Source organism: Microbulbifer sp. ABF4_143 (genome assembly GCF_056160225.1).
Map to the genome: position 1 here is coordinate 1 of NZ_JBSWWT010000021.1, position 55,616 is coordinate 55,616.

The following is a 55,616-nucleotide window of genomic DNA, read 5'->3' on the forward strand; positions in this document are numbered from 1 at the left end:
GCATCCATGGCTCTGGCGGTGTTGGTTCGGGGATTGTTGTGTTTTGGCGAACCAAACTTTACCCAGCCAACAACCGCCAGCCTACTTTTTCACGCCAATCTGCGAAGAACCATTTTTTAGCGGCGCTTTTGAAGTTGTTGTTGCGCCCTGTCTTGAGTAAGCAAGCGCTAACCTTGGGTTTGGCGATTGCTTTAGTGTTGTCGGCCCATTTATACCCATCTTCGGGGCGAATGCAATGATTGAATGCGCAGACTGGCATTTTTGTCGGCAAGCCGCGCTGGCGCCTAAAGCATCGAAAGGGGATTTGAGGCCGCGGCGGCGCCAATTGACAAAAGTCCGTGCCGCCGGGGGAGCTTGGCGGCTATTTCAGGGCTCTTCCTTGTCGGGCTGTGTCTGGCGGCTGTCCTTGCGGTCCAGATCGCCCACGTCGAGGACCGGGGAGGCATCGATATGCTCCGCGTCCATCATCAGAGCCACGCGCTGCAGCGACGAGATGATCATCGACTGCTCCCAGTCGCGCAGGTCGCGAAACTGGCGCACGAAGTGCTCCTGCAGCGGCGTCGGTGCATCGCGGATGATCTCCGCCCCCTTGTCGGTCAGGTAGGCGTGCACCTTGCGCTTGTCCTCGGTGGAGCGCTCGCGGTAGACCAGGCCGCGCTTTTCCAGCCGGTCGAGAATGGTGGTCACCGTGGCCTGGCTGAGGCTGATTTCCTTCGCCAGGGCGCCGATGGTGACCTGGCCTTTCTCGCGGATCGCCTGCAGCAGCAGCAGCTGCGGTGCGGTCAGTCCGGCGGTCTTCACCAGTTGCTTGGAGTGCAGGTCGGTGGCGCGGATCAGGCGGCGCAGCGTGATCAGTACTTCTTCAATCTTGTCCATCATCAGTGGGCCCAGCGGGGCGCGGAGGGGTGAACGGATGTCGCCGACTTTAGGGCCTGCCCGCGGTTTGTCAAATGTTCCTGTCGGCACTGTTTTCCCCCTGTCGGATTTCCGGCAAAACGCCGTCGCTTGTTTCATCTGTGTGGTGGCATCTGATCATCGCCAAACCGGCTGGCATGGGAACCCGCCTTGCGTTTTCACGATTGTTTAGAGTACTATAAAAAAAATTATTTAGAGTAGTAAATAATTTGTGCAGTAAGTGGGCAGTTTGCCCGATCTGCCGGGATTTGGTGCGCTCGTTTCGTCTCTCGGGCGCTAAATGAAAATTTGATGACTAAAGGTATTGATTTGAACGCCACAAGCGTTGCGACGCCGCGAAAGCGGGGGTCGAAAGAGCTGACTGAAGAGTCTCCCGAAGAAAAGGTCAGCGCGCGGCAGGGTTCCGCCCCTATCTCCTCCGGCGCGGAGATCCTGCTGCGCAGACCGGTCAGTGAAGACGGTGCCCGGGTGCACCGCTTGATCAGCCAGTGCCCCCCACTGGATCAAAATTCCCTCTACTGCAATCTGCTGCAGGCCAGCCATTTTGCCGACACCAGTGTCACCGCCGAGGTGGGCGGTGAGCTCGCCGGTTTCGTCTCCGGTTATCTGGTGCCCGGGCGCCCCGACACCCTGTTTGTGTGGCAGGTGGCGGTGGCCGCAGAGGCACGCGGCCTCGGCCTCGCCGGGCGCATGATCCGCGAGATACTGCGCCGCCCCGGCTGCGCAGGTGTGCGCCACCTGGAAACCACCATCACCCCCGACAACGCGGCTTCCTGGGCGCTGTTCCGCGGCCTCGCGCGCAAGCTGAACGCCGACTGCCGCGAATCGGTGATGTTCGACTGCGAACGCCATTTCGGCGGGCGCCACGACAGCGAAATGCTGCTGCGTATCGGGCCTTTTGCCGAAGTGGTGGCCTGATCCCTTTTCATGCGTTTTCCGCGAATAGCCAATTCACCAAGTAAAGGTGCCAATATGAAAGTTTTTGACGAGATCGAATCGGAAGTGCAGAGCTATGCGCGCGCTTTCCCGCGCGTGTTCAACAAGGCCCAGGGAGAATTCCTCTACGATGAGGAGGGCAACCAGTACCTGGATTTCCTCGCCGGTGCCGGCACCCTGAATTACGGCCACAACAATCCGCTGTTCAAGGAGGCGCTGATGCAGTACATCCAGGAGGACGGCATTACCCACGGCCTGGACCTGCACACCAAGGCCAAGCGCGAGTTCCTGGAAAGCTTCGCCGAAAAAATCCTGCAGCCGCGCGGGCTGAGCTATGTGATGCAGTTCACCGGCCCCACCGGCACCAACGCGGTGGAGGCGGCGATGAAGATCGCGCGCAAGTACAAGGGCCGTGAAAACATCATTTCATTCACCAACGGTTTCCACGGTTGCAGCATGGGCGCTCTGTCCGCCACCGGCAACTCCCATCACCGCGGCGCCGCCGGTGTGAGCATGAGCGGCATCACCCGCATGCCCTACGACGGCTACCTCGGGGACGAAATAGACACCACCGCCTATCTGGACAAGGTGCTGTCGGATTCCTCCTCGGGCGTCGACCACCCGGCCGCGGTGCTGGTGGAAACCGTGCAGGGGGAGGGCGGCATCAATGCGGCCAGCACCGAGTGGCTGCGCAACCTGTCCGCCGTCTGCCGCAAGCACGACGTGCTGCTGATTGTCGACGACATCCAGGCGGGCTGCGGCCGCACCGGCAGCTTCTTCAGTTTCGAAGAGGCCGGTATCGAGCCGGATATCGTCACCCTGTCCAAGTCCCTGAGCGGCTACGGCCTGCCGTTTGCCGTGGTGCTGATGCGCCCGGAGCTGGACCAGTGGAAGCCGGGCGAACACAACGGCACCTTCCGCGGCAACAATCTGGCCTTCGTCACCGCCAAGGCGGCCATCGAGCACTTCTGGAGCGACGACAGCTTCGCGCGGGAAGTGCTGCGCAAGGGCGACTATATCGGCCAGCGCCTTGAGGCGATCGTCGAGCAGTACGGCGACGGCAACCTGGCCACCCGCGGGCGCGGCATGTTCCGCGGTCTCAACTGTGTCAGCGGTGAGCTGGCCAGCCAGATCACGCGCGAGGCGTTCCGCAACGGCCTGGTGATCGAAACCAGCGGCGCCGACGACCATGTGGTGAAGACTCTGTGTCCGCTTACCATCAGCGACGAAAACCTCAAGCGCGGCCTGGACATCGTCGAGGCGGCGGTGGCGAAAGTGCTGAAGAGCAACGAGGTCCCGGAGGAGCACGACTTCTTCGCCGAGGAGTGCAGCGAGGCGCCGCGCCTGCTCGCCGGCGCCGCCTGATCGCGCCTTTGCCGCGGGGCCCAAACCACCAGACGATGAACAGAAGTAGAGAGAATCAATGATCGTTAGAAATTTGCACGAAGCCGAAAAGTCCGAGCGCCGCGTTGTCTCCGACGGATGGGAGAGCACCCGTCTGTTGCTGAAAAATGACAACATGGGTTTTTCCTTCCACATCACCACCATCTACGAAGGGGCGAATCTGCACCTGCACTACCAGAATCACCTGGAGTCCGTGTACTGCATCTCCGGCGAGGGTGAGGTGGAGACGGTGGAGGATGGTGTCGTCTACCCGATAGCGCCGGGCACCATCTATATCCTCGACAAGCACGACAAGCATATTCTGCGTGCGAAAACGGAAATGAAAATGGCCTGTGTCTTCAACCCGCCGCTGCACGGCAAGGAAGTGCACAATGCCGAAGGCGCCTACGAGCTGGAGGCGGAAGAGGTTTCCGACAACAAGTAACAGATTTTATCGCCGAAGGGCCGGCGCGCCGCGCCGCCCGTCGAATACGCCTGAAAAAATCGTCTACAGGGAAACCATGAAACGTCACACGGTGGAAAAAATCGGCGGCACGTCCATGAGCGACTATGCCGCAGTTCGGGACAACATCATTCTCAGAAAGGGCCGGGACGGTAAAGAGGGGGTCTACCAGCGCATCTTCGTCGTCTCCGCCTACGGCGGTATCACCGACCTGTTGCTGGAACACAAGAAATCCGGGCGCCCGGGCATCTTCGCGCTGTTTGCCGGCGCCGAGGAGGAGCAGAGCTGGAGCGAGGCGGTGGAAGGCCTGCGCCAGCGGGTGGAGGAAATCAACGCGAGCCTGTTCGACGACGCCGAGATGCTGGCGCGCGCCAACGCCTTTATCGGCGAGCGGCTGAAAGATACCGAACGCTGTCTCGGCGACCTGGAGCGCCTGTGCCAGCACGGCCACTTCGAGCTGGAGGGGCACCTGGACACCGTCAGCGAAATGCTCGCCAGCCTCGGCGAGGCGCACAGTGCCTGGAACACGGCGCAGCTTCTGCGTCGCGAGGGCATCAACGCGCGCTTCGTCGACCTGACCGGCTGGCGCGACGGCGAGCATCTGGATCTGGACGAGCGCATCCGCCGCGCCTTCGCCGATATCGATCTCGGGCGGGAACTGCCCATCGTCACCGGCTATGCGCACACCCGCGAGGGCCTGATGAAAACCTTCGCTCGCGGCTACAGCGAGATGACCTTCAGCCGCATCGCGGTGATCACCGAGGCCTGCGAGGCGATCATCCACAAGGAATACCACCTGAGCAGCGCCGACCCGCGCCTGGTGGGTGAGATGCGCGCGGTGCCGATCGGCCGCACCAACTACGATGTGGCGGACCAGCTCGCCAATCTGGGCATGGAGGCCATTCACCCCCGCGCCGCCAAGGGCCTGCGCCAGCGGGAGATTCCGCTGCGGATCATGAACACCTTCGAGCCGGAGCACGCCGGCACCCTGGTTACCGGCGACTACGTCAGCGAGACGCCCTGTGTGGAAATCATCGCCGGGCGCAAAAACATCTACGCGGTGGAGTGTTTCGATCAGGACATGATGGGGGTCATGACCCGCTACGACCGCACCATCAACGACATCATCGCGCGCTTCAAGGGCAATGTGGTGACCAAGGATATCAACGCCAACACCATTACCCACTTCCTGGCCAACAACCTGAAAACCGTCAAGCGCATCCGCAACTGTATCAGCGAGCAGTTTCCGGACTGTGATATCCAGGTGCGCAAGGTCGCGGTGGTCTCCGCCATCGGCAGCGATATGAAGGTGTCCGGCATGCTGTCGCGCGCGGTGACGGCGCTGGCGCAGTCCGGTATCAGCATACTGGCGGTGCACCAGTCCATGCGCCAGGTGGATATGCAGTTCGTGGTCGATGAGAGCGATTACGAGAAAGCGGTCAAGAGCCTGCACCACGCGCTGGTGGAGATCCACGATCACGGCGAGGCCATATGCGCCGCCTGACCCTGCAGGCACTGCTGTGCCTGCTGGCGCTGTCGCCGGCGGCGCAGCCACTGGCGCAACAGGCGGCAGACGAGACAGAGGCGGCGCTGCGCGACAGGGTAGACGCGCTTCAGGCGCCGCTCTACTCGCCGTTTGTCGAGCGCTATGTGCTCGACGAGCTGAAACAGCTGCGCACGGATATGGCCGCGCAGCGGGTCGAACTGACTGAGAAAATTGTCGACCGCCAGATCAACGCGGCGGACAAGGCGATCACCTACGCCACCGACACTGTGACCTATTTCTTTTACCTGATCGCCGGCGTCAGCTCCCTGCTGGTGCTGGTCGGCTGGACCTCGATCCGCGATATCAAGGAGAAGGTGCACGGCCTCGCCAACGAGGAAATCTCCAAGCTGGTCAACCAGTACGAGGCGCGGCTGCGCGGTATCGAGGAGCAGCTCAGCGAGAAAACCCGGCATATCGAACACAACCGGGACGAGATAGAACTGACCCAGGAAGTGCAGTCCCTGTGGCTGCGTGCCGGGCGCGAGCAGACGCCGGCGGGCAAGATCGCCATCTACGACCAGATACTGGCGCTGCGCGGTGACGACTGCGAGGCCCTGACCTACAAGGCGGACGCGGTGCTGGAGCTGGGCGAGCCGCAGTGGGCCATCAACCTGTGCCTGCAGGCGCTGGAGATCGACGGCGAGAACGGCAACGCCTACTACCAGCTGGCCTGTGCCCACGCGCACCTGGAGCAGTGGGAGGAGGCCGTCGATTACCTGGCCAGGGCGCTGGAGCTGTCGTCGGCCTACCGCGACGAGGCGCTGGAAGATCCGGCGCTGGAAGGTCTGTACGAATACCCGCCGTTTGTCGAACTGATGGGTATTCAGCCGTTCACCGCGACCGTACAGGATGCGCCGCAGTGATGTCCCCTTTGTGTAGAAGCTGTTTCATAACGTAGCGAGCGGGTGACTGGTGGTGGCCGCCGGAGCGGAGGCACCGCAGTGTACAAGTAGTACATGAGGATGCCGAGCATCGTCGGACGCCGCCAGGCGCCCGCGTAGTAGTTATGAAACAGCTTTTAAATAACCACAACAGCGACAGAGGATCGCACCGTGCTGATCAGTTTTCTGTTTTTCCTGGCCCTGTTCGCGGCCGTCGGCCTCAGTTCCTATCTGAAAAGCCGCGGCACCAAGAAGGACTATTACCTCGCCAGCCAGGATGTGTCGCCCTTCCTCGTGGGCCTCTCCGCCGTGGCCACCAACAACAGCGGCTATATGTTTATCGGTGTGATCGGCTACACCTACGCCACCGGGCTCGCCTCCATCTGGCTGATGGTCGGCTGGATTCTGGGGGATTTCCTCGGCTCTCTGTGGGTGCACAAATCTCTGTGCCGGGCGACGCGGGAAACCGGCGAGTCCAGTTACGCCGGAGTCCTGGCCCACTGGGGCGGGGGCCGCTTCGGCGCCTGGCAGCGTCTCGCCGGGCTCCTGTCGCTGCTGTTCCTGCTCGCCTACGCCAGCGCGCAGCTGGTGGCGGGCAGCAAGGCGCTCTATGTGTTGCTGGATATGCCGGTCTGGAGCGGCGCGGTGATTGGCGGCCTGATCGTCGCCGCCTACTGTCTCGCCGGCGGTATCCGCGCCTCCATCTGGACGGACGCGGCCCAGTCTCTGGTCATGGTCGTGGCCATGGGTACGCTGCTGATAGTGGCGCTCGGCTCGGTCGGCGGTGTCGGTGCGGCGGTCCGCTCGATGGAGGCGGTGCCGGGCTTCCTGAACTGGTATCCGCAGGATCTGCTGTTGCCGGGCGCCGCCGGCGGCATCCTGTTCGCGTTGAGCTGGCTGTTCGCCGGCCTGTCGGTGATCGGCCAGCCCCATGTGATGGTGCGCTTTATGGCCCTGCGCTCCGCCGACCGCATGGTGCAGGCGCGGCTGTGGTACTACCTGTGGTTCAGCATCTTCTACGCCATGGCCACCGGGGTGGGCATGCTGGCGCGGATACTGCTGAGCGACCCGGGCAGTTTCGATGCGGAACTGGCGCTGCCGATGATGGCGATGGAGCTGCTGCCGCCGGTATTCGTCGGCCTGATCCTGGCCGGCGTCTTTGCGGCCACCATGTCCACCGCCGATTCGCTGGTGCTGAGCTGTTCCGCGGCGCTGACCCACGACCTGTTGCCGCAGCGCATCGAGAAAACCTGGATGCTGAAACTGGCCACGCTGGCGATCACTGCGCTGGCGGTGGGCTGGGCGCTGATCAACGAACAGAGTGTGTTCAGCCTGGTGGTGCTCTCCTGGTCCGCGCTGGCCTCGGCCTTTGCGCCACTGCTGATCGTGCTGGCGCTGGGCGGGCGGCCTTCGCAGAAGGTGTGTATCGCGATGAGCCTGATCGGCCTGGCGACGGCGCTGTTGTGGCGCTGGCTCGGTTGGCACGGGCATATTTACGAGGGAATGCCGGGCATTCTCGCCGGCCTGGCGGTATTCGGTTTGGTACGGTGGCTGCAACGGGAGCCGCTGCCGAGTAGCGCAAACGCCTGAATTTTTTACAGATCGATCGCGGCCATGGCGATAAAAAGCCCCTCTGTCGTTCTAGAAGCTGTTTCATAACTACTGCGCGGGCGCCTGGCGGCGTCCGGCGGTGCTCGGCATCCTCATGTACTACTTGTACACTGCGGTGCCTCCGCTCCGGCGGCCACCACCAGCCACCCGCTCGCTACGTTATGAAACAGCTTCTGGGCAGGGGCTGTGGCGGCAAAGGCCCTAGCACTTTGCCTTCGATTCTGGCTGTTGGACTTTGTCAGCGATCCGAGCCCGGTAGCCGCAGGCTACCGGGCTTTCTTGTTCTGGTGGGCCTACGGAGCTGGAGCTCCGCGTTTCCGGGGTTAGGGAACCTCTGAAAGCCCCGCAGAGACATTACGGACTTAATCAGAGGTTCCTTAGATCTTGATACCTTCCACATCCAGGATCATCTCCACCTTCTGCGACGCCGGGCCGAGGTTGTAGTCGATACCGAAATCCTTCAGCGCAAACTCGGTGGTGCCGGTGAAGCCGCGGCGGTAGCCGCCCCAGGGATCCTTGCCGGCGCCGATCTCGGTCACGTCGATGGTGATCGGCTTGGTGATGCCGCGCAGGGTCAGTTCGCCGCTGAGCTTGGCCTTGCCGTCGCCGAGCGGCTCGAAGGCGGTGCTCTTGAAGGTGGCGGTGGGGAACTTGGCCACATCGAGGAAGTCCGGGCCGCGCAGGTGCTTGTCGCGCTCGGCGTGGTTGCTGTTGAGGCTGCTCACGTCGATGTTGACGTTGACGGAGGATTTCTCCGGCGCCTTGTCGTCGTAGTAAAAGGAGCCGTCGAAGTCGTCGAAGCGGCCGTAGAGCCAGCTGTAGCCCAGGTGCTTGATGCGGAACTGGATAAAGGCGTGCGCGCCCTTGGTGTCGATCTTGTACTCCGCGGCCTGGGCGGTGGTGCCCAGCAGCGCGGCGAACAGGAATATGGCAAGTTTCCTCATGGGGGGTTCCTCTATTTTGTGGTTGCGGTTGACAGTGATTCTTGTGTCGGCGGCGTTTTTGCACCGAGCCCGAGCATCCTGCGCAGGGTCGCGTCGCGGTCGATGAAGTGGTGCTTGAGTGCCGCCAGTGCGTGCAGCGCCACCAGCGCCATCAGGCTCCAGGCCAGCACCTCGTGCAGCTGCCCGGCGATATCCTCCTGGTTCGGGATTCCCTGCAGCGTGGCGGGCAGACTGAACCAGCCGAACACCTCGATGGGGCGGCCATCGGCGGTGGAGATCAGGTAGCCCGAACAGCCGATGGCGAGCAGCAGCAGGTAGATGGCGCCGTGCGCGAGGCGCGCCGCCAGCGCTTGCCAGCGCGGCATACCCGGCTCGGGTGCCGGGCTCGGGTTGCGCAGTTTCCACAGCAGCCGCACCAGCAGCAGGCCCATCAGCAGTACGCCGATACCCTTGTGCAGTTCCGGTCCCTGGCGGTACCAGGGGTCGTAATAGGACAGCTGGCGCATCCACCAGCCGAGCGCGAAGAGCCCGATAACGGCCGGCACCATCAGCCAGTGCAAGGCAATGGTGACCCAGCCGTATTCCCGGTCGCTGTTCCTGGCGGGCATTGCTCACCTCCTGAAAATGCAATGGTCCGGCCGGCGCAGCGGGCGCCAGCTCCGATAGGCGGCTCATTATAGAAATTCCCCCCGGGCGGAAAAGCGCAAAAAGCCGGAGAAATCTATCGAAAAAGTTGCAGGGCTTCGGAGGGGGAGCGCAGGGAGTGGCCGTATCAGTGCGGGGTGCCGCGCACGCCCTCGCGTTCGGCGGCCGCGAGCACGCGCTCCAGCGCGGCCCTGTCCAGGGAGCCCGAGCGCCGCGCCAGCTGTTCGGCCAGCCAGGTGGTGGAGTGGTGGTTGCCGTCCAGGGCCAGCTGCTCCAGCTGCCAGATCACGTTGAGCAGCAGCGCTGGCGCCAACTCGCCGTCCGCATCCTGGGCGGAAAAGAGGCGCGGCTCCAGCTGCTCCAGATCGCTGAGTTTGAGCACCAGTTCCGCAAAGCTGGGATACCAGCGGCTGCTGAAGGGTTCCGGGCGCTGGCGGTAGTCGAAGGTGATCCGCAGGCGGTTGCCGTCGGCATCCTCCAGCAGCGGCGTGTCCTGTTCGTAGGCGGGCAGGGCCGGGCGGTGGCGCAGAATCCCCACTATGGCACTCCAGTCACTGTGGTTTTCGGCGCACAGGCGCAGCGGTTCGGTCAGTTCGCGACCGCCGGCGCGGTCCAGGTAGACCAGCTGCTGGCCGGGCCGGTACCAGTAGAGATCCAGCAGGTGCTGCTCGGCCAGGTCGGCCAGATCGGCGCTGGTCACGGGCTCTTCGGCCACCGCGCTCAGGTGGTTGACCGCCTGCTGTACGCTCAGCCACTGCCTGCGGTGAAAGGGTTTGGCGATAGTGGTTCCCATCAACGGCTCCCGGCGCCAGATGGCCGGCACTCAATTATCACTGTCGTGACTTCAAGCTTAGCAGCTGCGGCCTCAGCTCCGGTGGTAGGGCCTCACAGCCAGCCCTTCTTCTTGAAATACAGATAGGGCGCAATGCCTGACAGCACGATCAAAACCAGCGCGAACGGATAACCCAGCAGCCACTTCAGCTCCGGCATGAACTCGAAGTTCATGCCGTAGATGCTGGCCACCGTCGTCGGCGGCAGGAACACCACGGCGGCGATGGAAAACATCTTGATGATGTTGGTCTGGCGGATATTGATAAACCCCTGGGTGGAGTCCATCAGGAAGTTGATCTTGTTGAACAGGAAGCCGGTGTGCGCGGTCAGGGTGTCGATATCGCGGGCGATATCGCGGATGCTTTCGTGGAGCTCGCCGTCGATCTGGATATGGCGCTGCAGGAAGGTGATCGAGCGCCGGGTATCCATCAGGCACAGCAGCACCTTCCCGTTGCTGTCTTCCAGCTTCGCCAGCAGGTCGATGGCATCCTCCAGATCCGAGGACTCGTCCTCCAGCACCAGGTAGCTGGCCTCTCCCAGCTTCAGGTGGATATCCTCCAGCGCGTCGGCGAGGTTTTCCACCTTCTGCTCGAACAGCTTCACCGTCAGCTCCTGGGCGCTGCGCGCCTCCACCTGGCCGCGTCGGGCGCGCATGCGCAGCAGGCGGAAATCCGCCAGGTCGCTCTCGCGCACAGTGATCAGCCGCTGCGGTTGCAGGATAAAGGCCACCGTCGCTGTGTCGTGGCGGCCCTCGCTCTGGGTCAGGAACAGGGAGTGGATATGCACCCCGGCGTCGTCGATAAAATAGCGCGCCGAGGCCTCGATTTCGTCGACCTCTTCCGATTCCGGCAGCTCTGTGCGCAGCAGGTCCTCCAGCAGTTCGCGCTCTTCCTCCTCGGGTTCCTGCAGGTCGACCCAGGCCACTTCGGCCAGCTGCTGCTCGCTGACGTCCGCGCCATCGGGTTGTTCGATGACCTTGCCGCGCTTGATTTCAAAGAGTCTCAGCATGGCGCTTTCCGTGTGACAGAATCGGCGGGGCCTGCAGCCCGTGCTATGGCCGGCGCCGGCTCTTGCAATACCAGCGCCTCCTCTCCGCGACGCCTACCAACAACTCCGTGCAGTTGCGCCAGTATTTCAAGGCGACCACCAGGAGGATGAATGGGCGCCTATTTGATTGCAGGGGGAATAGCCTCGCCCATGGTTGCAAGCTGCGCAATGCAAATCAACCGCCGCGTCAATGTTGTTGGGGGCGGGGCGAACACTACAGCCACGGCGGCAGCTGCGCGCGTATCTCCTCGGCCTCGCAGTTCACCAGATTCTTGCCCATTTCCCCGGCGATGGTCGCGCGGGTCGGCGCCTTGAGTGAGTCGCGCAGGCTGCCCACCATCTGTGGTTCGGCGACTATGTAGAGTTTTTCATAGCGGCCCTCTTTGCGACCGCGCTCCAGCGTGTGGGCGATTTCGCGCGCAAACTTCTGCCCCGCGCGGCGGTGCAGTTCACTCGAATTGCCCATCGCGTGGCGCCCGAGGGCACCGCTGTCGAAGGCGCGCCCGGGGGCGTCGCTCTCCAGATCGCGCCCCTTCAGACGCGCTTCCGGATGGATAAGCCCCTCCAGCTCGTGCAGATCTCCGGCGCGTTTGGCGGCCTCGAAGAGCCGCGCCTGTGATTGGTTGGCCACAAGGACCCATGCTAGTGCCATCAGAGAATCCTCGCCTTTTTCTCTAATTTCAATGCTAGTTGAAACAGGCGCCGGAAACCCGGGGCAAATGGTATAAGGGGCCGTTTCAATGAAGGCTTTATTTATAAAGCGTGTCCCAAGGCGCCGCCTCCCCGGTGACTTGCCGGACCGTCTCGGCGCTCAAATTGCCCTACCGAGCGCCGCCGCACTCCCTAAAATTCACGCACGGCGCGGGCCCCGGCCCGCCGCCCCGCAGACGTTCACAGACCCCCTGGGAGGATTTCGCCATGAGCCTGATTCCGAGAGGTTCACTACTGGACCTGGACAATATGTTCGAACAGATGCTGTCACCGTCGCGCACCGTTGGCAGGGAGGGATTCTTCTCGCCGCGCATCGACGTCAGCGAGCAGAAGGACAGCTATGAAATCAGCGCCGAACTGCCGGGCGTGAGCAAGGACGACATCAACGTCACGCTGGAGAACGGCGTGCTGACGCTGGAGGCGGAAGTGCACCGCGAGGACAAGAAGGAGAAAGAGGGCAGGCTGATCCGCCAGGAGCGCCGCTACGGCAAGTTTATGCGCAGCTTCAACCTGGGCGACGATGTCAGCGAAGAGGAGATAGATGCGAACTTCAAGGACGGCGTGCTGACATTGAAGGTGCCCAAGACCGAGGAGCGCCAGCCGCAGAGAAAGCGCATCGAAATTCACTGACAGGTTGCTGACAAAGTCCGGCAACCGGAATCGAAGGCAAAGTGCTTTGCCGCCACAGCCCCTGCTTAGGACGACAGCAGGGGACTTATCAACACTATCAGATCAAGCGCTTACGTGCTTGCTGTGATCCGAACATCCCCGGCTGAACAAGTTGGAGTTGAATCATGAAGGTAAAACAGGCAATGCATAACGGGTGTACCTGGTGTACACCGGATACGCCGCTGTCGGAAGTGGCGAAAATTCTGCGCGACGAGGATATAGGCGCGGTGCCGATCGGCGAGAACGACAGGCTGATTGGTATGGTGACCGACCGCGATATCGCCTGCCGCGGCGCCGCCCGCGGCGGCGACATGTCGGCGCTGACGGCGCGGGACGTGATGACGGAAGGTATCGAGTGGTGCTGGGAAGACGACGACTTGAATACCGCGGTGCACAAGATGGAACAGCACCACCTGCGCCGCATGCCGGTGATGAACCGCGAGAAGCGTATGGTCGGCATACTGAGCCTGGGGGATATCACCCACTCACTGGGGCGCAAGCAGAGCGGGGCCTTTGCCTCGGCGGTTTCCGCACACCACTGAAGCGGCATCGCACCGCGCCGCCGGCCCCGGCAGGCTGTCGAAAAAGTATTTTTCAACAGCCTGCCAGGGAACCTCTGAACAACTTCAGGGCCCGCAGAGAGGCTATGGAGTTATTCAGAGGTTCCCTAGTGGTCGGCGGCCGCTTTACAGTAGTCGCGCTATCGGCAGCCAGCCGCTGAAGATACTCCTCCCCCCGGTACCACCGCGCCGATGGCGGCCAGATCTGGATCGCCAAAGTGTAACTCGCCGTCGATACCGAAACACTTATTGCGCCCGCCGCGCGAATCGCGCCCAGGCTGAGTCGCAGCAGCGGGAGCCGCAGAAGCGAATGCGGGCATGCCTCGGCCGGAATTAGCGTTTAGTGACGCAGTACAGGCCGCGAAGGGCGTATAATCCGCGCCCTTTTACCGGGGAGAATCCAAATGGGCAGCGAACGGCAATTGATGGCGCGCAGCGGCGGCAAGTGCGAGCTGTGCAACGCAGAAACCGGGCTGGCGCCCTTCGCGGTGCCCGCCTCCGAGGGGCGCGGGGACGCGGATATCCTGTTGTGCGACACCTGCCGCGCGCAGCTGCAAGACCCGGCGCAACTGGACAGCGCGCACTGGCACTGCCTCGGCGACAGCATGTGGAGCCAGGTGCCGGCGGTACAGGTGATGGCCTGGCGGCTGCTGAAGCGGCTCTCCGGCGAGACCTGGGCCCAGGACCTGCTCGACATGCTCTACCTGGACGACGACCTGGCGGCCTGGGCCCGGGCCGGCGCACTGCCGGAGGCGGGCGATACCCCGGTGCACAGGGACTGCAACGGCGTGCAGCTGCACGCCGGGGATACCGTCACCATCGTCAAGGATCTGGACGTGAAGGGCAGCAGCCTGGTGGCCAAGCGCGGCACCGCGGTGCGCGGTATCAGTCTGACGGACAACCCGGAGCATATCGAGGGGCGGGTCGAGGGCCAGCGCATCGTGATCCTGACCAAGTTCGTAAAGAAAACCGGTTAGCGCCAGACACCGATGAAACCGAACTACGAAATCCGCAGCGGTGCCCTGGCGGGGTTCAACCTGTTGGTGCCGAAGCTCGGCGGCGATCCGTCTCGACTGCTCGCCCGTGTCGGCCTGCCGGCGGACTGCGTGCGCCGGCCCGATATACTGGTGCCCATCGCGACCCTGAGCCAACTGCTGAACCTGTGTGCGCGCGAGCTCGACTGCACTGACTTCGGCCTGCGCCTGTCGGAGATGCAGGGCGTGCGCATGCTCGGCGCCCTGGGCAAGCTGCTGCTGAAGAGCGCGGACATGGGCGGCGCGCTGGCGGCCACTCACCGCTATATGGTGCTGCACAACCAGGCGGACCACTGGCGCCTGCAGTCCCAGGGAGGCCAACTGGTGGCCGAGCGGCTGGAGCACTTCGAGGCGCCGGAAGACGCCGACCAGTACCGCGAGCTGGCCGCCGGGGCCTGCTACCGCCTGATCCAGGATCTGGCCGGCCGGGAAGTGCGCCCGCGCCTGGTGACTTTTCGCCACGGACCGCTGTCGCCGCCGCGGCGCTACCGGGCGTTCTTCAACTGCGAGGTGCGCTTCGCGCAGGCGCGCGACAGCCTGGTGTTCGACGCCGATATACTGCGGCTGCCGCTGCGCCAACCGGGTGCCAACCTGGATCGCTATTTCGACGAGTTTACCCGGCAGCTGCTCCGCGAACACCGGGGCGACATAGCGCAGCAGGTGCGCACGCTGATACTGCAGACCCTCGGCGCGCAACAGCACGGGCTGCCGCAGATCGCCGAACTGATCGATATACCCGCGCGCACCCTGCAGCGGCGCCTGCGCGAGGCGGGCACCTCATTCAAACAGCTGCTGCAGGACGCGCGCATGGAAACCGCGCGCTGGCACCTGCGCGCCTCCAGTGTCGATATCAACCTGCTCTCCGCCGCGCTCGGTTACACGGATATCAGCGCCTTCTCCAAGGCATTTCGCGCCGTGCACGGGCGCTCGCCGCTGCAGTGGCGCAAGTGTCAGCGGCAGCAGTAGCCGCTATTTGAACCTGCCCTTTGCGGGCGCATCCGCAGCCGCGTTATGCTGGGCGCCAGACATGCTCCATCCACAGGGAAGAAAACCATGACTGCAGAAGCCATTCGCTGTAAAGCCGCGGTCGCCTGGCAGGCGGGGCAGCCGCTCTCGATCGAGGAAGTCGAGGTGGCGCCGCCGCAGCCGGGCGAGGTGCGTATCAAACTGGTGGCCACCGGCGTCTGCCACACCGACGCCTTCACCCTGTCCGGCGAGGACCCGGAAGGCGTATTTCCGGCCATCCTCGGCCACGAGGGCGGCGGTATCGTCGAGTCGGTGGGCGAGGGGGTCACCAGCGTGCAGGTGGGTGACCATGTGATCCCGCTCTACACGCCCGAGTGCGGAGAGTGCAAATTCTGCAAGTCCGGCAAGACCAATCTGTGCCAGAAGATCCGCGAGACCCAGGGCAAGGGGCTGATGCCGGACGGCACCACGCGTTTCTCCATCGACGGCAAGCCCATCTACCACTACATGGGCACTTCCACCTTTTCCGAGTACACGGTGCTGCCGGAGATAGCGCTGGCCAAGGTCAATCCACAGGCGCCGCTGAAGGAGGTCTGCCTGCTCGGCTGCGGCGTCACCACCGGCATGGGCGCGGTGATCAATACCGCCAAGGTGGAGCCGGGCGCGAGCGTGGCCATCTTCGGCCTCGGCGGCATCGGCCTGTCGGCGGTCATCGGTGCGCGCATGGCCGGCGCCGGACGCATTATCGGTATCGATATCAACCCGTCGAAATTCGATCTGGCGAAAAAACTCGGCGCCACCGACTGCATCAACCCCAAGGATTACGACAAGCCGATCCAGGAGGTGATCGTCGAGCTGACCGACGGCGGCGTGGACTACTCCTTCGAGTGCATCGGCAATGTCAAGGTGATGCGCGCGGCACTGGAGTGCTGCCACAAGGGCTGGGGCGAGTCGGTGATTATCGGCGTGGCCGGGGCCGGCCAGGAGATCTGCACCCGCCCCTTCCAACTGGTGACCGGGCGCGTCTGGCGCGGCACCGCCTTCGGCGGCGTCAAGGGGCGCTCGGAACTGCCCGATTATGTGGAGCGCTATCTGGCCGGCGAGTTCCGGCTGGACGATTTCATCACCCACACCATGCCGCTGGAGAAAATCAACGACGCCTTCGAACTGATGCACCGGGGCGAAAGCATCCGCAGCGTGATCCACTACGATGAGGCCTGATGAAGATGAATCTGGAACTGGTCAGCAGTACTAAATGTTTCGACGGCCTGCAGCGGCAGTATCGCCACCAGTCGCAGGTACTGAATTGCTCGATGCGCTTCGCCATCTTTCTGCCGCAGCAGGCGGAGGAGGAGCGGGGGCACAGGTTCCCGGCGCTCTACTGGCTCTCCGGGCTTACCTGCACCGATGAAAACTTCAGCCAGAAGGCCGGGGCCCAGCGCCTGGCGGCGGAGCTGGGAATAGCGCTGGTGGTACCGGACACCAGCCCGCGCGGTGAGGATGTGGCCGACGACCCGGAATACGATCTGGGGCAGGGGGCGGGCTTCTATTTGAACGCGACCGAAGATCCGTGGAAGCGCCACTACCGCATGTACGACTATGTGCTGCAGGAGCTGCCGGATATCGTCGAGCGGCATTTCCCGGTCAACGGGCGGCGCGCGATCGCCGGCCACTCGATGGGCGGCCACGGCGCGCTGGTGATCGGCTTGCGCAACCCGGAGCGCTATACGTCCATCTCCGCCTTCAGCCCCATCTGCAACCCGATCGCCTGCCCCTGGGGCGAGAAGGCCTTCAGTGCCTACCTGGGCGCGGACAAATCGGCCTGGGAGGCCTACGACGCGACGGTTCTGCTCGGCCGCGCTACCGAGCGGCTGCCGATACTGGTCTCCCAGGGCGACGACGATCAGTTCCTGGAGCAGCAGCTGAAACCCCACGCGCTGGAGGCGGCCGCCGAGGCCTGCGGCTATCCGCTCAAGCTGGAACACCACGCCGGCTACGATCACAGCTACTACTTTATCGCCAGCTTTATCGAGCAGCATTTGCGTTTCCACGCCGACTATCTGCTCAGGCACGCGGATTGATCCGGCGCAGCGGGCGCCGGAATAGCGGCGATTCCGGGGCGGCTGTTCCCGCAGCTTAATTATTTTGTTCGTCGAGCAGCTGTTGCAGCTGCTGTTCGAAGGTTTCCACTTCCTGGGCGCCGCCGATCGCATACTCCCGGTTGAAGACAAACAGCGGCACGCCGCTGACGCCCTGGCCGGTGATCAGTTTTTCCAGTTCGCGCACGGCGCCGGCGTAGACCTGGTCCTGCAACACCTGCCGCGCCTCCTGAGGGTCCAGGCCGACGTCCGCGGCGGCGCCCGCCAGCACCTCGGTATCATCGATATTCCTGCGCTCGTGGAAAAACGCGTTGAACAGCCGCAGGCTCAGTGCCGTCTCGCGGTCATAGCCCCGCGACCACTGCAACAGCTGGTGCGCGTTGAAGGTGTTGTACATGCGCATATCGTCGCTGTAGTTGAAGGCGAAGCCGACATCGGCGCCCAGGTCCGTCAGCCGCTGGCGCGCCTCGATGCTCTGCTGCGGCGTGGTGCCGTATTTCCTCGCCAAATGCTCGCGCAGGTTTTCCCCCTCGGCGGGCATCTGCGGGTTCAGCTCGAACGGCAGCCAGTGAATTTCCACTTCGAAGCGGTCCGTATACTGATCCAGCGCCCGCCGCAGGCGCAGGTAGCCGATCACGCACCAGGGGCAGACCACATCGGATACTATGTCGATACGCAGTGGCAGTTTGTTCATGGTGTTTGCCCATTGAATTCAACCTGTCCATTTTAGTTTAGGGAACGCCATGGTCTCTGTACGGAGCCTGCGGAGGCTGCGTGGAGGTTCCCCGGCCGCGCCGCGGAAGCTGGCGGCGGACCGCGCGCCGCGATTACGTTGTAGAATCCCGTGCAGCTGCAAAAGCGAAAGACACCATCAAAAAGAGACGCGGTATGAAACGAGCATGGCTTCTATTGTTCGGCGGCATATTTGCCGGCATTTGTTCTGCTGAACAGCTGACTATCGACAGGATATTCTCCGACCCGGCCCTGAGCGGCACCTCGCCGCGCGCGCTGGAGTACTCCCCGGACGGCAGCCGCGTGACCTTCCTGAAGGGGCGCGCGGATGACTACGAGCGCTACGACCTGTGGGAGTACCATATCGAAGACGGCAAAAGCCGGATGCTGGTCAACTCCGATTCCCTGCACCGGGGCGAGGAAATCCTGTCCGATGAGGAGAAGGCGCGGCGCGAGCGCCAGCGTATCTACGGCAGCGGCATCATGGAGTACACCTGGTCCGACGACGGCAAATCCCTGCTGTTTCCCCTCGCCGGCGATGTCTACTACTACGATCTGGATAAGAAGTCCGCGCGGCGCCTGACCGAAACCGAGGACTTCGAAACCGATGTGCGCGTATCGCCGCAAGGCCGCTATGTGTCCTTTATCCGCGAACAGGATATTTTTATCGTCGACCTGAAGAGCGGCGAAGAGCGCCAGCTGACCCACGACGGCGAAGGCCCGATAAAAAACGGCATGGCGGAGTTCGTCGCCCAGGAGGAAATGGACCGCATGACCGGCTACTGGTGGTCGCCGGACGACCGGCATATCGCCTATCTGCAGGTGGACGAATCGCCGGTGGACGAGGTGACCCGCAGCGAGATCTACGCGGACCGCATCGAAATGATACAGCAGCGCTACCCCGCTGCCGGCCGCCCGAATGTGAAAATCAAACTGGGGGTGCTGGATATTGCCTCCGGCCAGACCCGCTGGGTCGATCTCGGCAAAGACGAGGATATCTATATTCCGCGGGTGGACTGGGCGCGGGACAATCTGCTCAGCTATCAGTGGCAGGACCGCAGCCAGCAGAAGCTGGCGCTGCGCCTGTTCGACCTCGGCAGCGGCAAAACCCGCACGCTGCTGACGGAGACCAGCGATACCTGGGTCAATCTGCACGACGACCTGCGCTTCCTCAAGAACAGTGACCGCTTTATCTGGTCGTCCGAGCGCGACGGCTACAGGCACCTGTACCTGTACGACCTGAACGGCAAGCTGTTGCGGCAGCTGAGCAGCGGCGACTGGGCCGTGGACGCGCTGGCGGCGGTCGATGAGAAAAAAGGCACTGTCTACTTCACCGGCCGCAGGGATACGCCGCTCGAGCGCCACCTGTACGCGGTGGCACTGGACGGCGAAGGTTCCGTGCAAAAAATTTCCCGGCGCGCCGGCATGCACAGTATCGAATTTGCCAAAGACGCCTCCGGCTATATCGACAAGTTTTCCAGTGCGACCACACCGCCCCAGGTCAGCCTGCACCGGGCCAGCGGCGAGCAGGTGACCTGGCTGGAGGAAAACGCCGTGGTCGAGGGGCACCCGCTGTTTCCGTACAAGTCGGACTGGATAGTCCCGGAGTTCGGCAGCATCGATGCGCCCCAGGGGCACAAGCTCTACTACCGGCTGTACAAACCGGCGAATTTCGATGCGAAGAAAAAATACCCGGTGATGGTATTCCTCTACGGAGGGCCCCACGCGCAGCTGGTGACCAACAGCTGGGACAGGGCGTTCAACCAGTATATGGCACAGCAGGGCTATATCGTGTTTACGCTGGACAACCGCGGTTCCGCGCACCGGGGCACCGCGTTCGAAAACCCGATCTTCAAGCGCATGGGGCAGCCGGAAGTGCAGGATCAGATCACCGGGGTGCGCTTCCTGCGCTCGCTGCCCTATGTGGACAGCGATAATATCGGTGTCTACGGCCACAGCTACGGCGGCTATATGGCGCTGATGAGCATGTTCAAGGCCGGCGACTACTTCAAGGCCGGCGTTTCCGGTGCGCCGGTCACCGACTGGTCCCTGTACGACACCCATTACACCGAGCGCTATATGGGCAACCCGACCCGCGACGCAAAGGCCTATGAGGCCTCGTCGGTATTCCCCTATGTGGACGGCCTCAAGGGCGCGCTGCTGATCTACCACGGTATGGCGGACGACAATGTGCTGTTCACCAACACCACCAAGCTGATCAAAGAGATGCAGGACAGGGGCAAGCAGTTCGAGCTGATGACCTACCCGGGCAAGAAGCATAGTTTGCGCGGCAAGCAGACCCGCATCCATCAGTACACGATGATCAGGGACTTCTTCGACCGCCACCTGCGCGGCCAGGAGCACTGACCCCACGCGGGGTCAGTGTCGTCGGCGTTATTCGGTGAGTGTCGTCGCGGCGAAACTCTCGCGCGCTTCCAGTTTTTCCGACAGCGCCGCCAGTTGCGGACGCCCGCTGCGCCAGTCGATTTCGGCGTGGCGGAAGTCCAGATAGGCGAGGGCGCAGCCCAGGTTGATATGGACCAGGCTCAGCGCGTCCGGCAGCCGCGCGGCGCGCTCCTCCAGGTAGTCCAGAGTGCGGGCGATCGCATTTTGGTAGCGCTGCCACCAGAAGTCCGAGCGCAGCCCCTCCTGTTCGCGCGCCTTCTCGACCCGCAGCAGTACCAGGGTGTCGGTCAGGCCGGAGCAGACGCTGTAGAGGGTTTTCAGCGGCCAGTCCGCCTCCTGTGCCCGGCTCAGGCGGCCGTCCCCGAGCGCCTTGTCCAGGTAGGCGCAGATCACCTCGCTGTCGACAATCGCTTCGCCGCCTGGCAGGGCGAGGGCCGGCACCTTGCCCAGCGGGTTGGCTGCGATGAAGTCCTCGGCATTGTCGAACGGGTGCGAAACTTGCTCCCGAACCCGCTCCTGGAGGCGCTGCTCGCGCAGGACGATGCGGGCGCTGCGCGCATAGGGTGAGGCGTGGGTGAAGTAGAGATGCATGGCGCCACTCGCTCTTTGCGGAAAAGGCCAGTCTGCAGAATGGCGCCAGGGCTGTCCAGGTGTCTTATCAGCCCGGCAATCAAATAGATGATCCCTCCTCTATTTGACTGTCGCCCTCGCCCAGCCCGTTTTGGGGGGCAACGCGGCTATCGAATTAGTGTCAACAGGCCCTAATAACTGTTGGTGATGCGGTGGTAGAGGTGCTGCTTCAGGTAGGCGCGCTGCTTTTTCAGGCTGTTGTAGTGCTCGTCGTCGGTGGCAATGCCGCTTTCCTGCAACCCTCGGATCTGCTTGTCCAGCTTGTGATAGGTGTCGCTTTCTTCCTTGAATTGGAGATCTTCCCGCTGCAGGCGCTGGATGGTTTCTGCGTACTCGGGGAAATCCGATGTCAGGTCGTGGGCGGCGATGGGCATGGGGACCTCCGCATTGCTTGATGGAAATGCCACCCCTAAGTGTAGTTGTTGCCGCCCGCCGCTGTTCGCCGTGACGCGTGGGTCGCGGGCTCTCAGGCCGGGCTGCCTTCCAGCTGCCGGCTGTCGCGGTGCCGCTCGCGCAACTCGCCCAGATACATCTTCAGATAGGCGGCGGCGGCGCGCTTGCCCTCTGCGGCGAACTCCGCGGTGATACATCCAAAGCGGGAGTAGGACTGGGACCAGAAGGCGTCGTTGACCGCAATGGCCAGCAGGAAGCGCTCCCCCCAGTCCTGGGACGGCGGCAGCTCGAACCTGTGTGACAGCTCTTTCAGCAGGGTGTCCGCCAGGCGCCGGTTGTGCTCCGTCTGCAGCTGGCGCAGCGCCCAGCTGGACTGGGGGCCGAAGTGGACCTTCAGCGCCGCCGTATTGGCGTCGTAGTAGGAGCGGGCCAGGTCGCAGAGCTGGAACAGCGGCGCCTGCCAGCTGCCGTGTGGCGTCGCGTCTGTGTAACGGTCCAGGACTTCGCCGAAGGATTTGTAGTGGCGCTCGGCCAGTGCGGTCAGGCTGGCGTCCACACTGGGGAAAAAATGATAAACGGACGCGGCGGGTACACCGGCCACCCGGCTCAGATTGGCGAGGGAGACTTCGCTCGGATCCTGATCGGTGATCAGGACTTCCAGGGCGTCGAGCAGTTTTTCGTACTTCTCGCGTCCATTCCTGCGTTGCGGCTTGCGCGGACTCGCTGTGTCGCGCCGGCCCGATTCCTGTCGATCAACTTGATTCACTCAACCACCTCGACTGGCGCGCGCGGCCAACAGCCGCCTGCGCGCTTTACTTCCGTGTAAAAGCCTTGTCTTTTGGCGTCATGAATTATTCACGTCGGGCTCGGGCGGGGCAAGGGTGACTTGTCCGATTTGTGGCGTAGTTCCAAATTCGGCAAATAAATTTGAAAAGGCCCCAGCCACCGCGCAATTGCGCCGCTAGTTCGAGCGGGCGATCAAACAGGCCGCGGCCGGACCTGTTTGATCCCGGGCGCGTGGCCGCTCAGTGGTAGTGCAGATCCGTCGCCTTGCCGTGAAAGACCCGGTAGGAGAAAGCGGTGTAGGCCACTATCAGCGGCACCACTATAACCGCGCCGACCAGAATGAAGCGCAGCGCCTCAGGAGCGCTGGCCGCCTGCCAGATATCGAGTTTGCCCGGCACTATGTCCGGATAAAAACTGAATGCCAGGCCGGTAAAACACAGCACGAAAACCAGCAGCACATTGACGAACGGAATCCAGCAGTGGCGGTCGTCCACCTTCGGCAGGCGCCGCAGCAGAATTTCATTGGCGGCGAAGGCGAAGAAGCACAGCATCGGCACCAGCAGTACAAACATCACCAGCGGAAATGTGAACCAGCGGTCGAAGACTCCCGGGTTGACCAGCGGGTTGACCGCGGAAACCGCCACCACGCCGATAAAGGCCGCCCACCCGGCCCCGCGTGTCCAACGGATCGCGCGACCCTGCAGATCCCCCTCGGTTTTCATGATCAGCCAGGCCGCTCCGATATAGCTATAGGCCGCGGTCACGCCGAGGGCGCTCAGCGCGGAAAACAGCTGCGCCGGCCAGCTGCTGTCAAAGCCCATCACATACTGGCCGAGCATATAGCCCTGGGTCAGGCTGGTGAGCAGGGAGCCGGCCTTGAAGGTCCTGTCCCAGGCCAGCTTGTGATCCACCGCGGCCTTGGCGCGGAAGTCGAAGGCCACCCCGCGCATAATCAGGCCGATCAGCATCATCGCCACCGGGATATAGAGGTTCGTCAGCACCAGGCTGTGGGCGCTGGGGAAGGCGATCAGCAGCAGGCCGATCGCCAGTACCAGCCAGGTCTCGTTGGCGTCCCAGAAGGGGCCGATGGACGCGATCATGGTGTCCCGCTGCGGTTCGTCTTCCTCCCCCAGCGGCAGCAGTATGCCGACCCCGAGGTCGTAGCCGTCGAGCACCGCATAGGCCAGCACTGCCAGGCCCATCAGGCCGACAAAAATTACCGGCAGCCATTCTGTCGCAGTCAAAGCGCTTGCACTCATTGCGCACCTCCGTACTTTTGTTCCCGGGCCGAAGACTGGGGCAGGTTGGTCAGGCTGCCGTCCGCGGCGGGCTCGGCGGTCTCAAACTCCTCGATATGCACCGACTTGCGCGCCATGACCCGCAGCGTGTGGATGTAGGCCCACATCAGGATGGCGTAGACGGCCAGGTACAGCAGCAGGGAGAAGCCGACATTGGCCGGTGCCACCGGGGTGACCGCCTCGGCGGTTTTCAGCACGCCGGTCACCAGCCACGGCTGGCGGCCTATTTCGGTGACATACCAGCCGGCCAGTGTCGCCAGCCAGCCGGAGAAGGTCATCGCCACCAGTGTCTTCAGCAGCCAGTTGGGCAACTCGCCGCGCCGGTGCAGCAGGTAGCAGCCGGTCCAGGCGACGGCGAGCATCAGCAGTCCGACGCCGACCATGATGCGGAAGGCAAAGAACACGGGCTTCACCGGCGGGTGGTCGCCCTCGAATTCGTTCAGGCCTTTGATTTCACCGTCGAGTTCGTGGGTCAGGATAAGGCTGGCCATTTTCGGCAGGGCGATTTGCAGGTGGTTGCTGCGCGTCTCCTCGTCGGGAATCGCAAACAGCAGCAGCGGCGCCCCCCGTTGCGTCTCCCACACGCCCTCCATGGCGGCGACTTTCTGCGGCTGGTGCTCGAAGGTATTCAGCCCGTGCAGGTCGCCGATGAAGACCTGCAGCGGCGCCAGTATCGCCGCCAGTACCAGGCCGGTCTTCAGGGCCAGGCGCGGGGCCTTCTTTGGGTCGCCTTTGAGGATGCGGTAGGCGGACAGGCCGGCGACGAAGAAGGCCGCGGTCAGCCCCGAGGCCAGCAGCATATGGGCCAGGCGGTAGGGGAAGGAGGGGTTGAAGATAATCTGCAGCCAGTCGCTGGGGTAGGCCACACCGTCGCGCAGCTCAAAGCCCGCCGGGGTCTGCATCCAGGAGTTCAGCGCGAGAATCCAGAAGGCCGACAGGGTGGTGCCGATGGCGACCACCAGCGCGGAAAAGGTGTGCACCCTGCTCGGCACCCGCTTGATGCCGAACAGCATGATGCCGAGGAAGGTCGCCTCGAGGAAAAACGCCGTCAGTACCTCGTAGCCGAGCAGCGGGCCGGCGATATTACCCACCCGCTCCATAAAGCCGGGCCAGTTGGTGCCGAACTGGAACGACATGGTGATACCGCTGACGACCCCGAGGGCGAAGGTCAGCGCGAACACCTTGACCCAGAATCGGTAGGCCCGCATCCACACCGGGTTTTCGGTCTGGTCATAGCGCAGTTTGAAGAAAAAGAGCAGCCACCCGAGGGCGATGGTGATCGTGGGAAAGAGGATGTGGAAGCTGATGTTGGCGGCGAACTGCATCCTCGACAGGACCAGGGTATCTAGCATGGGAACCTCTGCACATAAACGGTAATTGCTGTTCCGGACGTAATCGACCCTCCGCTTGCCATTAAGATGGAAGTGGCGGCCCTGGTATTTTTTCGGGCCCCGAACTCTGAAGGTGCGAGTAGATACGTCTGGGCATTGCGGTGTGCCGTACACCGCAGAAACTCACTTCGTTTGGGGCGCACCTCCTTTTATCTTGCCTTTGAATTCGAGCAGCCTGCTGATGCCGGAGCCCAGCTTCATCAGCTTGAGCAGATCTTTCTGCTCCAGCCGGCTCAGGGTGTTGGCGAACTGGTCCAGCAGTTCCAGCAGCTCGTAGACCTCCCGCATTCTCTCCTGCGCCTGGGCCTCCTGTTCGTCCTGGGGCTCGTTCAGCAGCAGTTGGCGCAGCAGCGTCAGGGTCGGGTCCAGCTCGCGCTTGCGGCGCTCCTCGAACACGGTGCGCGCCAGGTCCCAGATGGAGCCGGCGGCGGTGAAGTAGTCCTTGCGGTCCCCGGGCAGGTGGTGCAGCTCCACCAGGCGCCAGGCCTGCAGTTCCTTCAGCCCCATGCTGACATTGCCGCGGCTGATCTTCAGCGCCTGCGCCAGCTGGTCCGCGTTCAGCGGCTCGGACTGGATCGTCAGCAGCGCAAACATCTGCCCAACGGTGCGGTTGAATCCCCAGCGGCTGCCCATCTCGCCGAAGTGCAGCACGAACGCCTGGGCCTGACTGGTTAGTTTCATTTTTTGTATTTTCAGAAATTTCTGAAAATTGTAAAGATAAATTGATCTGTGTCAATTGGTGGCTCTGGGCCGGGGCAGGCCTCGAGCGTGATCGGGGCGCTGAAAATTGACCGGTATCTGCGGACGTGCCTAGAATTCCCGTTTTGTGCGAAAAATCATGCGAAAACTGATAACAATCGCCTTCGCCGTCCTGTTTTCCACTCTGAGCTGGGCGGCTCCGCTCTCTCTGGTCAGCCCGTCGCAGGCGCCGGAGCTGGGGGCCGGGGAGGGCTATCTGCTGGTATACCTGGATGCCGGCGGAAGCGCGCCTTCGATCGAGTTCAGTCGGATTGCGCGGGCCGGCAGAGAGCCGCTGCGGCCGGGGCAGAGGTTCCGTTTTGTCGGCCCAGCCCAGACGCTCAGCCTCAAAGGCCTGTCCGCGGGCTTCTACCTGTTGCCGCTCAGAGAGGGGCAATACCAGATCACCAAGGTCAATGCCCCCTTCTATGATCTGCCCTACCGGCTGGATACGGATCTGGCATCGAACTGGAGATTCGTGATTCAGGAAGGGAAGACCAACTATATCGGCGACCTGGTGATAGCGAAGGAGCGCGCCTCCCGCTACGTGGAAACCAACCTTTTCAACCGCATTGCACTCAGGAAGTCTTCGCTCGAGGAATCACTGAATCCGCTTTTATCCCACTATCCGCTCGCATTTCACACGGGCTACCGGGACGACTTTTTTCGCAGCCTTGCCGCAACCGAAGATCAGAAGGAGTCAAGCCAGTGAAGAAGGGAGTTCTGTTTGCTTTCGTTTTTAGCTTGGCGCTGCCGGTATGTGCAGACATTGATCCAGCTTTGTTTTTTGCTCGTCCCGATTTCACCTCTGTAAGCCTCAGTCCTGATGGGAGTCGTATCGCAACGATGCATCATGGAAGTGGCCAGCAGGTGTTTGAGGTGCTATCGGTTCCCGGGAGGCAGCGACTTCTGGCGATGGAGGAGGCGGACATCCCGGGGCGTGAGTCGACAATCCAGCGCTGGGAGTGGATAGACAACCGGCGCATCCTGTTTCAGGTTTCCGCGCACAAGAAGGGTATTGAGGACCTGCTGGATACCCGGCGCAGCAGCCAATGGTTTGTGCTGGATGTGGAGCGGGGAGCAGGGGAACGAGGACAATTAAGACAGATTTTTACCAAAGGCTGGCTGGTGAGCCCGCTGCACCGGGAGCCTGGGAAATTCCTGTTTGCAAAAAGTGGTGCTTATTCGAAGGTGTACCGCATAGATGCAGAGCTACTCAGCCCGCCGGGCGGCGTCAACAAGCTGGCGGCGGTGGATGGTGGTCAATTCACCAGGTCGAATGAGGTCAGCTCGGTAAACGGCTTCGCCCTGCGCTGGTTTCTGGACCGCGAAGACCGGGTGCGGGCGGCATTGCATTACGACCGCGAGGGCAAATTGAGCCTGAGCCGTCTGGACGACAGCGGTGAAGCGACATTGATCCATACCTGGAGGCCGGAAGACGGCGGTGCCGGTAACGGGGCCTCGGAAGTGAAAGGAAAGAAAATCATTCCTGTGGCGCTGGCGGGGGATTCTGGCAGTTTCTATGGTCTGGACCTCCGCGAGGACGATGAGCGCAGCGTTTACCTGGTCGACTACACGGCAGGGACGGAAGAGCTGGTTTACGAAGCGGATTCTTTCAAGGTGGTCGACCTGATTCTCTCTCCCGAAGATGGAATGTTGATCGGTGCGCGGATGGTCCGCAACGGCGTGCTGGTGGATGATTACTTTGACGGAAGTGGTGCCGGCGCCCTGCACAAAACGGCGCGGGGCGACCGCTTCGTCACGGAGTTGGACAGGAGTGCGGACAAGAGAGTCTCGATACAGTATTGGGAGGGGCACGACCTGCCGGGTGAATACCGGCTGGACTTTGCCGACGGGCGCAAAGCGGTACTGCTGGGCTCCCACTACCCCAAATTACACCGGCGGCTGGCCAGCAAACTGGTAGACGGAAGTGTGACCGTGGAGGGGCTGGAAATCCCCTATTTGCTCAGCCTGCCCGCGCATGTCAGTGCGCCGGTGCCCCTGATCGTGCTGCCGCACGGCGGTCCTATCGGTGTGTTTGACGACCGCCACTACGATCCGGTAATTCAGTATTTCGTGTCCACCGGCTATGCGGTCCTGCGGGTGAATTTCCGCGGCTCGAGCGGTTACAGCGCCGAGCTGAAAGAGGCGGGCAAGCGGCAGTGGGGAGGTCTGATGTTGGAGGATATCCATCAGGCCACTCTGGCGGTGGCGAAACGGCCCGATGTGGATGGAGAGCGGATATGCGCAGCCGGTATCAGCTACGGCGGCTATGCCTCGCTCATGTTGGCGATTCACCACCCCGGGGTCTATCGCTGTGCGGCCAGTCTCGCCGGCGTTACCGATGTGAGTCTGATGTTGAACTCCCCTCGTCTATCTGACAGGCAAGTGGCGTGGGGCAGGGAGTATGTGGGCGATGCGGCAACGGAGTACGAGAAGCTGAAATCGATATCGCCGGTATACCTTGTGGAGAAGATCTCGCGGCCGTTACTGATTGCCCATGGCGGCGAAGACAGGGTGGTGGATCCGGAGCATGCCTACCGCTTGAAACTGATGCTGGAAAAATATGGCAAGCCGTTCGAGTGGCACTTTGAACCGGAAGTGGACCACAGCTTCGGCGATGGGGAAACCAGGGCCCGGGTGTTTGGCCGCACAAAGGAGTTCATCGACCGTCATATCCGCTAGGAGGTTGGGGAGAAACCGATAGACGGTGCGTCTTTCGCGCGGGACCAGTCGGCCCCGCGCGAAGTGGCCGCTGCCAGCCGGACTGGCCGGGTATCAGAAATTCTCGTGTTCGCGAACGTGTAACCAGCTGGCGCCCTCATCGAAAGATTCGTAGAAGTCGCTCGAGCCGCCTTTGCAGGTGAGCAGCATGCGGTCTTTCAGGTCCGGAATCAGTGTGCCGCAGTACTCGGCCGGCAGTTCGAATCCGGTCTTGGACCAGCTCTTTCCGCCATCTGTGGTCTTGATCAGTTTGGCTACGCTCCTGTACTTACCGCCGGTGGCCGATTTCTCCCGGAACAGGGCGACGGCGATCGCCTCGTCGTCGGTCTTGAACCAGGGAGGGCTGCTGAAGCTGAAGTTCTCTCTGCGGACTTGGTATTTCTTGCCGTTCTCGCCCCTGCAGCTTCCGCCACTTATCCTGTACCCCTGAGGGCAGCTGCGAATTTGCGTCGACATCTCCTCCCACTGGTTGCGGCTGCGGTCCAGGCGCAGGTAATCCGGTTTGCCATCCCAGGACCAGAAGCCGGCCTCCTTGATGGCCAGCATGGTCGCGCCGGCTTCCAGCACGGCAGAGTACTGCTGGCCGTTGCCCTCGCCGGCAATGGTCCAGTCTGTCGGATTTACGACAAAGGTCTCCAGCTTCCCGCTGGAAAATGCCGGATTGGCATAGGCGTCCAGGGTGCGGATGAACACTTCGGCGCGCCCCTGCACAAACTTCATTGACGCGCTGTGGATCTTGCGCGACCTGCTCGCTCTGGATGAAGTCTTGGATTTCTCTTTGGCGGTTGAATAGGCTAGCTTGCCCTCGCGGTCGAACCAGCCTAGGCCCGGCTGGTAATAGGCTGCGGTTTGCCAGTCTGCGCCGTCGCCGGTCAGTGTGCTGCGCAGTATATTCAGGCGCCCGCCCTCACTGGCCATCAGATCTACCCGGTCGTCGTCGGGGAAATGTGCCTGATGGACTCTCACTCTGTGGCTTAGCGATACGTCGACCCACTGTTCGCCGGCGCGCTTGATAAACACCTTGCCCTCTTCACCGGCGATCACCAGATCTCCGCGGGAATTGGCGGCGATGGTGTGCAGATCGAGGTTGGTGTCCACTGCGTCAAGTTCCCACTCTCCGCCGGGCGTGCGTTTTATGATGATGCCCAGTTTGCCGATGAAATACAGGCTGCCATCGGGCGCCACATATTTCTCGTTGTAGGTGACCGGATTTCGGGCCGCAGAGACGTAGAGGGTGTCGCGCTCTGTTTCGAAATCGTCCCTATCCCAGCCCCTGACCGAATCCAGGTCGAAGGTGTAGTAGGGGAAGTAGTCGTGCAGGGGCTTAGCCGGCTGCGGGGAAGGGCGACGCAGCAGCATATTGGTGTAACGATCCCCATCGGACTTCGGATAGTAGATGATGGTGCCCAGATCGGTAATCTGCCCGGGCACTACTTCGAAGGTGCCGAATTTTGCGTCGGTAGAGGCGAAGCGGGAATACCAGAAGTCACCATTGACGTGGAAGGCGCGAATGCTGCTCAGTGCGTATTTCCCTGCAGAGACCGGCGAGGCGAAGACAGTGCTGCTGGTATTGGTGCCGGTCAGAGCACTCAGCCGCTCGGGCTTGATCTCGGCGGATTCGTTCAGGTTTTTCGGCGTAAGGGTCAACTGGTTGAACGGCAGCGGGTAGCCGCTGGCATTGACGACCCTGGCAACTACCAGCCCCTGGCTGGGCTGCAGAACCGTGTCCGGAGTCAGTGTTGGCAGCATGTTGACCTGACCCGCGCAGCCGCTTAGGAGTACAGCCAGAAGCAAAAGCGGGAAAGCTCCAAATTTTGTGCAAAGTCGCCATGTAATCATAGAAATCCCCGAGGATTGATCCTGTTTTTTATTCAGAGGTTCCGTAACTCTGCCCGCGAGTGTATCGGAATTGCCGCCGGGCGATGAGGGGCTCCGGAGAAAAATTTGCCCGATACGCGGTGGGCAGTATCGACAGACTGGACAGTGCGAGGGCTCGATCAGTGCGCGGCTGATGCGGACTGCGCGTTTCTGGCCCAGCTGTCCGGGACAATAAAGCCGCGGCTGACCTCCCCGCCGGCGTTCAGGGCCGCAATGCAGAGGGGACCGTGTATCCCTTCGCCGCGGAGGCGCTCTGCGAGTGTGTCGCCGCTGTCGGTGGGGCCTTGCCAGTTGTTGCAGTCCGCCAGCCAGGCGCGTTTCGGCAGGCGCACCCAGCGGTGGCCCTGCCTGCCGAAGTGGCGCTGGAAGGCGTCCAGCGAGGCCCACCAGTGGCGGCAGGCGTCGGGACTGAAGGCGGCGGGCGGCGCGGCCTCGCCGCTGAGGGGGCGGAACAGGCGCCCGGGCATCAGCGCCCACTGGCGCTCGATACGAATATCCCGCCGGTGCAGCAGCTGCCGCGCGGCTTCGCGTTCAATCAGCGGCAGCTGGTGCTCGCGCATCCGCGCCAGCTTGATATCCAGCCGGTCCTTCAGTCCCGGCCCGACCCAGCTGCCGTTCACCTGCAGATAGAACTTGACCGCGATCTCCCAGTGTTCGATGCGCCCGTCCGGCAGGTGGCGCACGACGAAGTCCAGTTCCCCCAGGGTGCGACCGCCGTCGCGCAGCGGCAGGTTGTGGTACAGCAGTTCGTAGTGGGGGTGTTGCGCGAAGGCGAAGGCCCACAGGTGCTCGAAATAGACGCCCAGGCGGGCCGCGCGCGGCTCCCGGTCCAGCCTGTGCAGGTGGGCGTCCAGCAGCGGCGCCAGCGCGCGGGCGGCGCCGGCGCGGCGGAAATGGGCTGCCAGCGCCGCCCGGCGCTGCGACGGCAGCCACGGCAGGCCGGCGCAGCGCGCGATATCGGCCGCGCTCAGGGCCCACAGCAGGTTCGCCCAGTTGTCCGGTGCCGCTATCGAATCTGCCGTTGCCACCTTTTGCCGCTCCTGTTGTTCGCGAGGCATAGCCCCGGGCTCTGTGCTACTTTGGCAGAGCACTGATCAATAATAACGAAAGGAGGTGTCTATGGAATCGGGCCCACTGATCTCGATCGGCTTGCCGGTGTCGCTGTTTATCATCATGGTCGGCATCGGCATGACCCTGACCGCCAGGGATTTCCACCAAGTCACGGTGAAGCCGGCCGGACTCATCGTCGGCACCCTGACGCAGATACTGGTAATGCCGCTGATCGCCTTTGCCCTCTGCTGGGCGCTGGCCCTGCCGCCGGCCATCGCGGTCGGCCTGGTCGTGATCGCGGCCTGCCCGGGCGGTACCACCTCCAACCTGTTCACGCTGCTCGCGCGCGGCAATGTGGCGCTGTCGATCGTGCTGACGGTCTCCGCGAGCCTGATCACCATCATGTCCCTGCCGCTGTTCACCAATTTCGCGCTGCAGACCTACTTCGGCACCCAGCGGGAGATAGTGCTGCCGTTCGGCAGGACCGTGGCCATGCTGTCGGTGATCGTGCTGCTGCCGGTGACTATCGGTATGCTGGTGCGCGCCCTTCGGCCCAGACTCGCCAGCCGCGCCGAGGGGCTGGTGAGCCTCTTCGGCGGCCTGGTGCTGGCGGTGCTGGTGGTGGCGGTGGTCTACGGCATTCGCGACCGCTTCCTGGATCTGCTGGTACAGGCCGGCCCCTCGGCCCTACTGCTCAACCTGCTGGGTATCGCGCTGGGGTTGCTGTCCGGCCGCGCCGCCGGGCTTTCCCGGCGCGAATCGCTGGCGGTGGCCACGGAGCTGGGGATCAAGAACGGCACCCTGGGGCTGATGGTGACACTGACGCTGCTGAACTCCAGCGAGATGTCGGTGCCGTCCGCCGTCTACGGCGTGCTGATGTTCCCGCTCGGCTTCCTGCTGGCCGCCTACGGGCGGCGCGTGATACCGGCCTCCAGGGGCGGCGCGGTCGCCGAAGCCGCCGAGACCGGCTGAAGCCCGCTTCCGGGCCGCCGTCGCCGGCGGCCCGGCTCCTCCTTCTCCCGGCGGCCCTCTTTGGGCGGAAATGTGCTGTACCCCCTAGCCTAACGGGGGTGATTGCGGGCACTATTGTGCCCAGCCGCGCCAATGCCGAAAGTGAACAAAGTTAATAGAGCCCGCCAGACTTCTGTATGTTCTCCTACTTCCTGAAAAAGCGCCTGCGCAAGCACGACGCCAACAACAACCGCAAACTGGAATCCATGGTGCGCACCCAGCTGTTGCAGCAGCGGGCGTTGACCAGCAGCGAGTCCGGAGTCGGGAACGACAAGGCGCACAATATCGTCGTCTCGCTGACCTCTTTCGACAAGCGGATCAACGATGTCTACCTGTGTATCGAGAGCCTGTTCCAGCAGTCGGTGAAGGCGGATGCGATAGTGCTGTGGCTTTCGACAAAAAATTTCCCGGACAAGTCGCTGCCGGAGACGCTGCTCAAACAGCAGCGGCGCGGCCTGCAGATTTTCTTCGTCGAGGAGGATCTGGGGCCCTACAAAAAATATGTCTACGCGTTCGACAAGTTCCCGGACAGCCTGATTGTCACCGTCGACGACGATATCCTCTATCCGCCGGATATGATCGACATGCTCTACCGGGCCTATTTGCGCGATCCCGCGCATATATACTGCCACCGCGGACACAGGATGGCGCTGGACAAAAACGGCAAACTTCTGCCCTACGACAAGTGGCAGTCCGGTGTCCTCGACGGCCAGGCCTCGCGCCTGATATTTCCCACCGGCATGGGCGGCGTGCTGTATTTTCCCGGCTCGCTGCACCAAGACGCGTTCGACAGGGAGAAATTCATGGCCCTGTGCCCGAATGCGGACGATATCTGGCTGAAGGCCATGAGCCTGAAGAAGGGGACACTCAGCGCGCGGGTCGAGGATCCGCGCCACTGGAAAAGGCGCTTCCTGCCCATCGACGGCTCCCAGGTGCAGTCGCTGAAACAGGAGAACTGGGATAGGCGCGCGGGCAACGACGCCAAAATCCGCCGGGTGTTTGCCGAGTACGGCCTGTTGGAGGCGCTGCGGTCCTAGCGCTGCTGCTTAGAGCGATGGGGGAGTTTGCGGATACGCGCCAAACCCCCGGGCCGAAAAAGCCGGGGATGGCTTTCCAGTGGCCCGCCAGGGATCTACGGCGGCTGCCGGGCGCCGGGTTCCAGTGCCGAGGCCGGCACCCGCGACAGCACCAGCCCCCCGGCCGCAAACAGCAGTATCAGCGCCAGCATCGAATAGCGCACATCCCCGAACCAGGTGCCGAAGAGGCCGAACAGCGGCGGGCCTATCAGCGCGGCGAATTTCCCCATCAGGTTGTAGAAACCGAAGAACTCCCCGCTGCGGGCGGCGGGAATCAGGCGCGCGTAGCAGGAGCGGCTCAGGGCCTGTACGCCGCCCTGCACCAGCCCGATCAGCACCGCGATCGCAAAGAACTCCCAGGGCGCGCGGATAAAGGCGCCCCAGACACACACGCAGATATAGACCGCGAGGCCGAGGTAGATACCCCGCAGCGGGCCTATGCGCTCGCCCAGGCGGGCGAAGAGAATCGCCGCCGGAAAGCCGACAAACTGCACCAGCAGCAGCGCGAGAATCAGGTGCGAGCGCTCGAAGCCCAGTGCGCGGCCGTAGGCCACCGCCATGCGGATCACGGTGCCGACGCCGTCGATATAGAGCCAGTAGGCGAGCAGGAAGAGCGCCGCGCTGCGGTAGCGATGCAGCCGGCCGAGGGTGCTGCGCAGCTGGCCGATGGACTGCCGCCACAGGGAACGCTTGGAAGCGGGTGCGGCCGCCGGCGGCTCGCGCACCCACAGCAGCAGCGGCACCGAGAAGAGCGCCCACCAGAGGCCGGTGGCGACAAAGGCGGCCAGCGCCGCCTGGGTGCTATCGGCAAAGCCGAAGGCCGCGGGCTTCAGCGCGGCGGCGACGCAGGCGAGATACAGCAGGCCGCCGCCGAGGTAGCCCAGCCCGAAGCCGAGCCCCGACACTGCGTGCCAGCGCCGCGGCGGCGCCACGCAGGTCAGCAGCGCGTCGTAGAGCATATTGGCGCCGAGAAAGCCCACGCTGGCGCATACGAACAGCAGCGACGCCGCCAGCCAGGCGCCGCCGGGCACACAGGCGAGCAGTGCCGTGGCCAGGGTGCCGGGCAGCGCGAACAGAAACAGCAGGCGCTTGCGCGCGCCGGCCCTGTCGGCCAGGGCACCCAGCAGCGGCGCGCCGAGCACGATGACCAGGGATGCGGCGGCGTTGGTCCAGCCCAGGCGCAGGTTGGCGGCCTCGGCGCTGACGCCGGAGTTCCAGAAGTCCTGGTAGAGCAGCGGAAAGAAACCGGCCAGCACCACGGTGGCGAAGGCGGAGTTGGCCCAGTCGTACAGGGCCCAGCTCCAGATGGCGCGCCGCCCCTCCCGTTGCGCCGCTTTCTTCATGCCGGTGGTCTAGTGGCGGCCCCTGGCCGCGTTGCGACTCCCCGCCATAGCCCCGCTATGACTCGTCGTCGCGCCTCGCCGGGAACCACCAGGAACACTTCCCTTTGCAACCTTATTTATGGGGCGGGACACGAGCAGTCGACACCGCTCAGCCAGCCGTGCCGGATCCAGCGCTGCAGCAGCTGCGCCAGGGCGCCGGCCGCCTGTTCCGCGGGCAGGACCTGCAGCAGGGTTTCACACAGCCCGCTGAAATCCTCTCCGTCCAGGGCCGCGCGCAGCGCGAGCAGCTCGGCGCCGGCGACGGAGGTGAATTCCGTCAGCCGCTCGCGGTTGCGCCACAGCAGCCAGTGGAAGTCGCCGCGCTGCGGGGGCGGCGGCCGCTGCTCGGCGCGGATCGCCTGCCATACCTGCACGCAGTTGCTGGCGGTGCGCAGCAGTCTGACGCTGGGGTGGAAGCGCAGGCGCAGCTGCGGCCAGGCTGCGGCGGCCACTGTTTGCAGCGCCTCCAGCTCCAGGTGGGGCGCGTCGGCGGCGTCGAAGACCGTCATCAGAAGCCGCTCGAAACGGGCCAACTCGGCGATCAGCGGCTGCCGGCTGAAGGGCTCGGTCGCCTGGAGATAGTCCGGCAGCCGCTCGCCGAAGTGGCGCAGGGAGGGGTGGCGCGACGGGTGGCTGTCCACATAGCCGCGCGCCATTTCCTCGAACAGCTCGTCGCCGAGATAGAGGCCCAGCACCTGGTGGTCGGTGTCCAGGGTCTCGCGCAGGCGCACGCGGTAGGCGTTGGCGTAGATCCCGAGGCGGGTGGATGTGCTCGCGCGGCCCTGGGCGCGGATGTGTTCGGCGATATCGCCGTCGCCGCACAACAGGTAGGCCATCAGCTGGCGCTGGCGGTTGCGCAGCTGTCCGCTCACGGCGCGCTGGCCGCCCCCGCGGCGCACTCCTCGGCGAATATACGCCGGGCCGTATCCAGCTCCGCGACCATCTGCGGCAGCTCGGGGATATGGTCGTCCCGCTCGATCAGCGTGCTGACCGGGCCGAAGCGGCACAGCGCGTGGCGGTACAGCTGCCACACCGGGTCGGGCACGTCGTGGTCGTGGGTGTCGATCACATAGTCGCCGTAGTCCGAGTGGCCGGCGAGGTGAAACTGCTGCACCCGCGCCGGGTCCAGGTGGTCGATATAGTCGCGCGGATCGAAACCGTGGTTGCGCGCGCTGACGTAGACGTTGTTGATATCCAGCAGCATCAGGCAGTCGGCGCGCGCGCAGACTTCGCGGTGGAATTCCCACTCGCTCATCGACTGTTCGGAAAAGGTCAGGTAGCTGGAGACATTTTCCAGCAGTATGCGCCGGCCGAGAAAATCCTGTACCCGCCGCACCCGCTCCACCACGTGCGCGACCACCTCCTCGGCGTAGGGCAGCGGCAGCAGGTCGTGGCTGTTGCGGCCGTCGACACCGGTCCAGCACAGGTGGTCGGATACCCAGGCGGGCCGCACGGCGTCGGCGAGGGCTTTCAGCTGGCGCAGGTAGTCGAAATCCAGCGGATCCGTGCCGCCGATCGACAGGGAGACACCGTGCATCACCAGCGGGTAGCGCTCGCCGATGGCGCGCAGAAAATAGCGCGGCTTGCCGCCGGCGACCATAAAGTTTTCCGACACTACCTCGAACCAGTCCACCGGCGGCGACTGCTCCAGCACCTGCTGGAAGTGCTGGGTGCGCAGCCCGATACCGAAGCCCAGAAAGGGGCCCGGCGCTGGCTGTGCGGCAGTCTCCGGGGTGGATGGCATGGGGGTGTGTCAGTCTTTGACCTTGCCGCCGATATCGGTGCAGGACTTGGCCGGCATCGCGACCCAGCCGGTGCCCTTGCAGGAGGCCTTGCCGGCGCAGTCGTGCTTGGCGGTGTTGCAGTCGTTGTGGCCCTTGCAGACGTTGACGCCGTAGCAGTGGGCCAGGTCGGCGGTCTTGACCGAGCCTTTCCAGTCGTCCTTGACCTTGCCGCCCACATCGGTGCAGGCCTTGCTCGGCATGGCCACGAATCCCTTGCCCTTGCAGGAGGCCTTGCCGGCGCATTCGTTGCCGTCGGTCTTGCAGTCGTTGTGGCCGCCGCAGACATTGACGCCGTAGCAGTGCACCAGGTCGGTGGTCTCACCGTTGGCGGCCGGCTTGCCGGCGGCCAGGCTGGCGCCACTGGTGATCAGGCCGGCGGCTGCCAGTGCCAGAGACGCACCAGTCAGCACCTTGTTGCGTTCGCTCTTCATACTGAGTTCCTCGGTATTCGGACAGACAATAGGCCGGGGTGACCGGAGCGGACCGCACAGCCTTGTTTTCAGTCTAGCCGCAATGGGGAAACGGGGGCCTACCACTTGTAGCGGAATCCGAACATCAGTGCGCCGCCGCTGCTGTCGCCGAAGTTTTCCAGGCTGCCGCTCAGGCGCAGCTCGCCGTAGATGGAGCAGAGGTCGCCGCACTCGTCGTAGGTGGCGCCGAGCACCAGTTCGCCAAACCAGTCGTCCGGCTGCTGGTACAGCCGCGTGCCGGAGACGGTGACATCGGTCTCCTGGTCGATGTTGTAGATAAGGCTCGGCGTGGCGTAGAGGCTGAAGCGCTCCAGGGGTAGCTCGCCGAACATATTGCGGCTCGACTTGCGCCGGCTGACACGCTTTTCGATGGTGGCGCCGAGTCGCGCGAAAGCGCCGTTGTTGTTGATATCGGTGACCACCACGCCGTAGGAGTCGAACAGATCGTCCGCCTCTTCCGACGAGTAGACCAGCTGCAGCTGCGGCGTGATGGCGTAGAGGTTGCGCAGCTTGAAGCTGCGCCCCGCCTCCACCGAGAAGGCGTAACCGAAGGCGTCCTCGCCCTTTTGCAGGTCGCGCAGGTCGAAGGCGGTGATATCGGCGTCGAACCAGTTCAGCAGCAGCTGCGTATCCACATAGGCGCCCTGCATGCCGTACCAGGTCAGGAAACCGCTGACGCCGTAGTTCTTTACGTCGATATTGCCGTCGCCGTAAAAGGACTCCAGGTCGTTTTCCGAATCGCCGTAGTGCAGCGCGACGCCGGCGACCGGCCGCGTGTCCATCGCGGTGACATTGAGCGGCATGTCGACACCCAGTTGCAGCTGGAAATAATCCTGATCCCAACTGGTGCGGGTGGTGGATTCCATCGGCTCCGATTCGATCCGCCGCACGGTGGCGCGCACCCAGGGGCCGCCGCCGTCTATGGCGCGCTCCACCGAGGTGGCGTAGTCGCAGTGGTTGGCGTCCTTGTAGCTGCTGCCCACCCAGAAGCGGTTGCCGACGCGGCTGCGCAGACTGGTGGGCAGGTTCAGGGAGCGCAGCAGCTGGGGGTAGGTCTCGTACATCACCGCGCCCGGCTGCCAGCGCGGAATCTCCCCCTCCTGCGGATAGTCCGGATGATTGGCAATCGAGCGGAGATACCAGTCGCCGTCGTCCGGGTCCGCCACGCCGTTGTGGTGCAGTGTGTAGGCGTAGGCGCCGCCGACGGCCGCCGGTTGCCCGTCCTTGGCCACATAGTCGCCGTCCAGCACGAAGGCGCCCTCGGCGGAATTGCCGTCTATCTCCACCAGCTTGATACCGTCGCCACTGGTGGCTGCGCCTATTCCGCCGCGGTTGGTGACGCGGATGGCGGTCTGCCCGCTGGTATCGCCGGCAATCTTGAACCGGTCCGCGGGGGAGTCGTCGCCGTCCAGCCTTACATCCATCCACAGGCGGCCGCTCTTGCCGATGTAATCGCCGTAGTTGCCCGCGGCGTCCTCGTTCAGCAGCAGTGTGTCGAAACGGCCGTTATAGGCCAGGTCCAGGGTGCCGGCGTTGGCGATATTGCCGGTGACGGTAAACTGCTGCGGTATAAACTGCACCAAGCCACCGAACAGAATGTCGAGGCCCAGGTCATTGCCGTCGGCGTCCACGCCGCCGCCGACATTGAGCGCGCCGAAAAACGCCATCTTGGAGCTGCCCCAGATGACGATGCGCTCCCAGTTGCGCAGCAGGCTGGCGTCCTGTTCGTGATCGAGGATGAAGGTCAGGGTGTCGATATCGCCGTCGTCGGCGTGGACGTCGTCCCCACCGTCCAGCAGCGGACCACTTTCATAGGCGAAGGAATCGATCCTGAGCGTATCGGAACCCCTGCCGCCGCGCACCTCGTTGGCGATGCCCTCGTCCCAGTAGATGGTGTCGTCGCCGTCGCCGCCGTCTATGTAGTTGAAGACGAAGCCGCCGTCCAAAATGATGTTGTCGTCGCCATCGCCGCCCCACACGTGAAAGGCCAGGCCGTCCAGCAGCTTGATGGTGTCGTCGCCGCTGCCGCCATCGATACCGCCGCCTTCGATAAAGTCGCCGACATCCGCGTGGCGGTTGTCCATCGTGATGGTGTCGTTGCCCGCGCCCGCATCTATGCCGTTTTTGATGATGACTTCGATGATCTGGAACTGCTCCGGATCTATGTCTTCCTCGTCCGCCTCACTGCTGCCGTCCGGCAGCGGGGGATTGGTAAGATGCTCGTTGACGTCGTTGAGGTTGATCGTGTCGTCGCCGTCGCCGGTGTCGACTCTGCCGATGGTGCCGCCGTCCAGGTTCAGGGTGTCGTCGCCGGCGAAGGTTTCCACGTCTGCGCCTTCGGCGTCATTGTCCTGATCGCAGGTGATATGGTCGGCGCCGGCGGTGCCGGTGTTGCCGGGGCTGCACTCGGCCCAGGCGCGGTCGGAGAGGGCGCCTAGGGCGGCGGCACAGAGGCCGATGGCCAAGCAGATACCCGCCGCCCCTGAGCTGTTGCGCGCCGAAGCGCCGTGTCTCTGATTTCTGCCCACGTTTATTCCTGCATTTCTCGTGGCAACTGCCGTCTCGAATCGTTGTCAGGCGGCTCCATTTAGCAATTCAATCTAGCTGACAATCCCGAACCCGCCACCGTCTTCGGCGGCGGCGTCCGGTCAGAATTTGTAGCCGATGCCGAGATTGATCACCCAGGGGTCGTAGTCGAACTGGGCGTAGAAGCGATCCTGTCCCAGCTCAGTGGGGAAGGTGACCCTGGCGTCCGTGTCCGACAGGTAGTAGAGCACGGACGCGTTGACCAGCAGCGGCAGGTCGCGGCGGAAACTGAGATCGACGCCCGCCTGCACCGCCCAGTCCCAGGAGTGGCCGAGATTGAAATCGGCTCTGCCGGTGGCGAGGTCCAGATCGGTCAGGAAATCGTTGAACTCGCGGCTCAGGCTGACGTCGTGAAAATCCGTATAGTTGATGCCGGCGCCGATATAGGGGCGCGCCAGGCAGGTGGAGTCGAGCAGATACCAGTTGACGAAGGCCAGGGTGGTGGTGGCTTTGAAGTCGCCGAGCTCGACCAGATCGTCTCCGGGAATACCGGTGACATTGTCCAGGTCGACGTCGTAGTCGGCGCCGTTGATATGCATCAGCTCTACCCCCCACAGCTCCGAGGGGCGCCAGACGGCGGAGACCTGCCAGGTTTGTGCGGAGTCGATCTCCCAGGTGGTGTTGTACAGGCTCCAGTGTTGCAGCACGCGGAATTTCAGCGACGTGGATTCGTCGTCCGGGTGTATGTAGCTGCCGCCGATACGGACAATGAAATCGCCCCAGTCGGCAGTCAGCCAGTCGTCCTGGGCGCTGGCTGGCGGTGGCAGCAACATGACGACAAAGAAAAATGCGGCGATAAATCGCTTGAAAACCATGATCAGCTCCATCTGAAGGTTCGAAATGTGTTGCTGCATCCGAACAGCAAATTATCCGTTTGCTTGCCCGTGCTTTATCGCGCCGGGATGGGCGATTGAATCGCTCTGGAAGTAACAATAAAAAGTAGCAGGTGGTGTCGATAGTGCTGGAGATTTTTTAGGCGTGTGAAGAAAACTGTGTCACATGGGGATGCATGTTGCACTCGATTGGTCTGGGTGAAATAGGGAGCCCGTTGTCAAATTTGATGTTGATCGAACTCAGCGCATTTGCGCTCCCCTTGCGTCAACTCCACCAATCAAAAAAGTCCGCTACCTTTCGGTAGCGGACTTTTTTGATTGGTTGGATGGCGGGAGTCGAAAAGTCTCCCTTGGACCCCGTAATTGCTTGGCTGGCCTGCTTTTGGCGGCTAAAACTGTAGTGGCATAGTGAATTTGGCCACTACACTCATCCAGTATGATTGACCGAAGAGTGCTGTTTTGCTTGAATCTTCTGAAAGGAAGCTATGGTGATACGGCGGCAAACTGGAAGAAGCCGCCGCACTCCTCGATTGGTTTTGACCGCGTGATAAAAAGCCTTAATTCGCGGGCAGTTTGTTATCCCGGCTCCGACACTGGCTGGGGTTGCGATGCTGGTTCAGTCACCACCGGCCCAACTGGTTGGATGGGCTTTGACTTGGCTTTTGATTTTACCTTCTGCTGCTGTTTCAACATTTTGGCAATCTGTTTTTCCGCCTCTCTGGCAGCATCTGTGTCCTGAACTTCCCGCTTGAGCACTTCATGATGGACAAGTTCAGCAATCTCATCATTGTCAACTTTGATGCCTGGTTTGAGCTTTCTCAGTTCTCGCCGCACGGAAGAAAGTACCGCATCGGTAAGCAATAGTGCGCCAATTGTGTAGCGGTTTACCGACTGTCGGTACTCGTAAAGATCGTCAATCAGATCCTTCTTTACGCCCCGTTTACAGAGCGTGAATAGCAGTTCCTGCGCATCTTTTTTGCGCGGGTTGATCTCAGTCATGTCGATAGTGAACAGAAGCTCATTGACCACCTTGCCGTCAAGGGTCACGCGGTGGATCTCCCAGTCAATTCCGTTGGTCAGTACTACCCACTTGATGCCCTCGCGCGAAGCGTAGTTAACCGCCTGCTTTAGGTGCCCCTCTTTCAGCTTGATGCCGATAGCTTTGACCTCGATCAGGTAATCGATGTGCTTGCCGGATTTGATTGCCAGATCGCAGTAAGTTCCCTGGATCGCATACTCGCGCGTGATTTCAGAGTACTTATCGAAGCCGAAGATCTGCTCCAGCATGTCTATAACGATGGTAACGGTGTCAGACTCGTTGACATCCCGCTCCCGTGCCTGTTGAAGCACTTTCTTGAACTTGGGGATGGTGGTGGTAAGCCGCTTGGATACTGTGGATGTAATACTGGCCATGAGGCGCTCCTTAATTATTGGAATTGAGATCGATCCCTCAGCATCAACGAGGGTAGACCAATAATTGGCACCTCGCACGGCAGATTCATTACAGCAAATTACGCCCGGAACTCAACGAATTCAGATTGTTACAAATGGTGTTACACAATATGCTGCCTCCCCTAATGGAGTGTGGGGTGGCAGAGTGGCAACTCCGCGAAATATCACCTCCTGGTGGTGGCGCCTGTCCCCTCTTCCTGCCTGTTTACTGTGGGGGCTCGCTTTGCTGTAATGGCGAAAAATCAGACAAAAAACTTGACCACTACAAACACACCACTCAGCGGGATGATCTCAAGGCTTACAGCCTTATCCGCCATATCCTATGCACGGGCAATAGGCGCGGATCAGGTACGGATAATGAACCCCGTTAACGAAAAGGTGCGCGCTCACTACTTAAATCGCCTGCCCGGCTTCTCTTACAATACCCGAGGGGTGACTTCTGTTATAAGGATTTGGTATGAGTGACAATCGCAAGCGCCCGGAACTGGGAACCAAAGAGTTCGACGAGTGGCTGAAGTCCGTAGCCGACGAGATGTTCAAGAACGGCCCGTCCGACTTCGACGAGCGCGGCATACTCTCGGGCGGCCCTGAGACCATCCGGAAATCAGACGCCGAGGCATTCCCGGATGAGCTGGAAGAACACACCCCAAAGGACGCCGTAAAGCGCTCAAGGTTTATAAAAGCGATTCAAAAAAGAAGAAAAAAGACTGAGGTCGTCGTGGCCCCAGCGCCTCCCTGTACCCCCTTGGCGTCGGTTTATGTATCCCAGCATGGCCACCCGGAACTTGCCGAACACTAGCGCCGTCCCGGATGGATATTCGAACCGAGTCGGGCCATTGGTGCCGGGTAGGGCGCCAATGGCTGTAGTGCGATGGCCGGCTGGTTGATAGCCGGCGCCGCCCATGCGGTAGTTAAAGTCCAGCCAACAACTGGTGATATAGTGCGCGGCGTTCTGCTTCTTTTGCCCATTTCCCCAGCGTTGTTCCTCACCTCCTCCCTAAAGGGGGGAGTGATGTGAGGAGCAAGATGTGGTGGCCAAGTACTTTTGGGGGGGGGAAGGCAAGAGAAAAGCCGCAAACCCTAGTGGGGATGGGGCGCGGCTTTCAGGTCTTTTTGAGACTTGCTCAGACTAGTGATTGGTGGGATGGCGGGAGTCGAAAAGCTGGCTGTAGGTGTTGATTTCTATAGTCTTTTTGTTGGTTTCATCGGCAGACCCCACAAATAACCCCACCACACGGGGGCACTGACCATTAGGGCTCCTGAGGTATAGGGTTGTGTGCGTGTTCGCGTTTAAGCTCCCTCAGAAACTCTTTTCCACTGGTCAGCGCGTTTTGCCTACCAAAAAATTTGAAGTCCAGCTTGGGCGAATATACCTGACTGTGAAGGTTGTATAGCATGTTTGCATTTAGGAGAGAGACTAGTTCTTTGTTGGCCTCTAGCGTCCCCTGGGGGCCGTCAAACTCACCTATCAGCCCAAGGTGTTGGGAAACTGGGAAGTACACTTCCGTTTCCTTTAGGCCGAAGCCGGGACTGCGTCTTAGTGCCGGCGGGACCTTATCAGGATCTTTCCACGTAAGGCATACCGGTGAATCCGTAGTAATAAGTGGCCCTGTGTCTGCATTAGCTGTTACAAGCAGCCAGTTCCTTTCTGCCAAGAATGGAACTAAGGTCTTTACCTCCTCCATTTCAGTGTGAATATGGTATTCACGTGCGACGTCTACTGTATAGGCCTTGCTATCGTGGAATCGCTTCGATTCTGCATACGAGACTTTTCGTTCGAAGCTGGGGTCATCCTTCTCCATCTGCTGCATCTGCTGATCCCAGAATTCCTCTGAACTGTGGAGGATATCCATGATTCTTTCAGCTATCTGTTCGTGAAACTGCCGTTTATGTTCCCGCCTTTCAGGAGAGCGAACGGCGATTAGCGCCATAAGCTGGATAAGCGTATCTCTGTCGCGACCAGAAAAGTCTTGCGCATCTCTGAGCCGCTTGAGCGCTGTTGCTGCTTCTCCCTCAAACTTGGCGAGCTCAGACTCCAGGTAATTAGGATCTACACCCTCGACTTCGATTCTGTTGAAATCACGGATGCCCCCAACATTTCGTGGGATGGTTTCAAAGCTCTTTTTTCGCTGGAGGTCGATAACGACAAGTTTTGACTTCTTTGACTCACCGGCGGTAAAGCCCTTCAGGTAGCATTGTGAGAGGTAATGGTGGTGCCTTGCTGTCATCGGCTAAACGAACGTGCATTGAATTTTTGAAATAGAGAAGCCCCTAGAGGCGCAATAATAATGTTATTGCGCTGCAGTCTGGGGGCTTTCGGCGGGCTCCAGGTTGGTGCCTATTGCAGATAAGACGCTAGCTTTAAAACATCTTGAATCGCCTTTTTCTCCGTATGTGTAAATGTATGGTCTTTATAATAATCACGGCCATAGAAGCGGATTGCCGCTTGCCCCCTGTGTCAGCATAGCTCTCCTGTAATCGCTCGATTATCGAAAATTGTTCAGCGAGTCCGACATCAAGAGAGCCGTAGCCTTTTTTAGGATTTCTTTCTCCTCTTCGACACGTCTGAGCTTGCGCTCCAGTTCCTGTATACGCTGCTGCTCCGGCGTCAGGGCACTTCCTGCAGGCGTTTTACCGCCTCGCTCTGAGCGGAGTCTTCGCACCCACGATTCCATGGTAGATTTGCTGACCCCCATGGCTTCGCAGGCGGCTTTTACCGTGTACCCCTGGTCAACAACTAGTTGCGCGGCCTCCAGCTTGAAATCCGGGCTAAATCTTCTTTTTGTGGTGGTCATTTATTCACCTGATCTTCGTTGAGAGTGATAATATCACTCAAAATCAGGTGGCCAAATTCACTATGCCACTACACACAGGGTCGACTCCATTGGGTCACTGGAGGGGAGTGGTACAGCCCCTTTTTCGTGGGTTTGGTGGGGTCGGTGATGTAGGCTTACCTGACCCCACAACTAAACCCACCCAAAAAGGCAGTATTCGGTGGGGTCTTATTAGAATAATTGGGATAAGCCAGATAAGCAAAAGCCCCGAAAACACTGGGCTTTCGGGGCTTCTTGAGTCTGTCTGAGACAGTTGTTTGGTGGGATGGCGGGAGTTGAAAAGCTGTCCTAAGCCTTTGATTTTCCGGGGATGCCTTTTGCTGTTTTTCCTCAACCCGTCACAGAACCCGTCCACGCGAGCGAAGTAACCCCCAGTTGAGGTGTCCGGAGCCGGCACCGCGGTACGCTCTGGCGCCAGGTAACGCACGGGTGCGGGGTTGTAGTCGAGCCAGCACAGGGGCGAAAGAAGTCAGTGAAGACAGCGCTGTCAGTGCGGGGCGGTTGTCCGCAGGGGCGCCGGTGTGCAAGGGGGCAGGCCACCCCCACGCGAATCAGAGTGGGGCAGGCCCCGGCCGCCAGCAGATACAGAGGGTGGCGAGGGATCGGCAGGCGGGGCTCCGGGGTCATTGCGAGTCGTCGGCGAGAGTGTCGACGTGGCCCCACCTGAGGCGGTCCACATCGTCGAACACATCCATACGCACGGCCTGGGCGTACAGCAGGCGCTCCAGGTGGGAGAAAAAGCCCACATGGCACCCCTTGGCGGCGGTGCTGTCCCGGTAATCGATATCGGCCAGGATCAGGCCCAGCAGGTTCTTACCGACCCAGAACGGATTGTCTTTCAGGTACTGGACGAAGTGGGCGGCGTATTCGCGCCCCAGCTCGCAGGCCAGGCCGTAATCATCGACTGGCGGCAGCTTCCAGTTGCTGCGCTTGGCTTTCTTGTTGCGTCGGCCCGGTCGGTAGACGAAAGGCAGGGTTTCCAGCGGGGCGGGCTCAGGTCTGTATCCGCGGCGAGGGGGCAGGGTGATATCCATGTCAGGTTCCTTGTATGGGTGGCCACCCGGCGCGGTCTCAATCACGGTAGGGTGGCAGGCTGAACGCAGGTTGAGACTACCGCTACAAGGGAACGGCGGGCGCAATGCCCCCTACGCCAGCCCGCCATAACAGGGAGCTGTCGCGCACAAAAAAAGCCGCATACACGGGTAGGCGACTTCGACGCGCCTTGTAATTTCGGGGTCTCAATCCCGGCTGCCGATTTGGCGACAGCGGATCCAGAATAGGCCATTAGATTAACTGGGGTCAATAACTGCTGGGCTGTTCGTCAGTCGGGGGTGGTCCCTGATTCGTGAATAGCCTTGAGGCGCCCTGTATGCCGTTCTGGGCGCGGCCTATCCCTGAATATCCATTCAGCCTGTATTTCCGTACAGAGCTGCGCTGTCGGTAACGCCGGGGGCGTTATCAGAGCGTCACCCTCTCCCCTCTGGGGGTGTCCGCCGGCGGCTGCCAGGCTGCGCGGAATAGCCAACCCCGCCAAGGGGCTAGGTTGGTCATTGCAGCGGCCCCGCGACTGTGCAGCGGTGCGCTGTCGCACTTATAAAACAGGGGTTTTCTGCACGTCTCGCTGTATCCTGTGCGGCCAATGACCAACAACCAACCCCCTGAAAAAAATTCCCGTAAATAGCGGAACCTCGCGCTGCTGCGGACCCGTAAGGGCAAACCCCAGGGAAGGACCCGCGCCACCTCAGTGACTGAGCCGGTCGCCTGGCAGGGTGGCGCCCCGATGACTGAATCAGCCCGCGCCCTCAAAGTCAGCCAGCCACTCCTCATTGGTTTGTTCTTGGGGGAGAGAGGGGGAGGGGAAGGGGGTGCCCGTATACCCGCGTTCCCTTATTACCGTATTACCGTGCTTTTCTCGCCCCGTACTTCCATCCGGCTCTATTCCCCGTGGTTGCTGGCTTTGCGCGGTTTCCTTGTCCGGCGCGCTTGTCCGGGAGTTGTCCGGCAGTTGTCCGGGAGTTGTCCGGCAATTGTCCGGGAGTTGTCCGGCGCCAATCTCTACCGGCAGAGTGTCACCCCCGGTCACAGTGCCCGCCCCGGCTCCAGGTGCCGCCCCGGCATCTGGTGCCTTATTCACCCCCAGCAGCCGCACCAGGTCGTTATGGCTCAGGGACAGCGGGCACAGGTCGCCCACCCGCTCGCCGTCGGTGGTAGTGCCGGTGAATACCAGACCCGCCAGCTTGCCCATGTAATCGTGAAAGGCGCTCAGGCGCCGGGGCACAGGTAACCCGGTGGACAGCCAGAAGCCGTAGAACTTGAAGCGCTCGGTCACCCGGAACTGTCCTCGAGGCAGGGGGGCGCCCTTCTTGCCGTGCTGTGTGTTCCTGTCCCGGCGCGTCTCCGCGTTGAATACGGAATAGCGCTCGCTGCCGTCAACCAGGTTGCGGAACTGCAGCGACACGCCGCCGCGCTTGCTGGGGCCATAATTGCCGACCGAATAGCCCAGGTACTCCAGGGCATCCACTCCAGCAGCGCGGGCGGCCTCTGTGGTTATCTGGTGCTGGTGCTCTCGCAGCCACTCAGGCGGCACAGGGAGGCCGCTGGCTGGCGTTATCGTCAGTAGCCCGCGCACCACTTCCACAACATCGCCGCGGGCCAGCAGGGGCGGCAATAGCGGCTTGCTTGGATCCACTGTCACCCCCCCAGCTTTCGCACACTGCGAATGTGGGGCGCCTCTGCTATAGGGTCGCCCACGGCCTCGGGGTCACCTTCAGTGCTGCGCTGCAGTAGCTGCGTTGCCACTGCCCGCGCTTCACGCTGAGAGCTGGCGTCTACCACCATGGGGATCGTGATTACCTGCTCTATCTCGACGACATATCTCACAGTACACCCCCAAGGCGCCGCCTCTCGCTTTCTGGCAGCCTGTAGACGCCGTGCCAGCCTTTCACCCCGTCGCGGTCGGTGTGGCTCACGTGCTCGCACAGAATGGTAATTCCGCGTTTCCTAAGCCGTCCCACAAGGTCCGGGCTGTTGCTGGTGCCGGCTATCCGGTCCAGGTCTTCGCGACTGCGGGGGCGCTCCAGGAGGGCCGCCAATGCCCGCCGCTGGCGAGGGCTGAGGCGAAGCCGCTTGGGGGTGATATCATTACCGGTGCTATCCGCTGTAACGGGGCCGCCCTGTGCCGGGGCGGTTCTGATTCCTTCCATGGCGCTCTCCTAACATTGTGCTTCCGCGATAAGTTCCCGCTTCAGCTCCAGCAGATAGGAGCCTTCCCATACGGTGGTTTTCGGACCCAGCTTGATTCCGCGCTGGGCGCGTCCGGTCTTGGTCCAGTTCCACCAGGTGGAAAGGCCAATGCCAAACAGGCGCGCACATTCCGGTGCCCGGTACATGGCCGCGGGGTTAACGGTTGGGGGTTGGGACAGGTCTTTTTGCATGGTCAGTTCTCCAGCCTTCAGGCATAAAAAAACCGGCTCGAGGCCGGTTTACAGGTACAAAAAAACCCGCACAGAGGCGGGTTTACGGATGAAATTTGGGGCACAAAAAAGCCCGCTATTTGCGGGCTTCAGGTGATTCTGGTCGTGCGCTTACAGCTTTCGCGCAGCGTAGCAAAACTTACCCGCTCAACTCTCACAGGTCAACGCATTTAAGATAAGTGGGGAGGTTTGAGGATTAAAAAAGCCCGCGAGGTGCGGGCTTTCGGGTGTCTGGTTGGTGTGCTTACAACTCTTGCGACTTGTAGCAGAATTTACCCACCATTCCGCCAACTGTCAACGCTGCCTGAGACGGCTTTAGCGGGCTTTAGCTTAATAATGGCTACCGCTCACCAAACGCCGCGGTAATCACGTTGTCGGCGCCGGCCTGTACCTGCAGGTTGTCCAGGTAGTCCGCCCACTTCTGCATCATGGCGGCCCGCTGGGGCAGATGCTTAGTGCGGTTGTAAGCGCGCCCCAGAGTGTCCTTCACTCCGTGGGCCAGCTGGTGCTCGATGTAATCCACACGGAAGCCCAGCACCTCATCCAGCAGCGTTCTTGCCATTGCGCGGAAGCCGTGGGCGGTCATGGTGTCGTTGTCGTAGCCCAGGGAGCGTAGCGCCGTTCTGACGCCATTATCAGACAGGGGGCGGCTCTGGCCCCGGGCGGAAGGGAAAACGTACTTGCCGCGGCCGGTGAGGGGCTCCAGCTCCCGCAGCAGCGCCAGCGCCTGCTCAGCCAGCGGGATAATGTGCGGCTCGCCCATTTTCATCTTCTCGGCCGGCAGCTCTATCTGGCTGGCCTCCCAGTTGATTTCCGACCACTCCAGCTTGCGCAGCTCCCCAGGCCTGCAGAACAGCAGTGGGGACAGCTTGAGGGCCGTTCTCACCACTGGGGTGCCCTGATACCCGTCTATGGCAACCATGAGGCGACCCACCCCCACGGGATCGGTAATCGCGGCCAGGTGTTTTTTCTTGGTGGGGGTGAGGGCGCCGGTCAGGTCGGCGGTGGGGTCGCGGTCGGCCTTGCCAGTGGCCACGGCGAAGCGGAATACCTGGCTGGCTACCCGCTTCACGCGGTGGGCGGTCTCCTGTGCGCCCCGGCTCTCGATCCGGCGCAGGCAGCGCAGCACCTCCGGTGCGGTGATTTCGGCAATGGGGCGTTTGCCCAGGTAGGGCAGCAGGTCGCTGTCCAGGGCGCGCCGGGCGCGGTCTTTGGACGACTTGGACAGGTGCGCCATCCTGGCCGCGAACCACTCCCCGCTGACGGCGGCGAAGCTGTTGCGGTTGGCCTCGAGGGCGGATTCCTTGCGGGCGCGCTTCACGTCGCGGGGGTCTATGCCGGCGGCCACGTGCTGGCGGGCCTCGTCGCGGAGCTCCCGCGCGCGCTTCAGGCTCACATCAGGGTAAAGCCCTAAGGCCATCTCGGGGCGTTTGCCGTGGAGGCGGAAGCGGAATACCCAGCGCTTCGCACCGGTGGGGGTGACCTCAACGGCCAGGCCTTTCTCGTCGGCTTCGATGTACTTCCGCTCCCGGGGCTTGAGCGTTCGTATCTTGGTGTCTGACAGCGGCATGGCTGGGGCTTCCTGGCTGATTTGGACGGGTTGGACGGTGCCGGTGGGCTCAACCCGTCCAATAACCCGGCCACTTGGGGTTAGATTTGGACGGGTTGGATTAGACTAACTGGGATGGATCAGATAAGCAAAAGCCCCGAGAGCACTGGGCTTCCGGGGCTTCTGTGGTCTGTCTGAGACAGGTAGTTGGTGGAGATGGCGGGAGTTGAAAAGCTGTCCTAAGCCTTTGATTTTCCGGGGATGCCTTTTGCTGTTTTTCCTCAACCCGTCACAGAACCCGTCCACGCGAGCGAAGTAACCCCCAGTTGAGGTGTCCGGAGCCGGCACCGCGGTACGCTCTGGCGCCAGGTAACGCACGGGTGCGGGGTTGTAGTCGAGCCAGCACAGGGGCGAAAGAAGTCAGTGAAGACAGCGCTGTCAGTGCGGGGCGGTTGTCCGCAGGGGCGCCGGTGTGCAAGGGGGCAGGCCACCCCCACGCGAATCAGAGTGGGGCAGGCCCCGGCCGCCAGCAGATACAGAGGGTGGCGAGGGATCGGCAGGCGGGGCTCCGGGGTCATTGCGAGTCGTCGGCGAGAGTGTCGACGTGGCCCCACCTGAGGCGGTCCACATCGTCGAACACATCCATACGCACGGCCTGGGCGTACAGCAGGCGCTCCAGGTGGGAGAAAAAGCCCACATGGCACCCCTTGGCGGCGGTGCTGTCCCGGTAATCGATATCGGCCAGGATCAGGCCCAGCAGGTTCTTACCGACCCAGAACGGATTGTCTTTCAGGTACTGGACGAAGTGGGCGGCGTATTCGCGCCCCAGCTCGCAGGCCAGGCCGTAATCATCGACTGGCGGCAGCTTCCAGTTGCTGCGCTTGGCTTTCTTGTTGCGTCGGCCCGGTCGGTAGACGAAAGGCAGGGTTTCCAGCGGGGCGGGCTCAGGTCTGTATCCGCGGCGAGGGGGCAGGGTGATATCCATGTCAGGTTCCTTGTATGGGTGGCCACCCGGCGCGGTCTCAATCACGGTAGGGTGGCAGGCTGAACGCAGGTTGAGACTACCGCTACAAGGGAACGGCGGGCGCAATGCCCCCTACGCCAGCCCGCCATAACAGGGAGCTGTCGCGCACAAAAAAAGCCGCATACACGGGTAGGCGACTTCGACGCGCCTTGTAATTTCGGGGTCTCAATCCCGGCTGCCGATTTGGCGACAGCGGATCCAGAATAGGCCATTAGATTAACTGGGGTCAATAACTGCTGGGCTGTTCGTCAGTCGGGGGTGGTCCCTGATTCGTGAATAGCCTTGAGGCGCCCTGTATGCCGTTCTGGGCGCGGCCTATCCCTGAATATCCATTCAGCCTGTATTTCCGTACAGAGCTGCGCTGTCGGTAACGCCGGGGGCGTTATCAGAGCGTCACCCTCTCCCCTCTGGGGGTGTCCGCCGGCGGCTGCCAGGCTGCGCGGAATAGCCAACCCCGCCAAGGGGCTAGGTTGGTCATTGCAGCGGCCCCGCGACTGTGCAGCGGTGCGCTGTCGCACTTATAAAACAGGGGTTTTCTGCACGTCTCGCTGTATCCTGTGCGGCCAATGACCAACAACCAACCCCCTGAAAAAAATTCCCGTAAATAGCGGAACCTCGCGCTGCTGCGGACCCGTAAGGGCAAACCCCAGGGAAGGACCCGCGCCACCTCAGTGACTGAGCCGGTCGCCTGGCAGGGTGGCGCCCCGATGACTGAATCAGCCCGCGCCCTCAAAGTCAGCCAGCCACTCCTCATTGGTTTGTTCTTGGGGGAGAGAGGGGGAGGGGAAGGGGGTGCCCGTATACCCGCGTTCCCTTATTACCGTATTACCGTGCTTTTCTCGCCCCGTACTTCCATCCGGCTCTATTCCCCGTGGTTGCTGGCTTTGCGCGGTTTCCTTGTCCGGCGCGCTTGTCCGGGAGTTGTCCGGCAGTTGTCCGGGAGTTGTCCGGCAATTGTCCGGGAGTTGTCCGGCGCCAATCTCTACCGGCAGAGTGTCACCCCCGGTCACAGTGCCCGCCCCGGCTCCAGGTGCCGCCCCGGCATCTGGTGCCTTATTCACCCCCAGCAGCCGCACCAGGTCGTTATGGCTCAGGGACAGCGGGCACAGGTCGCCCACCCGCTCGCCGTCGGTGGTAGTGCCGGTGAATACCAGACCCGCCAGCTTGCCCATGTAATCGTGAAAGGCGCTCAGGCGCCGGGGCACAGGTAACCCGGTGGACAGCCAGAAGCCGTAGAACTTGAAGCGCTCGGTCACCCGGAACTGTCCTCGAGGCAGGGGGGCGCCCTTCTTGCCGTGCTGTGTGTTCCTGTCCCGGCGCGTCTCCGCGTTGAATACGGAATAGCGCTCGCTGCCGTCAACCAGGTTGCGGAACTGCAGCGACACGCCGCCGCGCTTGCTGGGGCCATAATTGCCGACCGAATAGCCCAGGTACTCCAGGGCATCCACTCCAGCAGCGCGGGCGGCCTCTGTGGTTATCTGGTGCTGGTGCTCTCGCAGCCACTCAGGCGGCACAGGGAGGCCGCTGGCTGGCGTTATCGTCAGTAGCCCGCGCACCACTTCCACAACATCGCCGCGGGCCAGCAGGGGCGGCAATAGCGGCTTGCTTGGATCCACTGTCACCCCCCCAGCTTTCGCACACTGCGAATGTGGGGCGCCTCTGCTATAGGGTCGCCCACGGCCTCGGGGTCACCTTCAGTGCTGCGCTGCAGTAGCTGCGTTGCCACTGCCCGCGCTTCACGCTGAGAGCTGGCGTCTACCACCATGGGGATCGTGATTACCTGCTCTATCTCGACGACATATCTCACAGTACACCCCCAAGGCGCCGCCTCTCGCTTTCTGGCAGCCTGTAGACGCCGTGCCAGCCTTTCACCCCGTCGCGGTCGGTGTGGCTCACGTGCTCGCACAGAATGGTAATTCCGCGTTTCCTAAGCCGTCCCACAAGGTCCGGGCTGTTGCTGGTGCCGGCTATCCGGTCCAGGTCTTCGCGACTGCGGGGGCGCTCCAGGAGGGCCGCCAATGCCCGCCGCTGGCGAGGGCTGAGGCGAAGCCGCTTGGGGGTGATATCATTACCGGTGCTATCCGCTGTAACGGGGCCGCCCTGTGCCGGGGCGGTTCTGATTCCTTCCATGGCGCTCTCCTAACATTGTGCTTCCGCGATAAGTTCCCGCTTCAGCTCCAGCAGATAGGAGCCTTCCCATACGGTGGTTTTCGGACCCAGCTTGATTCCGCGCTGGGCGCGTCCGGTCTTGGTCCAGTTCCACCAGGTGGAAAGGCCAATGCCAAACAGGCGCGCACATTCCGGTGCCCGGTACATGGCCGCGGGGTTAACGGTTGGGGGTTGGGACAGGTCTTTTTGCATGGTCAGTTCTCCAGCCTTCAGGCATAAAAAAACCGGCTCGAGGCCGGTTTACAGGTACAAAAAAACCCGCACAGAGGCGGGTTTACGGATGAAATTTGGGGCACAAAAAAGCCCGCTATTTGCGGGCTTCAGGTGATTCTGGTCGTGCGCTTACAGCTTTCGCGCAGCGTAGCAAAACTTACCCGCTCAACTCTCACAGGTCAACGCATTTAAGATAAGTGGGGAGGTTTGAGGATTAAAAAAGCCCGCGAGGTGCGGGCTTTCGGGTGTCTGGTTGGTGTGCTTACAACTCTTGCGACTTGTAGCAGAATTTACCCACCATTCCGCCAACTGTCAACGCTGCCTGAGACGGCTTTAGCGGGCTTTAGCTTAATAATGGCTACCGCTCACCAAACGCCGCGGTAATCACGTTGTCGGCGCCGGCCTGTACCTGCAGGTTGTCCAGGTAGTCCGCCCACTTCTGCATCATGGCGGCCCGCTGGGGCAGATGCTTAGTGCGGTTGTAAGCGCGCCCCAGAGTGTCCTTCACTCCGTGGGCCAGCTGGTGCTCGATGTAATCCACACGGAAGCCCAGCACCTCATCCAGCAGCGTTCTTGCCATTGCGCGGAAGCCGTGGGCGGTCATGGTGTCGTTGTCGTAGCCCAGGGAGCGTAGCGCCGTTCTGACGCCATTATCAGACAGGGGGCGGCTCTGGCCCCGGGCGGAAGGGAAAACGTACTTGCCGCGGCCGGTGAGGGGCTCCAGCTCCCGCAGCAGCGCCAGCGCCTGCTCAGCCAGCGGGATAATGTGCGGCTCGCCCATTTTCATCTTCTCGGCCGGCAGCTCTATCTGGCTGGCCTCCCAGTTGATTTCCGACCACTCCAGCTTGCGCAGCTCCCCAGGCCTGCAGAACAGCAGTGGGGACAGCTTGAGGGCCGTTCTCACCACTGGGGTGCCCTGATACCCGTCTATGGCAACCATGAGGCGACCCACCCCCACGGGATCGGTAATCGCGGCCAGGTGTTTTTTCTTGGTGGGGGTGAGGGCGCCGGTCAGGTCGGCGGTGGGGTCGCGGTCGGCCTTGCCAGTGGCCACGGCGAAGCGGAATACCTGGCTGGCTACCCGCTTCACGCGGTGGGCGGTCTCCTGTGCGCCCCGGCTCTCGATCCGGCGCAGGCAGCGCAGCACCTCCGGTGCGGTGATTTCGGCAATGGGGCGTTTGCCCAGGTAGGGCAGCAGGTCGCTGTCCAGGGCGCGCCGGGCGCGGTCTTTGGACGACTTGGACAGGTGCGCCATCCTGGCCGCGAACCACTCCCCGCTGACGGCGGCGAAGCTGTTGCGGTTGGCCTCGAGGGCGGATTCCTTGCGGGCGCGCTTCACGTCGCGGGGGTCTATGCCGGCGGCCACGTGCTGGCGGGCCTCGTCGCGGAGCTCCCGCGCGCGCTTCAGGCTCACATCAGGGTAAAGCCCTAAGGCCATCTCGGGGCGTTTGCCGTGGAGGCGGAAGCGGAATACCCAGCGCTTCGCACCGGTGGGGGTGACCTCAACGGCCAGGCCTTTCTCGTCGGCTTCGATGTACTTCCGCTCCCGGGGCTTGAGCGTTCGTATCTTGGTGTCTGACAGCGGCATGGCTGGGGCTTCCTGGCTGATTTGGACGGGTTGGACGGTGCCGGTGGGCTCAACCCGTCCAATAACCCGGCCACTTGGGGTTAGATTTGGACGGGTTGGATTAGACTAACTGGGATGGATCAGATAAGCAAAAGCCCCGAGAGCACTGGGCTTCCGGGGCTTCTGTGGTCTGTCTGAGACAGGTAGTTGGTGGAGATGGCGGGAGTCGAACCCGCGTCCGTCAGCACTCTGCCAGAGGCTCTACATGCTTAGTTCCGTCTATTGATTTAGCCGCTTACAGCCCGACGGGCAGGACGTAATTGGCGAGCCTGTTTAAGTTTTAGCTGATCCCCGACAGGCGCGGTTCACAGCGATCCAGTTCTATTTAACAGTCTGCAGCGCGGTACTGGAACCTTGCTGAAGACCGCTGGCGGGCTTAAGCCGCCAGTGCGTAGTTGTCGTCGTTGGCAACTAATAGATTGCAGCTTTGGATTTACGTGATTGGCTGCCATCACGGCATGCACCCATGGTTTCGTTACCGGCGTCGAATCCAAGTCATCCCCGATAAGAAACACTCTCGTGTCACTGAATTATACCTGAAACGGCGCCCGAACAATACATCCGGGCGGCCGTTGATCCGCTGCTGGTCACCATCTACATGACTGACTGAGCGAAGGCAGTCAGTATCAGCAGCGGGCAGACGATGCGCACGTACCAGGGCCAGATCTTCCAGAACAGGGTCCGCTCGATACCCGGGTGTCCCTTCTGCAGTTCCGCCAGCAGCTGGTCGCGGCGCCAGATCCAGCCGGCGAAGACGCACAGGGCCACACCCAGCAGCGGCTGGCCGTACTCGGTGCTGATGCTGACCACCAGGCCGAACAGCGCGTCGAAGTTGACGATGATCAGGCTGCTGATGGCGAAGATGG

Annotated in this window: 51 protein-coding genes, 3 other RNA genes and 1 pseudogene (1 of these 55 running past the window's edge); 20 read left to right on the forward strand and 35 right to left on the reverse strand. The window is 62.1% G+C overall.

Annotated elements, in window-relative coordinates; genetic code table 11:
* Positions 1-239 (forward strand): hypothetical protein (locus ACXAF3_RS14940; RefSeq protein ID WP_475113120.1); only part of this gene is annotated, 239 nt, incomplete at its 5' end.
* 127 nt (positions 240-366) lie between these two features.
* On the opposite strand, the gene ACXAF3_RS14945 is transcribed toward ACXAF3_RS14940, so the two are convergent.
* A complete protein-coding gene (locus ACXAF3_RS14945) occupies positions 367-876 on the reverse strand; it encodes a MarR family winged helix-turn-helix transcriptional regulator (RefSeq protein ID WP_475113174.1) in 510 nt (169 codons plus the stop codon).
* A gap of 330 nt (positions 877-1,206) precedes the next feature.
* Between ACXAF3_RS14945 and ectA the strand changes: the two genes are divergently transcribed.
* From ectA to ACXAF3_RS14970, 5 genes are all read left to right on the forward strand, one after another.
* Positions 1,207-1,833, forward strand: a complete 627-nt coding sequence (gene ectA / locus ACXAF3_RS14950; RefSeq protein WP_475113121.1) for a diaminobutyrate acetyltransferase — start codon at positions 1,207-1,209, stop codon at positions 1,831-1,833.
* Positions 1,834-1,887: 54 nt separating this feature from the next.
* Entirely contained in the window at positions 1,888-3,216 is a 1,329-nt protein-coding gene (gene ectB, locus ACXAF3_RS14955) for a diaminobutyrate--2-oxoglutarate transaminase (protein ID WP_475113122.1), read from the forward strand.
* Between the two features lie 58 nt (positions 3,217-3,274).
* Entirely contained in the window at positions 3,275-3,679 is a 405-nt protein-coding gene (locus tag ACXAF3_RS14960; RefSeq protein WP_475113123.1) for an ectoine synthase, read from the forward strand.
* A gap of 76 nt (positions 3,680-3,755) precedes the next feature.
* Positions 3,756-5,201 carry an aspartate kinase gene (locus ACXAF3_RS14965; protein ID WP_475113124.1) on the forward strand — a complete coding sequence of 482 codons (1,446 nt, stop codon included), beginning with the start codon at positions 3,756-3,758 and terminating at the stop codon, positions 5,199-5,201.
* Positions 5,189-6,106 carry a TPR end-of-group domain-containing protein gene (locus tag ACXAF3_RS14970; RefSeq protein WP_475113125.1) on the forward strand — a complete coding sequence of 306 codons (918 nt, stop codon included), beginning with the start codon at positions 5,189-5,191 and terminating at the stop codon, positions 6,104-6,106. Before ACXAF3_RS14965 ends, ACXAF3_RS14970 begins: the two co-directional genes overlap by 13 nt.
* Positions 6,107-6,123: 17 nt before the next feature.
* Here ACXAF3_RS14970 and ACXAF3_RS14975 read toward each other — a convergent pair.
* Positions 6,124-6,201: non-coding RNA, sX9 sRNA (locus tag ACXAF3_RS14975), on the reverse strand.
* A gap of 94 nt (positions 6,202-6,295) precedes the next feature.
* Here ACXAF3_RS14975 and ACXAF3_RS14980 point away from each other — a divergent pair.
* Together ACXAF3_RS14980 and ACXAF3_RS14985 are read left to right on the forward strand one after the other, a co-directional pair.
* Positions 6,296-7,714 (forward strand): sodium/proline symporter, encoded by a 1,419-nt coding sequence (locus ACXAF3_RS14980; RefSeq protein WP_475113126.1) that lies wholly within the window; start codon positions 6,296-6,298, stop codon positions 7,712-7,714.
* Between the two features lie 115 nt (positions 7,715-7,829).
* Positions 7,830-7,907, forward strand: a non-coding RNA gene (locus ACXAF3_RS14985) — sX9 sRNA.
* A 205-nt stretch (positions 7,908-8,112) separates the two neighbouring features.
* Here the strand turns inward: ACXAF3_RS14985 and ACXAF3_RS14990 are convergent.
* The 5 genes from ACXAF3_RS14990 to ACXAF3_RS15010 all read right to left on the reverse strand — a co-directional run bounded on the left by ACXAF3_RS14990 (position 8,113) and on the right by ACXAF3_RS15010 (position 11,854).
* Entirely contained in the window at positions 8,113-8,679 is a 567-nt protein-coding gene (locus tag ACXAF3_RS14990) for a YceI family protein (protein WP_475113127.1), read from the reverse strand.
* A gap of 11 nt (positions 8,680-8,690) precedes the next feature.
* Positions 8,691-9,287: a cytochrome b gene (locus ACXAF3_RS14995; protein ID WP_475113128.1), complete on the reverse strand. Its 597-nt coding sequence runs from the start codon at positions 9,285-9,287 to the stop codon at positions 8,691-8,693.
* Positions 9,288-9,451: 164 nt separating this feature from the next.
* On the reverse strand, positions 9,452-10,117 hold the full coding sequence (locus ACXAF3_RS15000) for a hypothetical protein (RefSeq protein WP_475113129.1): 666 nt from the start codon (positions 10,115-10,117) through the stop codon (positions 9,452-9,454).
* Between the two features lie 92 nt (positions 10,118-10,209).
* A complete protein-coding gene (gene corA / locus ACXAF3_RS15005) occupies positions 10,210-11,163 on the reverse strand; it encodes a magnesium/cobalt transporter CorA (protein ID WP_475113130.1) in 954 nt (317 codons plus the stop codon).
* A gap of 253 nt (positions 11,164-11,416) precedes the next feature.
* Positions 11,417-11,854: a host attachment protein gene (locus tag ACXAF3_RS15010; RefSeq protein WP_475113131.1), complete on the reverse strand. Its 438-nt coding sequence runs from the start codon at positions 11,852-11,854 to the stop codon at positions 11,417-11,419.
* A gap of 266 nt (positions 11,855-12,120) precedes the next feature.
* Between ACXAF3_RS15010 and ACXAF3_RS15015 the strand changes: the two genes are divergently transcribed.
* The 6 genes from ACXAF3_RS15015 (at position 12,121) to fghA (ending at position 17,223) form a co-directional block, all read left to right on the forward strand.
* Entirely contained in the window at positions 12,121-12,543 is a 423-nt protein-coding gene (locus ACXAF3_RS15015) for an Hsp20/alpha crystallin family protein (protein WP_475113132.1), read from the forward strand.
* Positions 12,544-12,725: 182 nt separating this feature from the next.
* Positions 12,726-13,124: a CBS domain-containing protein gene (locus ACXAF3_RS15020; protein ID WP_475113133.1), complete on the forward strand. Its 399-nt coding sequence runs from the start codon at positions 12,726-12,728 to the stop codon at positions 13,122-13,124.
* Between the two features lie 422 nt (positions 13,125-13,546).
* The gene (locus ACXAF3_RS15025; RefSeq protein ID WP_475113134.1) at positions 13,547-14,119 is read left to right on the forward strand and encodes a PhnA domain-containing protein; all 573 of its coding nucleotides are present in this window, start codon (positions 13,547-13,549) and stop codon (positions 14,117-14,119) included.
* A gap of 12 nt (positions 14,120-14,131) precedes the next feature.
* Complete coding sequence (locus ACXAF3_RS15030) at positions 14,132-15,142, forward strand: AraC family transcriptional regulator (protein WP_475113135.1); 1,011 nt, start codon at positions 14,132-14,134, stop codon at positions 15,140-15,142.
* 87 nt (positions 15,143-15,229) lie between these two features.
* The gene (locus tag ACXAF3_RS15035; RefSeq protein ID WP_475113136.1) at positions 15,230-16,363 is read left to right on the forward strand and encodes an S-(hydroxymethyl)glutathione dehydrogenase/class III alcohol dehydrogenase; all 1,134 of its coding nucleotides are present in this window, start codon (positions 15,230-15,232) and stop codon (positions 16,361-16,363) included.
* A 5-nt stretch (positions 16,364-16,368) separates the two neighbouring features.
* A complete protein-coding gene (gene fghA, locus ACXAF3_RS15040; protein ID WP_475113175.1) occupies positions 16,369-17,223 on the forward strand; it encodes an S-formylglutathione hydrolase in 855 nt (284 codons plus the stop codon).
* 55 nt (positions 17,224-17,278) lie between these two features.
* On the opposite strand, the gene ACXAF3_RS15045 is transcribed toward fghA, so the two are convergent.
* Positions 17,279-17,935, reverse strand: coding sequence for a DsbA family oxidoreductase (locus tag ACXAF3_RS15045; protein ID WP_475113137.1), 657 nt, complete (start codon positions 17,933-17,935; stop codon positions 17,279-17,281).
* Positions 17,936-18,129: 194 nt separating this feature from the next.
* Between ACXAF3_RS15045 and ACXAF3_RS15050 the strand changes: the two genes are divergently transcribed.
* Positions 18,130-20,340, forward strand: a complete 2,211-nt coding sequence (locus tag ACXAF3_RS15050; protein WP_475113138.1) for a S9 family peptidase — start codon at positions 18,130-18,132, stop codon at positions 20,338-20,340.
* A gap of 27 nt (positions 20,341-20,367) precedes the next feature.
* Here the strand turns inward: ACXAF3_RS15050 and ACXAF3_RS15055 are convergent, their stop codons facing one another.
* The 6 genes from ACXAF3_RS15055 to ACXAF3_RS15080 form a co-directional block, all read right to left on the reverse strand.
* The gene (locus tag ACXAF3_RS15055; protein WP_475113139.1) at positions 20,368-20,970 is read right to left on the reverse strand and encodes a glutathione S-transferase N-terminal domain-containing protein; all 603 of its coding nucleotides are present in this window, start codon (positions 20,968-20,970) and stop codon (positions 20,368-20,370) included.
* Between the two features lie 170 nt (positions 20,971-21,140).
* Positions 21,141-21,383 carry an HP1242/YdcH family protein gene (locus ACXAF3_RS15060; RefSeq protein ID WP_475113140.1) on the reverse strand — a complete coding sequence of 81 codons (243 nt, stop codon included), beginning with the start codon at positions 21,381-21,383 and terminating at the stop codon, positions 21,141-21,143.
* A 92-nt stretch (positions 21,384-21,475) separates the two neighbouring features.
* Positions 21,476-22,168, reverse strand: coding sequence for a TetR/AcrR family transcriptional regulator (locus ACXAF3_RS15065; RefSeq protein ID WP_475113141.1), 693 nt, complete (start codon positions 22,166-22,168; stop codon positions 21,476-21,478).
* Positions 22,169-22,427: 259 nt separating this feature from the next.
* Positions 22,428-23,447 carry a cytochrome d ubiquinol oxidase subunit II gene (locus tag ACXAF3_RS15070; protein ID WP_475113142.1) on the reverse strand — a complete coding sequence of 340 codons (1,020 nt, stop codon included), beginning with the start codon at positions 23,445-23,447 and terminating at the stop codon, positions 22,428-22,430.
* On the reverse strand, positions 23,444-24,838 hold the full coding sequence (locus ACXAF3_RS15075; protein WP_475113143.1) for a cytochrome ubiquinol oxidase subunit I: 1,395 nt from the start codon (positions 24,836-24,838) through the stop codon (positions 23,444-23,446). Before ACXAF3_RS15075 ends, ACXAF3_RS15070 begins: the two co-directional genes overlap by 4 nt.
* 162 nt (positions 24,839-25,000) lie before the next feature.
* Entirely contained in the window at positions 25,001-25,558 is a 558-nt protein-coding gene (locus tag ACXAF3_RS15080) for a GbsR/MarR family transcriptional regulator (protein WP_475113144.1), read from the reverse strand.
* A gap of 157 nt (positions 25,559-25,715) precedes the next feature.
* Between ACXAF3_RS15080 and ACXAF3_RS15085 the strand changes: the two genes are divergently transcribed.
* Together ACXAF3_RS15085 and ACXAF3_RS15090 are read left to right on the forward strand one after the other, a co-directional pair.
* A complete protein-coding gene (locus tag ACXAF3_RS15085) occupies positions 25,716-26,327 on the forward strand; it encodes a hypothetical protein (RefSeq protein WP_475113145.1) in 612 nt (203 codons plus the stop codon).
* Positions 26,324-28,300, forward strand: coding sequence for an alpha/beta hydrolase family protein (locus tag ACXAF3_RS15090; RefSeq protein ID WP_475113146.1), 1,977 nt, complete (start codon positions 26,324-26,326; stop codon positions 28,298-28,300). The genes ACXAF3_RS15085 and ACXAF3_RS15090 overlap by 4 nt, the downstream gene beginning before the upstream one ends.
* Before the next feature lie 93 nt (positions 28,301-28,393).
* On the opposite strand, the gene ACXAF3_RS15095 is transcribed toward ACXAF3_RS15090, so the two are convergent.
* Together ACXAF3_RS15095 and ACXAF3_RS15100 are read right to left on the reverse strand one after the other, a co-directional pair.
* A complete protein-coding gene (locus ACXAF3_RS15095) occupies positions 28,394-30,088 on the reverse strand; it encodes a hypothetical protein (protein ID WP_475113147.1) in 1,695 nt (564 codons plus the stop codon).
* A gap of 248 nt (positions 30,089-30,336) precedes the next feature.
* Entirely contained in the window at positions 30,337-31,245 is a 909-nt protein-coding gene (locus ACXAF3_RS15100) for a DUF1853 family protein (protein ID WP_475113148.1), read from the reverse strand.
* 91 nt (positions 31,246-31,336) lie between these two features.
* On the opposite strand from ACXAF3_RS15100, the gene ACXAF3_RS15105 reads away from it, so the two are divergent.
* Both ACXAF3_RS15105 and ACXAF3_RS15110 read left to right on the forward strand, forming a co-directional pair.
* Positions 31,337-32,239 (forward strand): bile acid:sodium symporter family protein, encoded by a 903-nt coding sequence (locus tag ACXAF3_RS15105; RefSeq protein ID WP_475113149.1) that lies wholly within the window; start codon positions 31,337-31,339, stop codon positions 32,237-32,239.
* A gap of 176 nt (positions 32,240-32,415) precedes the next feature.
* Positions 32,416-33,315 (forward strand): glycosyltransferase family A protein, encoded by a 900-nt coding sequence (locus ACXAF3_RS15110; RefSeq protein WP_475113150.1) that lies wholly within the window; start codon positions 32,416-32,418, stop codon positions 33,313-33,315.
* Positions 33,316-33,410: 95 nt separating this feature from the next.
* Here ACXAF3_RS15110 and ACXAF3_RS15115 read toward each other — a convergent pair whose 3' ends face one another.
* From ACXAF3_RS15115 to ACXAF3_RS15145, 7 genes are all read right to left on the reverse strand, one after another.
* Positions 33,411-34,697 (reverse strand): MFS transporter, encoded by a 1,287-nt coding sequence (locus ACXAF3_RS15115; RefSeq protein WP_475113151.1) that lies wholly within the window; start codon positions 34,695-34,697, stop codon positions 33,411-33,413.
* Positions 34,698-34,813: 116 nt separating this feature from the next.
* Positions 34,814-35,608 carry an HvfC/BufC N-terminal domain-containing protein gene (locus tag ACXAF3_RS15120; RefSeq protein WP_475113152.1) on the reverse strand — a complete coding sequence of 265 codons (795 nt, stop codon included), beginning with the start codon at positions 35,606-35,608 and terminating at the stop codon, positions 34,814-34,816.
* The gene (gene bufB, locus ACXAF3_RS15125; RefSeq protein WP_475113153.1) at positions 35,605-36,480 is read right to left on the reverse strand and encodes an MNIO family bufferin maturase; all 876 of its coding nucleotides are present in this window, start codon (positions 36,478-36,480) and stop codon (positions 35,605-35,607) included. The genes ACXAF3_RS15120 and bufB overlap by 4 nt, the downstream gene beginning before the upstream one ends.
* A 9-nt stretch (positions 36,481-36,489) precedes the next feature.
* A complete protein-coding gene (gene bufA2, locus ACXAF3_RS15130) occupies positions 36,490-36,951 on the reverse strand; it encodes a BufA2 family periplasmic bufferin-type metallophore (RefSeq protein WP_475113154.1) in 462 nt (153 codons plus the stop codon).
* 98 nt (positions 36,952-37,049) lie between these two features.
* On the reverse strand, positions 37,050-39,518 hold the full coding sequence (locus tag ACXAF3_RS15135; protein WP_475113155.1) for an autotransporter family protein: 2,469 nt from the start codon (positions 39,516-39,518) through the stop codon (positions 37,050-37,052).
* 120 nt (positions 39,519-39,638) lie between these two features.
* A complete protein-coding gene (locus ACXAF3_RS15140) occupies positions 39,639-40,391 on the reverse strand; it encodes an OmpW/AlkL family protein (protein ID WP_475113156.1) in 753 nt (250 codons plus the stop codon).
* A 594-nt stretch (positions 40,392-40,985) separates the two neighbouring features.
* Positions 40,986-41,822, reverse strand: coding sequence for a type I restriction enzyme HsdR N-terminal domain-containing protein (locus tag ACXAF3_RS15145; RefSeq protein WP_475113157.1), 837 nt, complete (start codon positions 41,820-41,822; stop codon positions 40,986-40,988).
* Positions 41,823-42,318: 496 nt separating this feature from the next.
* Between ACXAF3_RS15145 and ACXAF3_RS15150 the strand changes: the two genes are divergently transcribed.
* Positions 42,319-42,660 carry a hypothetical protein gene (locus tag ACXAF3_RS15150; RefSeq protein ID WP_475113158.1) on the forward strand — a complete coding sequence of 114 codons (342 nt, stop codon included), beginning with the start codon at positions 42,319-42,321 and terminating at the stop codon, positions 42,658-42,660.
* A gap of 451 nt (positions 42,661-43,111) precedes the next feature.
* Here the strand turns inward: ACXAF3_RS15150 and ACXAF3_RS15155 are convergent, their stop codons facing one another.
* The 12 genes and pseudogenes from ACXAF3_RS15155 to ACXAF3_RS15210 form a co-directional block, all read right to left on the reverse strand.
* On the reverse strand, positions 43,112-44,089 hold the full coding sequence (locus ACXAF3_RS15155; RefSeq protein WP_475113159.1) for a DUF4238 domain-containing protein: 978 nt from the start codon (positions 44,087-44,089) through the stop codon (positions 43,112-43,114).
* Between the two features lie 232 nt (positions 44,090-44,321).
* Positions 44,322-44,656, reverse strand: a pseudogene (locus tag ACXAF3_RS15160) (transposase); the annotation flags it as partial.
* A gap of 662 nt (positions 44,657-45,318) precedes the next feature.
* Entirely contained in the window at positions 45,319-45,729 is a 411-nt protein-coding gene (locus ACXAF3_RS15165) for a hypothetical protein (RefSeq protein WP_475113160.1), read from the reverse strand.
* Positions 45,730-46,484: 755 nt separating this feature from the next.
* Positions 46,485-47,384, reverse strand: a complete 900-nt coding sequence (locus ACXAF3_RS15170) for a hypothetical protein (RefSeq protein WP_475113161.1) — start codon at positions 47,382-47,384, stop codon at positions 46,485-46,487.
* Positions 47,385-47,907: 523 nt separating this feature from the next.
* A complete protein-coding gene (locus ACXAF3_RS15175; RefSeq protein WP_193189590.1) occupies positions 47,908-48,129 on the reverse strand; it encodes a helix-turn-helix transcriptional regulator in 222 nt (73 codons plus the stop codon).
* Between the two features lie 379 nt (positions 48,130-48,508).
* Positions 48,509-49,738, reverse strand: a complete 1,230-nt coding sequence (locus tag ACXAF3_RS15180; protein WP_475113162.1) for a tyrosine-type recombinase/integrase — start codon at positions 49,736-49,738, stop codon at positions 48,509-48,511.
* A 553-nt stretch (positions 49,739-50,291) separates the two neighbouring features.
* Positions 50,292-50,702 (reverse strand): hypothetical protein, encoded by a 411-nt coding sequence (locus tag ACXAF3_RS15185; protein ID WP_475113160.1) that lies wholly within the window; start codon positions 50,700-50,702, stop codon positions 50,292-50,294.
* A 755-nt stretch (positions 50,703-51,457) separates the two neighbouring features.
* A complete protein-coding gene (locus ACXAF3_RS15190; RefSeq protein WP_475113161.1) occupies positions 51,458-52,357 on the reverse strand; it encodes a hypothetical protein in 900 nt (299 codons plus the stop codon).
* A gap of 523 nt (positions 52,358-52,880) precedes the next feature.
* Entirely contained in the window at positions 52,881-53,102 is a 222-nt protein-coding gene (locus ACXAF3_RS15195) for a helix-turn-helix transcriptional regulator (RefSeq protein WP_193189590.1), read from the reverse strand.
* 379 nt (positions 53,103-53,481) lie between these two features.
* The gene (locus ACXAF3_RS15200; RefSeq protein ID WP_475113162.1) at positions 53,482-54,711 is read right to left on the reverse strand and encodes a tyrosine-type recombinase/integrase; all 1,230 of its coding nucleotides are present in this window, start codon (positions 54,709-54,711) and stop codon (positions 53,482-53,484) included.
* A gap of 187 nt (positions 54,712-54,898) precedes the next feature.
* Positions 54,899-55,253, reverse strand: a transfer-messenger RNA (tmRNA) gene (gene ssrA / locus ACXAF3_RS15205).
* Positions 55,254-55,344: 91 nt separating this feature from the next.
* Positions 55,345-55,616, reverse strand: the 3' end of a protein-coding gene (locus ACXAF3_RS15210) for a sodium-dependent transporter (RefSeq protein WP_475113163.1). The gene runs 1,075 nt beyond the window's last position; 272 of the gene's 1,347 nt are visible here — the last part of the coding sequence; its start codon lies off the right edge, out of view; it ends in the stop codon at positions 55,345-55,347.

What these genes read in the sequence shown, in the direction of transcription:
- ACXAF3_RS14945 (WP_475113174.1), bottom strand. Translation starts at nt 876, where the DNA reads ATGGACAAGATTGAAGAAGTACTGATCACGCTGCGCCGCCTGATCCGC.
- ectA (WP_475113121.1), top strand. Translation starts at nt 1,207, where the DNA reads ATGACTAAAGGTATTGATTTGAACGCCACAAGCGTTGCGACGCCGCGA.
- ectB (WP_475113122.1), top strand. Translation starts at nt 1,888, where the DNA reads ATGAAAGTTTTTGACGAGATCGAATCGGAAGTGCAGAGCTATGCGCGC.
- ACXAF3_RS14960 (WP_475113123.1), top strand. Translation starts at nt 3,275, where the DNA reads ATGATCGTTAGAAATTTGCACGAAGCCGAAAAGTCCGAGCGCCGCGTT.
- ACXAF3_RS14965 (WP_475113124.1), top strand. Translation starts at nt 3,756, where the DNA reads ATGAAACGTCACACGGTGGAAAAAATCGGCGGCACGTCCATGAGCGAC.
- ACXAF3_RS14970 (WP_475113125.1), top strand. Translation starts at nt 5,189, where the DNA reads ATGCGCCGCCTGACCCTGCAGGCACTGCTGTGCCTGCTGGCGCTGTCG.
- ACXAF3_RS14990 (WP_475113127.1), bottom strand. Translation starts at nt 8,679, where the DNA reads ATGAGGAAACTTGCCATATTCCTGTTCGCCGCGCTGCTGGGCACCACC.
- ACXAF3_RS14995 (WP_475113128.1), bottom strand. Translation starts at nt 9,287, where the DNA reads ATGCCCGCCAGGAACAGCGACCGGGAATACGGCTGGGTCACCATTGCC.
- ACXAF3_RS15000 (WP_475113129.1), bottom strand. Translation starts at nt 10,117, where the DNA reads ATGGGAACCACTATCGCCAAACCCTTTCACCGCAGGCAGTGGCTGAGC.
- corA (WP_475113130.1), bottom strand. Translation starts at nt 11,163, where the DNA reads ATGCTGAGACTCTTTGAAATCAAGCGCGGCAAGGTCATCGAACAACCC.
- ACXAF3_RS15010 (WP_475113131.1), bottom strand. Translation starts at nt 11,854, where the DNA reads ATGGCACTAGCATGGGTCCTTGTGGCCAACCAATCACAGGCGCGGCTC.
- ACXAF3_RS15015 (WP_475113132.1), top strand. Translation starts at nt 12,121, where the DNA reads ATGAGCCTGATTCCGAGAGGTTCACTACTGGACCTGGACAATATGTTC.
- ACXAF3_RS15020 (WP_475113133.1), top strand. Translation starts at nt 12,726, where the DNA reads ATGCATAACGGGTGTACCTGGTGTACACCGGATACGCCGCTGTCGGAA.
- ACXAF3_RS15025 (WP_475113134.1), top strand. Translation starts at nt 13,547, where the DNA reads ATGGGCAGCGAACGGCAATTGATGGCGCGCAGCGGCGGCAAGTGCGAG.
- ACXAF3_RS15030 (WP_475113135.1), top strand. Translation starts at nt 14,132, where the DNA reads ATGAAACCGAACTACGAAATCCGCAGCGGTGCCCTGGCGGGGTTCAAC.
- ACXAF3_RS15035 (WP_475113136.1), top strand. Translation starts at nt 15,230, where the DNA reads ATGACTGCAGAAGCCATTCGCTGTAAAGCCGCGGTCGCCTGGCAGGCG.
- fghA (WP_475113175.1), top strand. Translation starts at nt 16,369, where the DNA reads ATGAATCTGGAACTGGTCAGCAGTACTAAATGTTTCGACGGCCTGCAG.
- ACXAF3_RS15045 (WP_475113137.1), bottom strand. Translation starts at nt 17,935, where the DNA reads ATGAACAAACTGCCACTGCGTATCGACATAGTATCCGATGTGGTCTGC.
- ACXAF3_RS15050 (WP_475113138.1), top strand. Translation starts at nt 18,130, where the DNA reads ATGAAACGAGCATGGCTTCTATTGTTCGGCGGCATATTTGCCGGCATT.
- ACXAF3_RS15055 (WP_475113139.1), bottom strand. Translation starts at nt 20,970, where the DNA reads ATGCATCTCTACTTCACCCACGCCTCACCCTATGCGCGCAGCGCCCGC.
- ACXAF3_RS15060 (WP_475113140.1), bottom strand. Translation starts at nt 21,383, where the DNA reads ATGCCCATCGCCGCCCACGACCTGACATCGGATTTCCCCGAGTACGCA.
- ACXAF3_RS15070 (WP_475113142.1), bottom strand. Translation starts at nt 23,447, where the DNA reads ATGAGTGCAAGCGCTTTGACTGCGACAGAATGGCTGCCGGTAATTTTT.
- ACXAF3_RS15075 (WP_475113143.1), bottom strand. Translation starts at nt 24,838, where the DNA reads ATGCTAGATACCCTGGTCCTGTCGAGGATGCAGTTCGCCGCCAACATC.
- ACXAF3_RS15080 (WP_475113144.1), bottom strand. Translation starts at nt 25,558, where the DNA reads ATGAAACTAACCAGTCAGGCCCAGGCGTTCGTGCTGCACTTCGGCGAG.
- ACXAF3_RS15085 (WP_475113145.1), top strand. Translation starts at nt 25,716, where the DNA reads ATGCGAAAACTGATAACAATCGCCTTCGCCGTCCTGTTTTCCACTCTG.
- ACXAF3_RS15095 (WP_475113147.1), bottom strand. Translation starts at nt 30,088, where the DNA reads ATGCTGCCAACACTGACTCCGGACACGGTTCTGCAGCCCAGCCAGGGG.
- ACXAF3_RS15105 (WP_475113149.1), top strand. Translation starts at nt 31,337, where the DNA reads ATGGAATCGGGCCCACTGATCTCGATCGGCTTGCCGGTGTCGCTGTTT.
- ACXAF3_RS15110 (WP_475113150.1), top strand. Translation starts at nt 32,416, where the DNA reads ATGTTCTCCTACTTCCTGAAAAAGCGCCTGCGCAAGCACGACGCCAAC.
- ACXAF3_RS15115 (WP_475113151.1), bottom strand. Translation starts at nt 34,697, where the DNA reads ATGAAGAAAGCGGCGCAACGGGAGGGGCGGCGCGCCATCTGGAGCTGG.
- bufB (WP_475113153.1), bottom strand. Translation starts at nt 36,480, where the DNA reads ATGCCATCCACCCCGGAGACTGCCGCACAGCCAGCGCCGGGCCCCTTT.
- bufA2 (WP_475113154.1), bottom strand. Translation starts at nt 36,951, where the DNA reads ATGAAGAGCGAACGCAACAAGGTGCTGACTGGTGCGTCTCTGGCACTG.
- ACXAF3_RS15140 (WP_475113156.1), bottom strand. Translation starts at nt 40,391, where the DNA reads ATGGTTTTCAAGCGATTTATCGCCGCATTTTTCTTTGTCGTCATGTTG.
- ACXAF3_RS15145 (WP_475113157.1), bottom strand. Translation starts at nt 41,822, where the DNA reads ATGGCCAGTATTACATCCACAGTATCCAAGCGGCTTACCACCACCATC.
- ACXAF3_RS15150 (WP_475113158.1), top strand. Translation starts at nt 42,319, where the DNA reads ATGAGTGACAATCGCAAGCGCCCGGAACTGGGAACCAAAGAGTTCGAC.
- ACXAF3_RS15155 (WP_475113159.1), bottom strand. Translation starts at nt 44,089, where the DNA reads ATGACAGCAAGGCACCACCATTACCTCTCACAATGCTACCTGAAGGGC.
- ACXAF3_RS15165 (WP_475113160.1), bottom strand. Translation starts at nt 45,729, where the DNA reads ATGGATATCACCCTGCCCCCTCGCCGCGGATACAGACCTGAGCCCGCC.
- ACXAF3_RS15175 (WP_193189590.1), bottom strand. Translation starts at nt 48,129, where the DNA reads ATGCAAAAAGACCTGTCCCAACCCCCAACCGTTAACCCCGCGGCCATG.
- ACXAF3_RS15180 (WP_475113162.1), bottom strand. Translation starts at nt 49,738, where the DNA reads ATGCCGCTGTCAGACACCAAGATACGAACGCTCAAGCCCCGGGAGCGG.
- ACXAF3_RS15185 (WP_475113160.1), bottom strand. Translation starts at nt 50,702, where the DNA reads ATGGATATCACCCTGCCCCCTCGCCGCGGATACAGACCTGAGCCCGCC.
- ACXAF3_RS15195 (WP_193189590.1), bottom strand. Translation starts at nt 53,102, where the DNA reads ATGCAAAAAGACCTGTCCCAACCCCCAACCGTTAACCCCGCGGCCATG.
- ACXAF3_RS15200 (WP_475113162.1), bottom strand. Translation starts at nt 54,711, where the DNA reads ATGCCGCTGTCAGACACCAAGATACGAACGCTCAAGCCCCGGGAGCGG.